The 57671-nt window shown below is 70.9% G+C and carries 48 protein-coding genes and 2 pseudogenes (2 of these 50 cut by a window edge); 37 read left to right on the plus strand and 13 right to left on the minus strand.

Features of this window, described 5'->3' with window-relative positions:
• Window positions 1–1286, minus strand: partial view of an aminomethyl transferase family protein gene (locus WDJ58_RS16440; RefSeq protein WP_338914371.1) — the 5' portion only. The gene continues 103 nt to the left of window position 1, outside the view; only the first 1286 of its 1389 coding nucleotides appear in the window; it begins with the start codon at window positions 1284–1286; its stop codon lies beyond the left edge, outside the window.
• Window positions 1287–1652: 366 nt separating this feature from the next.
• On the opposite strand from WDJ58_RS16440, the gene folD reads away from it, so the two are divergent.
• The 3 genes from folD to WDJ58_RS16455 all read left to right on the plus strand — a co-directional run bounded on the left by folD (window position 1653) and on the right by WDJ58_RS16455 (window position 6144).
• Window positions 1653–2546: a bifunctional methylenetetrahydrofolate dehydrogenase/methenyltetrahydrofolate cyclohydrolase FolD gene (folD, locus tag WDJ58_RS16445; RefSeq protein WP_338914372.1), complete on the plus strand. Its 894-nt coding sequence runs from the start codon at window positions 1653–1655 to the stop codon at window positions 2544–2546.
• A gap of 219 nt (window positions 2547–2765) precedes the next feature.
• Window positions 2766–4019: a threonine ammonia-lyase gene (gene ilvA / locus WDJ58_RS16450; protein WP_338914373.1), complete on the plus strand. Its 1254-nt coding sequence runs from the start codon at window positions 2766–2768 to the stop codon at window positions 4017–4019.
• Window positions 4020–4383: 364 nt separating this feature from the next.
• The gene (locus WDJ58_RS16455; protein WP_338914374.1) at window positions 4384–6144 is read left to right on the plus strand and encodes a BCCT family transporter; all 1761 of its coding nucleotides are present in this window, start codon (window positions 4384–4386) and stop codon (window positions 6142–6144) included.
• A gap of 362 nt (window positions 6145–6506) precedes the next feature.
• On the opposite strand, the gene WDJ58_RS16460 is transcribed toward WDJ58_RS16455, so the two are convergent.
• A complete protein-coding gene (locus WDJ58_RS16460) occupies window positions 6507–6731 on the minus strand; it encodes a hypothetical protein (RefSeq protein WP_338914375.1) in 225 nt (74 codons plus the stop codon).
• Between the two features lie 149 nt (window positions 6732–6880).
• The gene (locus tag WDJ58_RS16465; RefSeq protein ID WP_338914376.1) at window positions 6881–7453 is read right to left on the minus strand and encodes a hypothetical protein; all 573 of its coding nucleotides are present in this window, start codon (window positions 7451–7453) and stop codon (window positions 6881–6883) included.
• A gap of 156 nt (window positions 7454–7609) precedes the next feature.
• On the opposite strand from WDJ58_RS16465, the gene WDJ58_RS16470 reads away from it, so the two are divergent.
• Together WDJ58_RS16470 and WDJ58_RS16475 are read left to right on the plus strand one after the other, a co-directional pair.
• The gene (locus WDJ58_RS16470; RefSeq protein WP_338914377.1) at window positions 7610–8047 is read left to right on the plus strand and encodes a hypothetical protein; all 438 of its coding nucleotides are present in this window, start codon (window positions 7610–7612) and stop codon (window positions 8045–8047) included.
• A 37-nt stretch (window positions 8048–8084) separates the two neighbouring features.
• Entirely contained in the window at window positions 8085–8246 is a 162-nt protein-coding gene (locus tag WDJ58_RS16475) for a hypothetical protein (RefSeq protein ID WP_338914378.1), read from the plus strand.
• A 9-nt stretch (window positions 8247–8255) separates the two neighbouring features.
• On the opposite strand, the gene WDJ58_RS16480 is transcribed toward WDJ58_RS16475, so the two are convergent.
• Together WDJ58_RS16480 and WDJ58_RS16485 are read right to left on the minus strand one after the other, a co-directional pair.
• Complete coding sequence (locus tag WDJ58_RS16480) at window positions 8256–8696, minus strand: universal stress protein (protein ID WP_338914379.1); 441 nt, start codon at window positions 8694–8696, stop codon at window positions 8256–8258.
• A gap of 282 nt (window positions 8697–8978) precedes the next feature.
• Window positions 8979–10211, minus strand: a complete 1233-nt coding sequence (locus WDJ58_RS16485; RefSeq protein ID WP_338914380.1) for an NAD-binding protein — start codon at window positions 10209–10211, stop codon at window positions 8979–8981.
• A 106-nt stretch (window positions 10212–10317) separates the two neighbouring features.
• On the opposite strand from WDJ58_RS16485, the gene WDJ58_RS16490 reads away from it, so the two are divergent.
• A complete protein-coding gene (locus tag WDJ58_RS16490; RefSeq protein ID WP_338914381.1) occupies window positions 10318–12183 on the plus strand; it encodes a BCCT family transporter in 1866 nt (621 codons plus the stop codon).
• Between the two features lie 117 nt (window positions 12184–12300).
• Window positions 12301–12687, plus strand: a complete 387-nt coding sequence (locus tag WDJ58_RS16495; protein WP_338914382.1) for a Rid family detoxifying hydrolase — start codon at window positions 12301–12303, stop codon at window positions 12685–12687.
• 115 nt (window positions 12688–12802) lie between these two features.
• Here WDJ58_RS16495 and fdhF read toward each other — a convergent pair whose 3' ends face one another.
• The gene (gene fdhF / locus WDJ58_RS16500; protein WP_338914383.1) at window positions 12803–14980 is read right to left on the minus strand and encodes a formate dehydrogenase subunit alpha; all 2178 of its coding nucleotides are present in this window, start codon (window positions 14978–14980) and stop codon (window positions 12803–12805) included.
• Between the two features lie 224 nt (window positions 14981–15204).
• Here fdhF and WDJ58_RS16505 point away from each other — a divergent pair, with 224 nt between their 5' ends.
• Entirely contained in the window at window positions 15205–15786 is a 582-nt protein-coding gene (locus tag WDJ58_RS16505) for a hypothetical protein (protein WP_338914384.1), read from the plus strand.
• Window positions 15787–15835: 49 nt separating this feature from the next.
• Here the strand turns inward: WDJ58_RS16505 and WDJ58_RS16510 are convergent, their stop codons facing one another.
• Window positions 15836–17539, minus strand: a complete 1704-nt coding sequence (locus WDJ58_RS16510; RefSeq protein ID WP_338914385.1) for a formate--tetrahydrofolate ligase — start codon at window positions 17537–17539, stop codon at window positions 15836–15838.
• A gap of 257 nt (window positions 17540–17796) precedes the next feature.
• Here WDJ58_RS16510 and folP point away from each other — a divergent pair, with 257 nt between their 5' ends.
• From folP to WDJ58_RS16530, 4 genes are all read left to right on the plus strand, one after another.
• Window positions 17797–20304: a dihydropteroate synthase gene (folP, locus tag WDJ58_RS16515; protein ID WP_338914386.1), complete on the plus strand. Its 2508-nt coding sequence runs from the start codon at window positions 17797–17799 to the stop codon at window positions 20302–20304.
• A 413-nt stretch (window positions 20305–20717) separates the two neighbouring features.
• Window positions 20718–23336, plus strand: a complete 2619-nt coding sequence (locus WDJ58_RS16520) for a GcvT family protein (protein ID WP_338914387.1) — start codon at window positions 20718–20720, stop codon at window positions 23334–23336.
• A gap of 119 nt (window positions 23337–23455) precedes the next feature.
• A complete protein-coding gene (locus WDJ58_RS16525; RefSeq protein ID WP_338914388.1) occupies window positions 23456–24226 on the plus strand; it encodes an electron transfer flavoprotein subunit beta/FixA family protein in 771 nt (256 codons plus the stop codon).
• Between the two features lie 2 nt (window positions 24227–24228).
• Window positions 24229–25197 (plus strand): electron transfer flavoprotein subunit alpha/FixB family protein, encoded by a 969-nt coding sequence (locus WDJ58_RS16530; protein WP_338914389.1) that lies wholly within the window; start codon window positions 24229–24231, stop codon window positions 25195–25197.
• 60 nt (window positions 25198–25257) lie between these two features.
• Here WDJ58_RS16530 and WDJ58_RS16535 read toward each other — a convergent pair whose 3' ends face one another.
• Window positions 25258–25431, minus strand: coding sequence for a hypothetical protein (locus WDJ58_RS16535; RefSeq protein WP_338914390.1), 174 nt, complete (start codon window positions 25429–25431; stop codon window positions 25258–25260).
• Window positions 25432–25676: 245 nt separating this feature from the next.
• On the opposite strand from WDJ58_RS16535, the pseudogene WDJ58_RS16540 reads away from it, so the two are divergent.
• The 20 genes and pseudogenes from WDJ58_RS16540 to WDJ58_RS16635 all read left to right on the plus strand — a co-directional run bounded on the left by WDJ58_RS16540 (window position 25677) and on the right by WDJ58_RS16635 (window position 48364).
• Window positions 25677–26376: pseudogene (locus WDJ58_RS16540) on the plus strand (DUF4255 domain-containing protein).
• A 234-nt stretch (window positions 26377–26610) separates the two neighbouring features.
• Window positions 26611–26931, plus strand: a complete 321-nt coding sequence (locus WDJ58_RS16545) for a hypothetical protein (protein ID WP_338914391.1) — start codon at window positions 26611–26613, stop codon at window positions 26929–26931.
• A 28-nt stretch (window positions 26932–26959) separates the two neighbouring features.
• Complete coding sequence (locus WDJ58_RS16550) at window positions 26960–28168, plus strand: phage tail sheath family protein (protein WP_338914392.1); 1209 nt, start codon at window positions 26960–26962, stop codon at window positions 28166–28168.
• Window positions 28169–28196: 28 nt separating this feature from the next.
• Window positions 28197–28634: a phage tail protein gene (locus WDJ58_RS16555; RefSeq protein ID WP_338914393.1), complete on the plus strand. Its 438-nt coding sequence runs from the start codon at window positions 28197–28199 to the stop codon at window positions 28632–28634.
• Window positions 28631–29155 (plus strand): hypothetical protein, encoded by a 525-nt coding sequence (locus WDJ58_RS16560; protein WP_338914394.1) that lies wholly within the window; start codon window positions 28631–28633, stop codon window positions 29153–29155. Before WDJ58_RS16555 ends, WDJ58_RS16560 begins: the two co-directional genes overlap by 4 nt.
• Before the next feature lie 5 nt (window positions 29156–29160).
• Window positions 29161–29310, plus strand: a pseudogene (locus tag WDJ58_RS16565) (DUF6760 family protein); the annotation flags it as partial.
• Window positions 29311–29342: 32 nt separating this feature from the next.
• Window positions 29343–29792, plus strand: coding sequence for a phage tail protein (locus WDJ58_RS16570; RefSeq protein WP_338914396.1), 450 nt, complete (start codon window positions 29343–29345; stop codon window positions 29790–29792).
• Window positions 29789–32011 (plus strand): AAA family ATPase, encoded by a 2223-nt coding sequence (locus tag WDJ58_RS16575; RefSeq protein WP_338914397.1) that lies wholly within the window; start codon window positions 29789–29791, stop codon window positions 32009–32011. Before WDJ58_RS16570 ends, WDJ58_RS16575 begins: the two co-directional genes overlap by 4 nt.
• A 2-nt stretch (window positions 32012–32013) precedes the next feature.
• Complete coding sequence (locus WDJ58_RS16580; RefSeq protein ID WP_338914398.1) at window positions 32014–33159, plus strand: DUF4157 domain-containing protein; 1146 nt, start codon at window positions 32014–32016, stop codon at window positions 33157–33159.
• A gap of 158 nt (window positions 33160–33317) precedes the next feature.
• A complete protein-coding gene (locus WDJ58_RS16585) occupies window positions 33318–34550 on the plus strand; it encodes a hypothetical protein (protein WP_338914399.1) in 1233 nt (410 codons plus the stop codon).
• The gene (locus tag WDJ58_RS16590) at window positions 34550–35218 is read left to right on the plus strand and encodes a LysM peptidoglycan-binding domain-containing protein (protein WP_338914400.1); all 669 of its coding nucleotides are present in this window, start codon (window positions 34550–34552) and stop codon (window positions 35216–35218) included. Before WDJ58_RS16585 ends, WDJ58_RS16590 begins: the two co-directional genes overlap by 1 nt.
• Entirely contained in the window at window positions 35215–36240 is a 1026-nt protein-coding gene (locus WDJ58_RS16595) for a phage late control D family protein (RefSeq protein ID WP_338914401.1), read from the plus strand. The genes WDJ58_RS16590 and WDJ58_RS16595 overlap by 4 nt, the downstream gene beginning before the upstream one ends.
• A 53-nt stretch (window positions 36241–36293) precedes the next feature.
• Window positions 36294–36890, plus strand: a complete 597-nt coding sequence (locus WDJ58_RS16600; protein ID WP_380661632.1) for a phage baseplate assembly protein V — start codon at window positions 36294–36296, stop codon at window positions 36888–36890.
• Between the two features lie 4 nt (window positions 36891–36894).
• Window positions 36895–37197 (plus strand): PAAR domain-containing protein, encoded by a 303-nt coding sequence (locus WDJ58_RS16605; RefSeq protein WP_338914403.1) that lies wholly within the window; start codon window positions 36895–36897, stop codon window positions 37195–37197.
• The gene (locus WDJ58_RS16610) at window positions 37194–37595 is read left to right on the plus strand and encodes a GPW/gp25 family protein (protein WP_338914404.1); all 402 of its coding nucleotides are present in this window, start codon (window positions 37194–37196) and stop codon (window positions 37593–37595) included. Before WDJ58_RS16605 ends, WDJ58_RS16610 begins: the two co-directional genes overlap by 4 nt.
• Window positions 37592–41167: a putative baseplate assembly protein gene (locus WDJ58_RS16615; protein WP_338914406.1), complete on the plus strand. Its 3576-nt coding sequence runs from the start codon at window positions 37592–37594 to the stop codon at window positions 41165–41167. Before WDJ58_RS16610 ends, WDJ58_RS16615 begins: the two co-directional genes overlap by 4 nt.
• The gene (locus WDJ58_RS16620; RefSeq protein ID WP_338914407.1) at window positions 41164–43311 is read left to right on the plus strand and encodes a putative baseplate assembly protein; all 2148 of its coding nucleotides are present in this window, start codon (window positions 41164–41166) and stop codon (window positions 43309–43311) included. The genes WDJ58_RS16615 and WDJ58_RS16620 overlap by 4 nt, the downstream gene beginning before the upstream one ends.
• Window positions 43308–45566 (plus strand): phage tail protein, encoded by a 2259-nt coding sequence (locus WDJ58_RS16625; protein WP_338914408.1) that lies wholly within the window; start codon window positions 43308–43310, stop codon window positions 45564–45566. Before WDJ58_RS16620 ends, WDJ58_RS16625 begins: the two co-directional genes overlap by 4 nt.
• A 46-nt stretch (window positions 45567–45612) precedes the next feature.
• The gene (locus WDJ58_RS16630) at window positions 45613–47361 is read left to right on the plus strand and encodes a hypothetical protein (protein WP_338914409.1); all 1749 of its coding nucleotides are present in this window, start codon (window positions 45613–45615) and stop codon (window positions 47359–47361) included.
• 25 nt (window positions 47362–47386) lie between these two features.
• Window positions 47387–48364: an endonuclease/exonuclease/phosphatase family protein gene (locus WDJ58_RS16635; protein WP_338914410.1), complete on the plus strand. Its 978-nt coding sequence runs from the start codon at window positions 47387–47389 to the stop codon at window positions 48362–48364.
• A gap of 170 nt (window positions 48365–48534) precedes the next feature.
• On the opposite strand, the gene WDJ58_RS16640 is transcribed toward WDJ58_RS16635, so the two are convergent.
• A complete protein-coding gene (locus WDJ58_RS16640) occupies window positions 48535–49320 on the minus strand; it encodes an enoyl-CoA hydratase/isomerase family protein (RefSeq protein ID WP_338914411.1) in 786 nt (261 codons plus the stop codon).
• 127 nt (window positions 49321–49447) lie between these two features.
• Complete coding sequence (locus WDJ58_RS16645; RefSeq protein ID WP_338914412.1) at window positions 49448–50089, minus strand: RraA family protein; 642 nt, start codon at window positions 50087–50089, stop codon at window positions 49448–49450.
• A gap of 259 nt (window positions 50090–50348) precedes the next feature.
• Here WDJ58_RS16645 and WDJ58_RS16650 point away from each other — a divergent pair, with 259 nt between their 5' ends.
• On the plus strand, window positions 50349–50609 hold the full coding sequence (locus WDJ58_RS16650; RefSeq protein ID WP_338914413.1) for a DUF7322 domain-containing protein: 261 nt from the start codon (window positions 50349–50351) through the stop codon (window positions 50607–50609).
• A gap of 243 nt (window positions 50610–50852) precedes the next feature.
• Here the strand turns inward: WDJ58_RS16650 and WDJ58_RS16655 are convergent, their stop codons facing one another.
• Window positions 50853–52478, minus strand: coding sequence for a thiamine pyrophosphate-binding protein (locus tag WDJ58_RS16655; protein WP_338914414.1), 1626 nt, complete (start codon window positions 52476–52478; stop codon window positions 50853–50855).
• Between the two features lie 218 nt (window positions 52479–52696).
• On the opposite strand from WDJ58_RS16655, the gene WDJ58_RS16660 reads away from it, so the two are divergent.
• On the plus strand, window positions 52697–53647 hold the full coding sequence (locus WDJ58_RS16660; protein ID WP_338914415.1) for a D-2-hydroxyacid dehydrogenase: 951 nt from the start codon (window positions 52697–52699) through the stop codon (window positions 53645–53647).
• A gap of 53 nt (window positions 53648–53700) precedes the next feature.
• Here the strand turns inward: WDJ58_RS16660 and WDJ58_RS16665 are convergent, their stop codons facing one another.
• Window positions 53701–54657, minus strand: coding sequence for a malate dehydrogenase (locus WDJ58_RS16665; protein ID WP_338914416.1), 957 nt, complete (start codon window positions 54655–54657; stop codon window positions 53701–53703).
• 166 nt (window positions 54658–54823) lie between these two features.
• Here WDJ58_RS16665 and WDJ58_RS16670 point away from each other — a divergent pair, with 166 nt between their 5' ends.
• On the plus strand, window positions 54824–56050 hold the full coding sequence (locus WDJ58_RS16670; RefSeq protein WP_338914417.1) for a CaiB/BaiF CoA transferase family protein: 1227 nt from the start codon (window positions 54824–54826) through the stop codon (window positions 56048–56050).
• 71 nt (window positions 56051–56121) lie between these two features.
• On the opposite strand, the gene WDJ58_RS16675 is transcribed toward WDJ58_RS16670, so the two are convergent.
• Window positions 56122–56376, minus strand: a complete 255-nt coding sequence (locus tag WDJ58_RS16675) for a DUF5789 family protein (RefSeq protein WP_338914418.1) — start codon at window positions 56374–56376, stop codon at window positions 56122–56124.
• 184 nt (window positions 56377–56560) lie between these two features.
• On the opposite strand from WDJ58_RS16675, the gene WDJ58_RS16680 reads away from it, so the two are divergent.
• Together WDJ58_RS16680 and WDJ58_RS16685 are read left to right on the plus strand one after the other, a co-directional pair.
• A complete protein-coding gene (locus WDJ58_RS16680) occupies window positions 56561–57271 on the plus strand; it encodes a hypothetical protein (protein ID WP_338914419.1) in 711 nt (236 codons plus the stop codon).
• Window positions 57272–57296: 25 nt separating this feature from the next.
• Window positions 57297–57671: the 5' portion of an acyl-CoA thioesterase gene (locus tag WDJ58_RS16685; RefSeq protein ID WP_338914420.1), read on the plus strand. 6 nt of this gene lie beyond the right edge of the window; the window shows 375 of its 381 coding nt (coding positions 1–375); it begins with the start codon at window positions 57297–57299; its stop codon lies off the right edge, out of view.

Raw genomic sequence — 57671 nt, forward strand, 5'->3', positions numbered from 1 at the left:
TCGCCCGGCTCCTCGGCGTACTCGTCGGGGAGGTGGACCTGGAACTCGACGCCGAGGTCCTCCTCGTAGATCTCGTCGTCGAGCGTCGCGTCCGTCTCCGTCTGGAGCTTCTCGGCGGGGACGAACCCCATCCCGATGTTCGTCTCGAGCTCCGGGTTCCACCACGGGGAGGTCATGTAGCCACACTCCTCGCCCGTGTCGGGGTCGGAGATGATCCAGAAGTCCGGCGCGTAGTCCCGGATGGGTTCGCCGGCCATCTTCAGCCCCACGAGCTTGAGGTTGAACGGGTACTCGCCGTCCTCGATGAGCGCCTTCTGGCGTTCGAGCTCCTCCTTGCCGATGTAGTCGCCCTCCTTGTCGTCGGGCACCTGGTAGCCGAGGTTGACCTGGAACGGCGAGGTCTCGTGGTCCATGTCCTGGCCCCAGGACATGATGCCCGCGGCGATGCGGCGGTGGTGGCCGGGGGCGATCTGCATCCCGCCGTGGTCGACGACGCTCTCGTGAACCGGGTCCCAGACGCGCTCGCCGTACTTCGAGGCCTCCTTCACGTACACCTCGAAGCCCGCCTCGCCGGAGAAGCCGGTCTGACTCACGAGCACGTCGACGCCGTCGATCTCGGCGTCCATCAGGCCGTAGTAGGGGATGTCCGTGACCTCCTCGCCGACGACGTCGACCATGACGTCCTCGGCGAGCGGGCCCTGGATCTGCATCGGGGCGACGTCGATCTCGTCGATCTCCACGTCGAAGTCCATGCCGACGTTGACCCCCTGGATCCACTGCATCAGCGTCGAATCCGAGATGGAGAACCAGAACTCGTCCTCGGCGATCCGCAGGAGGACCGGGTCGTTGAGGATGCCGCCGTCCTCGTTACAGAGGATGACGTACTTGCCCTTCATCGGCTCGATGGCCGTCGCGTCCCGGGTGATGACGTAGTCGGTGAGCGCCTCGGCGTCGGGGCCCTTCACGCGGATCTGGCGCTCGACGGCGACGTCCCAGATGGTGACGGCCTCGGTGAGCGCCTCGTACTCCTTCATCGCGCCGCCGTCCTCGGGCTCGACGAGCCCGCGAGGGTGGTAGAGCCGGTTGTAGACCGTCGCGCGCCAGGCACCGTTCTCGTTGAACGACTTGTGGAAGAACGGCGACTTGCGAACGCGGGTCGAGACCAGCATCTCGATCCCCGGATCGCCCGACTGGCGGAGGTTCCGCGGCAAGGTGCGGTCGGACTGGTCCACGCTCGGGTGGTTCGGGTGTTCGGCTTCCTGGGAGAGCGACTCGTTGTCTGACATCGCTTCTCCGGGTCGCGCCGGTCGTACATAAAATGCGGGCGTAGGACCCGAACAACGGGAGCGTAATCCACCGTATTTGGCCCTCACGGACCGAGTATCGGCCGTCATGATCGCTGGGCGTTTCACGGCACCGGATCGGACAACATCTGACAGCCGTGGTACGTGTTGTGGAATCCACCGGGAACCGACGGGCCGACTGACGGGGCGTGGACCCGGCGGTTTGATAACGCTCGGTCCGATTGTCGACCCGAGGCCCGGCGGACGCGCCGCCGGCGTGGGCGCGTCGCGACCGGGCGAGGAGACCACCATGGACCACAAGGACCCGGATGCTACGGCGGAGGCGGACCCGACGGGAGGCCGGTACCCGTGACGAACGTCCTCGACGGCAACGCGGTCGGCGACCGTATCCGCGAGGAGCTACGCGGCTGTATCGACACGCTCGACGGCGAGGGGGTGACCCCGGGACTGGCGACGGTCCTGATGAGCGAGGACCCCGCGAGCGAGACGTACGTCTCGATGAAACAGCGGGCCTGTGAGGACCTCGGGATCGAGAGCATCCACCGCGAGATAGACCCCGACGCGCCCGCCGAGGAGCTGTTCGAGACGGTCGAGTCGCTCAACGACGACCCCGAGGTCCACGGCATCCTCGTCCAGATGCCCGTCCCGGACCACGTCGACAAGCGGACGGTGCTCCGGAGCATCGATCCGGAGAAGGACGTCGACGGGTTCCACCCCGAGAACGTCGGGCGGCTAGTGGCGGGCGACGCCCGCTTCAAGCCCTGTACGCCACACGGCATCCAGAAGCTACTGGAGGCCGCCGACGTCGACACGGAGGGGAAGGAAGCGGTCGTCGTCGGGCGGTCGGACATCGTGGGCAAGCCGATGGCGAACCTCCTCATCCAGAAGGCCCCCGGGGGGAACGCGACGACCACCGTCTGTCACTCCCGTACCGACGACCTCGGCGCGAAGACCCGTGAGGCGGACATCGTCGTCGCGGCCGCGGGCTACCCCGAACTCGTCGACGGGTCGATGATCGCGGAGGGAGCCACCGTCATCGACGTGGGCGTCAACCGCGTCGACGCGGACAACGAGAAGGGGTACGAACTCGTCGGCGACGTCGAGTTCGAGAGCGCGAAGGAGAGAGCGGAGGTCATCACCCCGGTCCCCGGCGGCGTCGGCCCGATGACCATCACGATGCTCCTGTACAACACCGTGAAGGCGGCGGGCATCCAGGCGGACGTCCCGGTCGACCTCCCGTAGGGCGTCACCGGGACCTATCCGTCATCACGCGTTTCGTGTTCGGGCGACGCCCCGGGAGCGAGTCGATCGCCGACCCCGGGCCGGAGAGCCCGTACCGGGCCCTCTCGCCGGATCGACCCGCCAATTTCGGTCCGTCCGTGAGACTTAACCGGTAGTCGGGGCCAGGGGGGAGCGTCACGGGTCCCGCCGGCGCGCGCCGCTGACCCGGGAGACGGTACCATGAGTCAGGACACCTCCCACTCCGTCGAGTTCGCCGACATCGAGGCCGCAATGGAGCGCCTCGACGACCCCACCGTGGTCAAGCGCACGCCCGTCGAGCGGAGCACGTCGCTCGAATCGATGACCGGTGCCGAGGAGGTCCACCTGAAGCTCGAACAGCTCCAGTGGACGGGCTCGTTCAAGACCCGCGGGGCGTACAACAGGATACGGACGTGTCTCGAAGCGGAGGAGGGGACCGTCGAGCGGGTCGTCGCGGCCAGCGCCGGCAACCACGCCCAGGGGGTCGCGCTCGCGGCGACGAAACTGGGTGTCGACTCGACCATCGTCATGCCGAAGAACGCCCCGCAGACGAAGGTCGACGCCACGCGGGGCTACGGCGCGACGGTCGAACTCGTCGGCAAGGACTTCCAGGAGGCGATGCGCTACGCGAAGGGGGAGGTCTCGGATCCGGGCGTCGAGTTCGTCCACGCGTACGACGACCCGGCGATCGTGGCGGGTCAGGGGACCCTCGGCGTCGAGATGGCGGAGGACGTCCCCTCGCTCGACACGGTGGTCGTTCCGATCGGCGGCGGCGGGCTCATCTCGGGTATCGCCACCGCGTTCGCCGAACTGGGTCCCGAAACGCGGATCGTCGGCGTGCAGGCCGCGGGAGCTGCGACGGTCCCCGAGAGCCTCGCGAAGGGGATCCCCGTCACGCTGGAGGAGGTCGACACCATCGCCGACGGCATCGCCACCGGAGGTATCTCGGAGCTCACGCTCTCGATCATCGAGGAACACGTCGACGAGGTCGTCACGGTCACGAACAGCGAGATCGCCGACGCGGTCCTCGTGCTGATGGAGCGGGCGAAACAGGTCGTCGAGGGGGCGGGCGCGGCCTCGGTCGCGGCGATACGGAGCGACGCGCTCGACGTCTCGGGCGAGCGGGTGATGCCGCTGCTCTGCGGGGGGAACCTCGACATGACGATGCTCAGGGCGGTCCTGATCCACGCGCTGACCCGCCGCAGTCAGCTCCTCCGGCTTCGCGTCCGCATCGACGATCGGCCGGGGAAGATGACCGAGATCTCGGGAGTGATCGCCGACCACGGGGCGAACATCCAGAACGTCCGCCACGACCGGGCCCTGGAGGACCTCGACGTCGGCGAGGCGTACCTCGTCTTCCAGGTCGAGACGACCGGCGCGGGCCACGCCGCGAACATCGTCGACTCCATCGCCGAGCACGGCTACGAGGTCGAGGTCGTCAACCGGGCCCCGTAGGGATCATCGTAGCCGGTCGGGGGCCTCGATCCCCCACCGGGGCTGTCGGTAACGACGACGGCCCCGAGATCCGGCCGGCAGCGGATTCCCGGGCGATCCGACGTCGGGCCCGGTCCCCCGCGTGTTCATAAAGGACACCGCATCCACACACCAACATTTATTAAGGATCATTCGTAGCAATCCGTGAGGTACTATGGCATGACAGGTGACGGCGGTAGCGTACTCCACGGCGTCGACCGGCGTGGCGGGGGCGGCGCGACAGCGATGAGAGATCGAGGATCCGTCTGACGATCATTCGAGGACACACGAACTACAATGAGCGTAGCACACGACGACACGGCCGAGTTCGACGCGGAGGGAGCGTATGGCTGACGGGGAAGAGACCACCGGCGAGATGTCCGAGGGGCTCCAGGTAGAGCTGTTCCACCCGGAGTCCGATCGGGAGCCGGGCGACACGAACTGGCAGGGGTTCGGGTTCGACGTCCACCCGATCGTCTTCCCGGTCGCGCTGGCCATCATCGCGCTGTTCATCGCGGTGACGATCGGACTGGGCGATCAGGCGTCGGCGGCGTACACCTTCCTCTTCAACTTCATCGGGGAGAACTTCGGCTGGTTCTACCTGCTCGCGGTCAACATCTTCATCGTGACGCTGCTGTACTTCGCGTTCGGCAAGTACGGCAACATCAGGATCGGCGGCGTCGAGGCCGACAAGGAGTTCAGCGACTTCTCTTGGATGGCGATGCTGTTCAGCGCCGGCATGGGGATCGGCCTGATGTTCTTCAGCGTCTCGGAGCCGCTGTACTACTTCCAGAACGTCCCCAGCTTCTTCGGAGCGGAGGCAGGGACGGGCGCGGCGGCCTCGGCGGCGATGGCCCAGACGTTCTTCCACTGGGGGTTCCACCCGTGGGCGATCTACGGACTCGTCGGGCTCGGGCTGGCGTTCTTCTCGTTCAACCGAGGACTGCCGCTGACGTTCCGGTCGATCTTCTGGCCGCTGCTGGGCGAACGGATCTACGGCTGGCCCGGCCACATCATCGACCTGGTGACGGTGTTCGCGACGCTGTTCGGCCTGGCCACCTCGCTCGGTCTCGGCGTCGCACAGGTCAACACCGGCCTCTCGTACGTCGGGGGGGACCTCCTGGGGCTGGTCAGCGTCCCGGACACCACGCTGGTACAGATACTGCTCATCGGCGGTATCACGGCCATCGCGACCCTGTCGGTCGCGGCCGGCCTGGACGGCGGAGTCAAGCGTCTCAGCACGGTCAACCTCTACCTGATGTTCGCGCTGCTCGGGTTCCTGCTGATCGTCGGGCCGACGGTCTACGTGCTCGGCGCGTGGGTCGAGGGCCTGGGCACGTACTTCGGGAACATCCTGTCGCTGGGCTTTTTCACCGGCACGCTGGGGCCCGCGGAGAACGGGACGGTGACCGGCTGGACCGTCTTCTACTGGGGCTGGTGGATCGCGTGGTCGCCGTTCGTCGGGATGTTCATCGCGCGCATCTCGAAGGGACGGACGGTCCGCGAGTTCGTCCTCGGGGTGCTGTTCCTCCCGTCGCTGTTCTCGACGCTCTGGCTGTCCGTCTTCGGCGGGAGCGCGCTGCACAACTCCATCGTCGGCAACGGCGCGGCGCTGGCCACCTACAACGAGGTCGGGCAGACCGTCGCGATGTTCGCCATGCTCGAACAGTTCCCGCTCGGCGCGCTGAGCGGCATCCTCGCCACGCTGCTGGTCATCACGTTCTTCGTCACGTCGTCGGACTCGGGGTCACTGGTCATCGATCACCTGACCTCGGGCGGCAAGCACGACGTGCCGAAGGCCCAGCGCGTCTTCTGGGCGGTCACCGAGGGCATCGTCGCGGCCATCCTGCTGTGGGGCGGCGGCCTCGGCGCGCTCCAGACCGCCGCCATCACGACCGGGTTGCCGTTCGCGGTGATCCTGTGTCTGATGTGCTACACGGTGTATCTCGGCCTCGACAACGAGTACGAGATCCTCGAGAGCGAGGAGTTCGCCGAGCGCATCCAGGACCTGACCGAAGCGGGTGACACGCAGGTGACTACCTCCGGCAGGGAGACGGTGACGTCGATCAGACGCGGCGAGGGCGAGGACGCGCCCGGCGGCGACTGACCCCCGCCAAACCGTCTACCCACCATCGCACACCACCCCGATCCTCTTTTCGGCGGACGACGAGCCCGGAGTCACATCGGACGGCGTGCTCGTGGACGGGGCGTATCGACCGCGTCGCGGCCTCCATTCCGGCACCAGCGCAGTCCCACGTTCTGGCGGGATAGCGTCCCATACGGACGATCGCCGGACGACACGGGACCCGATCGGGCGCTGGATTCATCCGGAATCTCGCCGGTGATGGTCGTCGCACCCTCGGGAGCCGTTACTCGGATGCTGTTACCGAGAGGCCGTACCGGGGCCCGGTCGACTTCCGTGTCGGGCCACGAGCGCGTGCCGTCACGGCGGGGCCAGCACCGCGTCGATCAGTAGTAGTCCCACTCGTCGTCGGCGTCGCCGCGGTGTACGTCGTCCTCGGCCCCCGCATCCTCGTCGGGCCACCGTATCCCGTCCCCCCGGAGGCTCTTGTAGGCGAACGCTCCGAGGGCGACCAGCATGAGCACCAGGACGAGCGTCCCCGCGAGGACGGCGACCTGTGCGACGGATTCGGTCAGCCCACCCCCGATGGTCTGGAGCGGCAGGTGTGCCATACTGCCACAACGTGTGGCGACGAGAAGAGCCTTGCCCGGGACGGTGGGCCTCGAGGAGGAGGAGGAGGAGGAGGAGGAGGAGGACGCTGTAGTCCCTCAGCGACGATCGTCGACGGGTGGTGGAATAGCCCGTCGACCGCGACAGTCCATCAGACGTCCGCCTCGGTCTCGACCGTCCGTTCGCCGTGGACCCACCGTCGCGTCGTGTTCCCGAGCCCGACGGCGGCGACGGCGATCCAGACGACCGCGGCGGGGAGGGGCGGGAGCACCAGCCACGGGAGCGCGCTGAGGACCGCGCCGACGACCGCGCCGGGCCAGGGCCGTCGACTCCCCTCGATCCCGGTGAGCCAGGTGCCGACGACGGTGTAGCCGAGCCCGGCCAGCGTCAGCGTGGCCCCACCGAGGAGAACCGTCACGATCGGTAGTACGACTCCGCCGAGCCCGACCCGCACGGCCTGTGAGACGACGTATCCCCCGACGAACGCGACGAGACCGAACGCTATCACCCCGTAGACGAACCCGATCGGCGACCCGTCGACGGTGCGGTCGACCGCCCGTTCGACGGTCGCGCCGCGGCGGGCGAGCAGCACCGCGCCGAACAGCGACACCAGCAGGAAGGATACCGCCGCCCGGATCGGGCCCGGAACGCCGAGGAGCACGGACGGGTCGGCGGTGCCGGCTGCGAGGAGCGCCGGGCCGGCCGCGACGCCGGGAACGACCATGCCCGTCCGTCGGTCGAGGGACGGGAATAGCTGTCGACCGGCGGGGTCCCTCGGGGAGGGCTCCGGACCGTGCGCGGCGTCACGGTCGGCCCGGGAGCGTGCGTGAGGTTTCCATGCAGGGCACTTATGCTACAGCTACCCGTAGGGGAGGGTGTCGTGAGAGCCCCGCTGAATGCGCTGTTCAGGGCGGTGAAGCGGGCTGGCGGTCGGGTCGCCGCTCCACTACGGCGGAACGGCGGCCCGAACAAGTTCGACCTGTCGTCGGTCGATACGGCCACGACCACCTACGAGGGCGACGAGGGGTGGGCGAAGCGGCCGCCCGCGACGCTCGAGTGTCCGCAGTGCGGGGGCGAGATCCTCCAGCACAGCGCGGGGGACACCATCGACTGTCCGCACTGCGTCGCGGAGTTCGGGTACGAGGAGTTCACCGAACTGGAACTGCTGTATCTCAGCTGTCCGGTGTGCAGGAGTCGGATGCTCCACGGCCAGCGACACCCCGAACGGTTCGACATCCCGGAGTGGGCGACCTGTGACTCGTGTCGGTATCACTGGGAGTTCAAGCACTCCTACGCGAGGGACCGGCGACGAGGGTGACGGGGAACTAAGCGTTCCGGGTCCACAGGTGGGACCGATGGTCGCGCTCGTACCGACGGCACTCGCGGTCGTGGCGGTCGCGCTGATACTGGTCGCGCTGGCCGCGATGACGATAGGTGACCTCCAGGTCGCCGGGCTGAGCTTCCTGAGCGCCAGCCTGGTCATCTACCTCCGCGAGACGCGGTTCGCCGGGGAGTAGCCGAACGCCCTACTCGTTCATGTCCATCCGCGTCGTGACGACGGGGATCGTCGAGGTCCGGACGACCTTCTCGGCGGTGCTACCGAGCAGCGCCCGGAACGTCCCCCTGTAGGCGCTCCCGATGACGATGGCGTCCATCCCCTCGCTCTCGGCGTAGTCGACGATCTCCTCGGCGGGCTCTCCCGTCTTGATGACGGGTTCGCACTCGACGCCCTCCTCGGCCGCCATCCCGCAGAGTTCGCCCGTGACCTCCTCGCCGTACTCGCGGTACTCCGCGCGCATCGACTCCTCGTCGTCCCGGATCGACATCGCCCGTGGGACGCCCGGGAGGTCGATGACGTACATCGCGTGGACGGTCGCCCCCAGCGACGCCGCGAGCCCGATCCCGTGTTCCGCTCCCTTCCGTGCCTCCCTGCTCCCGTCGTAGGGGAGCAGAATGTCGTCGTACATCTCTCGCCACCTAGTGAAGGGCTCTCACATCGGATTGAAATAGGTTTGGGAGCCGAGAGGTCCCCGCCGGCCGGGGCGGGCTGTCGACCGTGCGTCCGGGCTGTCGTGGGAGGTGAAAATCGCCGCCCGTGACCGTCACCGCTTCGAACGGCCGGGCGACCGCGCCGGCTTCACACCGGGGCGTTCGCCATCGGTCGGGTCGTCGGGGCCGGGTTCGTTCGTACACAAAATGACAGATAGAATCTATCTCGTGGATCCCGCGTCCCACGCCGGCAGGAGAACCTACGAGGAGGTCGGGTCCCCGTCCTCGTCGGCGAGGAGCGGGTCGGGGTCGCCGAGGACGGACCGTCCGAGGAGCCGACCGCCGATGACCGCCGGGCTGATGACCCGGTCCGCGCCGACGTCCTCCAGTTTGTCGGCGTGTCGCTGGTCGGTCGCCGCGGCGACCAGCCGGACGTCGGGGGCGATCTGTCGGACCGCGAGGACCGCCAGTACGTCGCGGGCGTCGTCGTCGGTGGCGACGACCACCCCGCCCGCCGCGCCGACGTTCGCGTCGAGCAGCGACTCCCGGTCGGTCGGATCGGCCGTCAGGACGTTCACGTCGCGGTCCCCGAGCGCCGCGGCGGTCTCGGCGTCCGGCGTGATCACCACCACATCGGTCGTCGGGCCGAGTTCGTTCAGGAGCGGTTCGGTGAGGTCGCCGTGCCCCAGGACCACGACGTGGTCCTCGAGGAGCGAGAGCTGTGATGCGTTCATGTCTCCGAATGCGGACGTTATCCGGTCCTCTATGGCGGGGACGAGCAGCGAGCCGAAGGCCGCCCCGAAGGCAGCCGTCCCGATGATGAGCACCGAGAGGGTGAACAGCTTCGAGAGCTGGGTGGTCGGCGTCGCGTCGCCGTACCCCACCGTGGTCCCGGTGACGACGATGTAGTAGAAGGCGTCAGTCCAGGTCTCGATGCCGGTGTACTGCTCGCGGAGGACGTACGCGCCGACGGTGCCGTAGACCTGGACCGCCAGGAGCGAGACGATGGCCGCGGTCTGGAAGGGACCGAGGTCGAGCGGCCGGTCGAACTGCTCGCGGTTCCGGACCACCAGCGGGAGCGTCAGGACCGACAGCACGAACAGCAGGGCGTCGGTCGCCTCGGCGGTCACCAGCGGCAGCGCCGCGACGACCGGGAGCAGCGCGACCGTCGCGTACCAGGCGAGTCTGAGCCGCCGCCCGAGCCCCGCGGCGGCGACCGCGAGCAGGAACGCCACGAGCACGCCGACGATCGGAACCGCGCTCAGGACCCCGGGGCGGACGAACTGCGCGAGCGGGCCCGTACCCTCGACGGGCCCCTGGCTGAGGTGCGACAGCCCGGTGACGAACGCGAGGACGGCGACCCCCCCGGCCAGCAGCACGGCGGTCCTGGCTCCCGAGAACGCCCGCCAGTAGACGAGCGGAACCCTGTCGTCGTGGTCGAACAGCTCCCTGAGGGCGGCGTCCGTGGACGGCTCGGGGGCGTCGCTCGTCACGTCGTGGGGATAGGTCACGGGACACATAAACTGTCGCCGTGGACCGCTCCGTCGGGAGCCACAGCGCGACGACAGGACTATCCGTCGGCCCGTGGTGTGGTGTGTCATGTCGCACGAGACGGGGGGCGCGGAGGCGTCCCTCCGGCGAGTGCTCGTCCCGGTGTGCGCGCTCTCGGGGGCGCTGGTCGTCTCGGGTTTTTTCTTCCCGTGGCTCGTCGGCTCGGTCGTGAGCGGCGGGGGGTGGCTCGCCGTCTCGCTGCTGTTCTTCGGGTCCGGTCTGGCCTACCTCGCGCTGTTGCCGGTCGAGGACGCCTCCGAGGGGACGGCCCCGGACGCTGGCGCGCCCTACCTCCTCCGCATCCGCCACCTCTCGCTCGGGGCGAGCGTCCGGACGTTCGCCCGCCGACAGGACCCGGTCGCGTTCGGCGTGCCCGTCGCGGTGTTCGCGCTCTTCTTCGCCGCGCAGCTCCTCCTCCCGACGCGGACGACGGCCGCGGTGATCGCCGCGAAGGACACCGTTCTCGGGGCGTTCGGCCCGCTATTCGTAGGGGCGATCTCCCTCTCCGTGCTCTACGCCCTGTTCCTGCTCGTCGGACCCTGGGGCGAGGTGCGTCTCGGCGGCCCGGACGCGGAACCGAACTACACCTACCCCACCTACTTCGCGATGGTGTTCACCGCCGGGATCGCCGCCGGCATCGTCTTCTGGGGGCCCGCCGAGGCGCTCTTTCACTACCGGTCGCCGCCGCCGTACCTCGGCGCCGCCCCCGAATCGGGTGCCGCGGTGGTCGGCGCGCTCACCTACGCGCTGTTCCACTGGGGGTTCTCCGCCTGGAGCGCCTACCTCGTCATCGGACTCCCCATCGCCTACTTCACCTACCAGCGGGGTGCTCCCCTGCGGGTGTCGACGCTGCTCGCGCCGTTCCTCGGCGTCGACGGCCTCGACGGCTACGCCGGCCGGTTCGTCGACGTGCTCGCCGTCTTCGCCACCATCGGCGGGGTCGCCACCTCCGTCGCGTTCGTCGGCCGGCAGTTCCTCGCCGGCATCGGCTTCCAGTGGGACGTCTCGACGGGTGGGCTCGCGCCGATCCTGTTCGTCGCAGGCCTGACGGTCATCTACGGCGTCTCGGCGGAGAGCGGCGTCGAACGCGGAATCAGACGTATCGCCGGCGTCAACCTCGCGCTGTTCGTCCTGTTCGGACTCCTGCTCGTGGGGGTGGGTCCGCGGTCGTTCGTCGTGGAGCAGGGGACCGCCGCGCTCGGACGCTACGCCGTCGAGTTCGTCCCGATGAGCCTGTTCCTGGGTGGGGAGTGGGTCGCCGAGTGGACGGTCTGGAACTGGGCGTGGTGGTTCTCCTGGGCCCCGTTCGCCGGGCTGTTCCTCGCGGCGCTCTCGCGCGGGCGGCGGGTCCGGACGGTCGTCCTCACGGGTGTCGTCGCCACCTCGCTCGCGACGATGGCCTGGTTCCTCCTGCTCGGCGGGACGTCGCTCCACGTCCAGCACACCGACGCGGTGGACGTCCTCGCCGCGATCGACGCGGCCGGTGGGTCCGAAGCCGTCGCCGGCTTCCCGGTCCTGGCCGCGCTCCCCCTCGGTCGGCTGCTCGTCTTCCTCTTTCTCGCGCTCATCCTCGTCTTCATCGTCTCCTCGGCCGACACGTCGACGCTGGTGGTCGCCATCCTGGCGACCCGGCGCGAGTCCGCGCCGAGCACGGGGAGCATCGTCTTCTGGGCCGTCGTCCAGGGGGCCGTCGCGGTCTCGGTGCTGGTCGTCGGCGGTGGCGAGGCGCTCCAGGCCGCCGCCGTCCTGACCGGCGGTCCCTTCGCGGTCGTATCGCTGATCGCGCTCGTGGGCCTGACCGACACCTTCCGGCGGCACGAAGGGGGGCGTCCCTGGCTCCCGGCCCGTCTCCGGGGGCTGACCGGCGAGGGACCGAAAGGGCCGAGCGACGTCCTCCGGGAGGAGGACGACTGATCGCGTCCCATGTTCCGCCGCCACGAGAGATAAGCTAGCTGTCAGGAATAGGTCCGTCGCAGGAGGGGGCCGACGAGCGGTGCGTATTAGGCCCGGGGCGTCCGTGGCGCGAACGGGATGAAGCGACTCGTCGACACGGACGACGCGCCGGCGGCCGTCGGGGCGTACAGCCAGGCGACCACGAACGGGGACCTGCTGTTCACGGCGGGCCAGCTCCCGCTGACGACCGACGGGGAGCTGCTCGACGGCGAACCGGTCTCGGCCCAGACCGAGCAGTGTCTGGAGAACGTCGAGGCCATCCTCGCGGCGGAGGGTTTCGGCCTCGGCGACGTCCTCAAGACCACGATCTACCTCGACGACATCGAGGACTTCGAGGAGATGAACGAGACCTACGCGGGCTACTTCGAGTCGGAGCCGCCGGCCCGCAGCGCCGTCGAGGTCGGGAACGTCCCGAAGGGCGCGGCGGTCGAGATCGAGGTCGTCGCGGACGCTACCCCGGACTGACCACGAGCTCGATCCTGCGAGCCCGTTCCCCGGCATCACCAGTCGCCAGCCACGAGTCTCGGAGTGGCGGCGAGAGAACGGGAGAGGGGGAGAGCGGGAGTCGAGTTCCCGGCGGTCAGTCGTCGGCGGGCGCGTCCCGGTCCGACGGTTCGATTCCGACCTCGATCTCGGCGGCGGCGGCCTTGTACTCGGGGATCTTCGCCCGCTCGTCGAGCACGTCGTTGGTGAGGCGGTTGGCGGAGGCGGCCGCGAAGTGCGGCGTCGTCCAGATCGACCCCTCCTTGATGTCCTCGGTGACGTGAGCCTCGACGGTTATCTCCCCGCGGCGCGAGCGGAGGGTGACTTCCTCGCCGTCCTCGATGCCGTAGCGCTCGGCGTCGTTCGGATGGACGTCGACGAAGTTCTCGGGGTGCTGGCGGTTCAGCGTCGGCGACCGGCGACTCATCGTCCCCGTGTTGTAGTGTTCCTCCAGTCGTGCGGTCGTGAGGATCAGGGGGTACTCCTCGTCGGGGGTCTCCTTCGGCGGCTGGTGGACGACGCCCTCGATGTGCCCGAGACCGCTCTCGGTGTCGAAGGAGTCCTCGTAGAGGTACTGATCACCCTCGTCGCCGGGCTCGTAGCAGGGCCACTGGATGCCCTCCTCGCCGAGCGCCTCGTAGGTCATCCCGTGGTAGCTCGGGCAGACCTGCCGGAGCTCCTCGAACACCGCCTCGACGTCCTCGAATCGGAACCCGCCGCCGGGCTCCGCCCGGCTCTCCGAGGAATCCGGTTCCTCGCTCTCCTCGAACAGCCGGCTGCCGACCTCCATCAGGATGTCGAGGTCGTGCTTCGTGTTCTCGTGGACCTTCCGTACCCCGCGCATCAGCTGGACCCGGCGGTCGGTGTTGGTGACCGTGCCGCCGCGCTCGGCCCACGTCGTCGCCGGCAGGATCACGTCGGCGTACTCGGCCGTCTCGGTCATGAAGATGTCCTGGACGACCATGAACTCGAGGTCCCCCATGCGCTCGGCCACGCTGTTGCCGTCCGGTTCGCTCATCACCGGGTTCTCGCCCATGACGTAGAGGCCGTGGACGGAGTCCCCGATGGCGTGGGAGATCTCGACGTTCGTCAGCCCCGGTTCGGGCGGGACCTCGAACCCCCAGACCTCCTCGACGCTCTTCCTCGCCTCGTCGTCGTCGACGAGCTGATAGCCCGGGAGGACGTTCGGCATCGCGCCGACGTCACAGGTCCCCTGGACGTTGTTCTGGCCGCGGAGCGGGTTGACGCCCGTTCCGGGTTTGCCGAGGTTGCCGGTGATCAGCGCGAGGTTGATCTCGTTCTGGACGTTGTCGACCCCGCAGGTGTGCTGGCTCATCCCCATCCCGGTGAAGATGGCGGAGTTGTTCGCCATCGCGTACTTCTCCGCGGCGAGTTCGATGTCCTCGAGAGGGACGCCACACTGCTCGGCGGCCTCCTCCTTGTCGAAGTCCTCCAGGGTCTCCGTCAGGTGTTCGAACCCCTCGGTGCGCTCCTCGATGAACGCCTCGTCGATGTAGCCCGCCTCGGGGTTCTCCTCGTGTCGCTCCAGGATGGTCTTGATGACCACGTTCAGGAGCGGGATGTCCGTCCCCGGTTCGAGCTGGAGGTGCATGTGGCGGTCGGTCTCGTCGATCTTGAACGACCGCGTCGTCTTGTTCTTGTGCGGGTCGACCTGGATGACGGTCGCCCCTTCTAACACTGCTTGCCGGAAGTACTGGCTGTTGGCGATGGGGTGCTGTTCGCCGGGGTTGGCCCCCTGGATCCAGAAGACGTCGGCCGCCTCCTCGAGGTCGGCCATGCTGTTGGTCATCGCGCCGGCTCCCAGGCTGGTACGCAGCGCCCACACGGTCGAGGCGTGGCACATCCGCGTGCAGTTGTCGACGTTGTTGGTGCCGTACCGACGGGCGAGCTTCTGGAGGAGGTAGTTCTCCTCGTTCATCGTCTTCGAGGAGCCGAAGAAGCCCATCGCGTCGGGGCCGTGCTCCTCGCGGATGCGCGAGAGCTCGTCGACGATCCGGGAGTAGGCCTCCTCCCAGGTCGCCTCGCGGAACTCGCCCTCCTCCTTTATCAGTGGTTCCGTCAGTCGGTCCTCGTGGTCGACGACCTCCGTCGCCGCGCCGCCCTTGATGCAGATCCGTCCCTCGTTGACGGGCGCGTCGCCCCACGGCATGAACCGCATGTCGCCGGGCTCCTCGCCGGGCTTTACCTGGATGCCACAGCCGACGCCACAGTACGGACAGATGGTCTTGACCGGTTCCTGATCTTCACTCGACATAGGGTGGGTGCTCCATGGGGGGTGTTCGGGGGTGTTCGCTCGGAAAGCCTTCGTGAGAACTGGCCCCTCCACGCGCATCAATCTTGCCCAGAGGCATCCGCCCACCGCCACGATCGACCCGGAGACACCGGTTCGAGCGCGGTAGAACACGTCCAGCCATTCTATTGATACGAACACGTCTCGGGGAAAGCCTCTCGCCGGGGAGGGTCGTACTGCCGGGGACGATGGAACTCACCGCCTCGCTCGTCGCGGAGAAGGCCCGCGAGTACCGGGAGACGGGGATGCTATCCGACACCGAGCACGAGCACGTCGAGATCCTCCCCGGGATGTTCGCCGACGAGGAGTACGGCTGGCGGGACGCCGAGTGGGTCGTCCAGTGGTACTTCCGCCGGTACCTGGGCGACTACCCGAATGCCGACCGGCGGGCGGCGGAGGCGGCCTACGGCGAGAACGGCTTCGACGACGTGCTCGACACCCTCTCGTCCGTGACGGAGGCCAACGACGACGGCGAACGGGTCCGACTGCTGACCGCCCTGGAAGGCGTCGACGTCCGCATCGCCTCGGCGTTCCTCCAGTTCATGTTTCCGGAGGAGTACGTCGTGGTCGGCGACCGCGAGTGGGCCGTCCTCCGCGCGGCCGACGAACTCGAGGACCCGTACCCGGACCCGCCGGACGTCGAGGAGTACCTGACGTACCTCGAGACGTCTCGCGCGGTGGCCGACCGATGTGGCTGTGGCCTCTGGACGCTCTACACGGCGCTCTGGCGACTCTGGAACGACCTCGAAACGGGCGACAGCGACGGGTAAGCGGGGCGGGAAACGCGAACGGCGGCAGGATCGGTTTCGGAGCCGAGGTTCAGAACAGCCCGGAGACGTTCCCGTCGGCGTCGACGTCCATACCCGCGGCGGCGGGGTCGGCCGAGAGGCCGGGGAGCGTGAGGACGTCGCCGGTCAGGGCGACGACGAAGCCCGCGCCCGCCGACGGGTAGACCTCCCGGACGGTGAGCGTCCAGTCATCGGGGACGCCCTTGCGGCTCGGGTCGTCGCTGAGCGAGTGGAAGGTCTTCGACATGCAGACCGGCGTATCCGCCATCCCGAGCTCCTCGAGCTCCTCGATGTCGTCCTCGGCGCCGCCGGTGTACTCGACGCCGTCCGCGCCGTAGATCTCCGTGGCGATCGTCTCGATCTTCTCCGTGATCGGCTGGTCGACCTCGTACAGGGGCGCGAACGAGGAGTCGGACTCGGCGGCATCGACGAGCTTCTCCGCGAGGTCGAGCCCGCCCTCGCCGCCGTCGCTGAAGACGTTCGACTCGGCGGCCCGGACTCCCAGTTCCTCCTCACAGTGGGAGAGAACCGCGTCGACCTCCGCGTCCGTGTCGTCGGGGAACCGATTGAGCGCGACGACGACCGGGACGCCGAACTTCTCGAGGTTGCGGACGTGTCGGTCGAGGTTCGCCAGCCCCCGTTCGACCGCGTGGACGTCCTCGGCTTCGAGCGCGTCCATGTCCGCCGGCCACATCTCCTGGCCGTGGTACTTGAGCGCGCGGACGGAGGAGACGAGCGTCACGGCGTCGGGACTCATATCGCCGAACCGGCAGACGATGTTCATGAACTTCTCGGCCCCGAGGTCCGAGCCGAACCCGGCCTCGGTGACGAGGTACTCCGAGAGGTGCGCGGCGACGTCGTCGGCGACGAGCGAGTTCGTCCCGTGGGCGATGTTCGCGAACGGCCCCCCGTGGACGAACGCGGGCGTGCCCTCGATGGTCTGGACGACGTTGGGCGCGAGCGCGTCCTTCAGCAGCATGGTGGCCGCGCCGGCCGCCTCGATGTCCTCGACGGTCACCGGATCGCCGTCCCCGTCGTAGGCGACGACGATGCGCGCGATCCGCTCGCGGAGGTCCTCGATACCGTCCGCGAGGCAGAGCACGGCCATCATCTCCGAGGCCGCAGTGAGGAGGAAGCCGTCCTCGCGGGGGATCCCTCCCGTTTTCCCGCCGAGACCGACGACGGTCTCGCGGAGCGCCCGGTCGTTCATGTCGATCGAGCGCTTCCAGCGAACCTCGTTGACGTCGATGTCGGGCTCCTTGTCCTGGTAGACGTGGTTGTCGAGCATCGCCGAGATGAGGTTGTGCGCGGCGGTCAGCGCGTGGATATCGCCCGTGAAGTGGAGGTTGATGTCCTCCATGGGGAGCACCTGGGAGTAGCCCCCGCCCGCCGCGCCGCCCTTGATGCCGAAGACCGGCCCGAGCGAGGGCTCGCGGATGGCGACGAGGGCGTCCTTGCCGAGCTGGTTGAACGCCTGGCCGAGCCCGACGGTGGTGACGGTCTTGCCCTCACCCATCGGCGTCGGCGTCATCCCGGTCACGAGGACGAGTCTGTTGTCGGCCTCGCCCTCGGTGAGCCGCTCGACGGCGTCGAGTTTCACCTTCGCCTTGTAATCGCCGTACAGTTCGAGGTCGTCGCCCTCGAGGCCGAACGGCTCGACCACGTCCCGGATGTGGCGTTTCTCTACGGACTGTGCGATCTCGTAGTCGCTGGGTATCGGCTCCTCGGAGGACATCCTGTCGGGGAGGTCCCCTGGCACGGTCATGAATGTTGGCGAACCTATTGGTGTACGGATACGACGTGGTTCGTCCTCGGCGGGCGGACCGCCGTCGGGGAGGCGAACGGCGCGACCGCAGCAGGGCGGCCGTGACCGACGGACACGTCCTCCCGGTACCTCGACACGACGAGGTTCGGCCGCGACTCCCGGGGCCGCCGAGGGCCGTTCGGCGGGCGACGGGGGTTTTAACCACGGCCGAACGGACGGGCCGGAGTATGGAGTACCACGAGGCGGTGGACACCCTGGAGCGGCTCCGGCGGCTCCGACCGAAGCTCGGGACCGAGACGACCGCCTCGCTGCTCGCGCACCTCGGGGACCCACACGAGGGGCTTCCGGCGGTACAGGTCGCCGGATCGAACGGGAAGGGGAGCACGGCCCGGATGCTGGCACGGATCCTCCGGGAGGCGGGTCTCGACGTCGGTCTCTACACCTCCCCCGACCTGAACGACCTCCGCGAGCGGATCCGCGTGGACGGACGGAGGATACCGAAGCGGGAGGTCGTCCGGTTCGTCGAGGCGACCCGGCCGTACGTGGTCGAGCGCGAGGTGGAGGGGGATGCCCCCACGTTCTTCGAGGCGTTCACCGTGCTCGCACTCTGGCATTTCGGACGCAGTGACGTCGACGTCGCGGTGCTCGAAGTGGGGATCGGTGGTCGGTACGACGCGACGAGCGTCGTCGACCCGATCGCCAGCGCCGTGACGAGCGTCAGCCTCGAACACACTGACCTCCTGGGCGAGACGGTCGAGGAGATCGCCGACGACAAGGCACACGTCGCACCCGCGGACGCACCGCTGGTGACCGGCGCGACGGGGTCGGCGCTGGAGACGGTTCGGGAACGGACGGACGTGCTGACGGTCGGCGGCGGGAACGGGGAGACGGACCCGGACGGGAGCCGGGGAGAGCCGCCGGACGTGGTCGCGACCGAGGGGGAGATGGTCTCGTTCGCCGAGTCCGCCCTCTCGCTCTCGGGTCGCGACTGGCGGGTCGAGACGCGGACGCCGCTCCTGGGGGCCCACCAGGCGGTCAACGCCGGTATCGCCGCGGCGCTCGCCCGGCAGGTCGGGGCGGCGACCGGCACGCCGGTGACGGAGGCGGCCATCGCCGCGGGCGTCCGGAACGTCCACTGGCCGGGCCGGTTCGAGGTGATGGACGAGGAGCCGCTGACGATCCTCGACGGGGCGCACAACCCCGACGCGTGCGCGAAGCTCGCGGCGCTCGTCGGACGGTTCGACTACGAGAACCTCCACCTCGTGTTCGGCGCGATGCGGGACAAGGACCACGCCGGGATGACCCGGTCGTTGCCGCCCGTCGACCGGGTCTACCTCGCCGAGCCGGCGGTCGACCGCGCGCAGGGGACGGAGCCGCTGGCGGCCGCCTTCGATCGCGAGACGGGGAGCGAGGTCGATCGCTGTGGCTCCGTCCTGGACGCCCTGGAGGCGGCGATCGGGGACGCCGGGACGTCCGACTGCGTCCTCGTGGCGGGATCGCTCTACACGGTCGGGGAGGCCCGCGACCGCTGGACGCGAACCCCGAGGGCGGTCCGTGCGGACACGCCTACCCGCGCTCACTCGGCGATGGAGCGGGCCGACGTTCCCGCCGAGGTTCGCGAGGAACGGGCCGGCCGGATGGTCGGACGGACGATCCGGCTCCACGCCCGCCGGAACCAGGCGGCGGCCCTGAAGGACGCGATGCTCTCTGTCGGCGGGACCGCCGCAGTGTCCGGGATCACGACCGCCGACGAACACGTCGAGGTGGTCCTGGGAGGGAGCCTCGAGGCGTTCGGCCGGGTCGCGAGTCGCCTGCACGAACGCGGCGGCGCGGACGCACACCTCGGCACGGGAATAGAGCGAGCGGTCGGGTTCGAGGATCCGAACCTGGGCGTGGGATACCCCTGGACGGACGGGACGGCGGTGATGGGCGTCCTCGACGTCACGCCGGACTCACCTCACGACGAGGGACACGACCCACACGACGAGGGACACGACCCACACGACGAGGCCGTCGCGCGAGCCCGCGAGATGGTCGCGGCGGGTGCGGACGTCGTCGACGTCGGCGGGGGGCCGACCCGGACGGACGCGGAGCTTTCGGTCGCGGAGGAGCGCGAACGCGTCGTGCCGGTGATCGAGCGGCTGGCGGGGGTAGACGCGACGATCTCGGTCGACACGCGCGAGCCGGCGGTCGCCGAGGCGGCGCTCGACGCCGGGGCCGAGGTGCTGAACGACGGCACCGGCCTCGGCGACGCGAGGATGCGCCGTCTGGTCGCGGAGCGGGCGGTCCCCGTCGTTCTCGCCCACTCGTCCGACACGCGGGTCGATACCGATACCGGGGCAGGGTACGACGACGCCGTCGACGAGGTGCTCGAGGAACTCACCGAACGGCTGTTGCTCGCGGAGCGAGCGGGGATCGACCGCTCGCGGGTGATCGTCGACCCGGGACTCGGGCTCGGAGAGGGGCCCTCCGGGAGCGTCGAACCCCTGGATCGACTCCCCGAGTTCCACGCGCTGGGGACGCCCGTCCTGGTCGACCACTCGAGCGGGTCGAATGTCGAGGGCGTCGCGAGCGAGGGGGAGGACCGGCTCGCGACCACGGTCGCGACGACGGCGCTGGCGGCGGAACGCGGCGCGGACATCGTCCGGGTGCGCGACGTCGGGGGGAACGTCGCTGCCGTCAGCGCCGCCGAACGGGCCGTGGGTCGAACGCGGCCGCTCGGACGCGACGAGTGAGCCCGGCGGTGACACCGGGCGACGGACGGGAGGCCGAGCGGGGCGGACCGACTCGGTGACGTCCGAGAACACAGAGTGATGGATATATGAAATTATGTGCGAGCGGCGTCAGTCGTCCACGCCCCGGGCGGATCGGCGGGCCGTCCGTTCGAGGGCGTCGGCTCCGATCCAGGGGCTCACACCGTCGGAAACGCGCGACGTGGCTTCCGACGCCGGTGCCCTCCGTTCGCCGTCGGGTGCGTCCGTCTCGCACGTCTCATAACCGATCTATCAGTTATGGAGCGTTTTAATACCGAGCGAGCGCCACCCATCGAGACGAGTATGAGAACGACAGTTACGACGTCAGGTGCCGCGTTCCGGGGAACGGGCCCGCGCTCGCTCGGACGGGAGGCCGCTCGAACGGGTGGTCGCCGATGAGTTCAAGGGAGTTCCCCGAGCGGGCGGGAACGGTCATCGTCGGTGCCGGTATCGTCGGCAACAGCCTCGCGTACCACCTCGCCCGGATGGGCCGGGACGACATCGTGCTGATGGACAAGGGGCCGCTCCCCGACCCGGGCGGATCGACGGGCCACGCCTCGAACTTCCTTATGCCCGTCGATCACTCCAAGGAGATGACCCACCTCACCCAGCGGTCCATCGAGCAGTACCGCGAGATGGACACGTTCAACGAGAGCGGGGGGATCGAGGTCGCCCGGACGGAAGAGCGGATGGCCGAGAACCGCCGCCGGATGCAGTCGGCCAAGGCGTGGGGGGAACCCGCCGAACTCCTCACCCCCGAGGAGGTCGAGGAACTCGTCCCCTACATCGAATCCGACGTCATCGAGGGCGCGTTCTACACGCCGGGTGCGGGGGTATGTGACCCGCTTCGCGCCGGCGAGATCATGCGCGAGCGAGCCGACGCCATCGCCTCGGGCGAGGTCCCGCCCGACGAGTACGACACCGAGGCCGTCTCGGACGGCGGCGTCCAGCAGGCCCAGGAGTCGTCGGGAGAGGGCCAGGGCCTCCACGTCTTCCCGAACACGGAGGTGCTCGACATGCACGTCGAGGACGGCGCGATCCAGGCTGTCGAGACCGACCGCGGAACCGTCCACTCCGACGAGGTGGTCATCGCGGCGGGGCTGTGGAGCCCCAAGATCGCGCGGATGGCCGGCGTCGAGATACCGCTCTCGCCGGCCGTCCACCAGCTCGTGAGTGTGGGACCGATCTCCTTCTTCGAGGAGTTCGAGGGGGAGATCAGCCACCCCGTGGTTCGGGACATGGACACCCAGATGTACGAGCGGCCGAGCGGCAACGACATGGAGGTCGGCTCCTACCAGCATCGGCCGATCCTCTGGGACGTCGACGAGATCCTCTCGATCGACGAGGCCCCGCTCTCGCCGACACAGCCCCCGCTCACCGAGGACGCCTTCGAGCAGTCGATGATGGACGCCCTCGAACTGATGCCGGAGGTTCTCGACGACCCCGAGGCGGGCGTCCGCTACGAGATCGACGGCCTGCTCTCCCAGACCCCCGACGGCGCGCCGCTCCTGGGACCGCTCCAGGACGTCGAGGGGCTCTGGTCGGCCGCGGCCATCTGGATCAAGGAGGCCCCCGCCATCGGCGAGATGGTCGCCCAGTGGATGACCGAGGGCTGGTCCGAGGTCGACCTGCACTCCTCGGACGTCAACCGGTTCTACCACTACGGGAACTCGACGAAGTTCGTCAAGAACCGGGCCCACGAGGGCTACAAGAAGACGTACGGTATCGTCCATCCGGCCGAGCAGTGGCAGTCCTCCCGGCCCCTCAGAACGAGCCCGTTCTACAACCGTCAGGAGGACCTCGACGCGAACTTCTTCGAGGCCGCCGGCTGGGAACGCCCACAGTGGTACGAGTCCAACGAGGACCTCCTGGAGACCTACAGCGAGGAGATCGAGGACCTGCGGCGACCCGCGGAGTGGGACTCTCGGTGGTGGTCGCCGATCATCCTCGGCGAACACCTGCACATGCGCGACAACGTCGCGATGGTCGGGGACATGGGCTTCGCCATCTTCGACTTCCGCGGCGGGGATGTCGTCGATTACCTGGAGGGGATGGTCGTCGGCCGGGTCGACGTCGACGTCGGCAAGACGGTCTACACACCCGTACTCGCGGAGAACGGCGGGTTCGTCTCCGACCTCACCATCGTCCGTCTCGGCCCGGAACACTACCGGGTCATCACGGGCGGGGCCGCGGGCGGCTCCGATCGGGCGTGGTTCGACGACCACATCCCCGAGGACGCCGACGTGAAGCTGATCGATCAGTCCGAGTCGCTCTGTACCCTCGGCCTGTGGGGCCCCGACGCCCGGAACGTCCTCGAGGAGGTCGTCGAGGAGGACGTCTCCCACGAGGGGTTCGCGCCGTACACGGCCAAGGAGATAACGGTGGGTGACGTCGACGCCCACGCGCTGCGACTCTCGTACGTCGGCGAACTCGGCTGGGAGATCTACACGACGATGGCCAAGGGCCAGCGCCTCTGGGACACGCTCGCCGAGGCCGGCGAGGAGTACGATATTCGTCCAGTTGGCATGGGCGTCTACGGCACGACCGGCCGGATGGAGAAGGGCTACCGGCTGTTCGGCCACGAGCTCGAATCCGAGTACAACCCGGCGGAGGCCGGGCTGACCTTCCACGGCGTGAAGGACGCCGACTTCGTCGGGAAGGAGGCCTACGAGCAGGCCATCGAGGAGGAGAACAGCGCGACGCTGTGTACGCTGTCCGTGGACGACCACGCGCCCGAGGGCGGCGAGCGCCGGTTCATGCTCGGCAACGAGCCGGTACTCGATGGGGACGGCGAGGTCATCGTCGACGAGGAGGGCCGACGCTCGTACGTCACGAGCGCGGGGACCGGCCCGAGCCTCGGCAAGCACCTCCTGATGGCGTATCTCCCACCGGAGCACGCCGAGGAGGGCGAACAGTTACTGGTCGAGTACATGGGCCAGCAGTACCCCGTGACCGTCGACCGGGTCGGGTCGAAGCCGCTGTTCGACCCCGACAACGAGCGGATCCGGAGCTAGCGGCACCGCCCGGCCGCATTCGGCCACTCGCGGTCCCGACCCGGTCCGCCCGCCCCACGACCGACCGAGCGCGCCACCGAACGACGCGGAACCGAGAACCATACAACGAGAACGACACCATGGACGTACTGGCCTGTTTGAAGCGCGTCCCCGAGACGGGCGCGAAGATCGTACTGACCGACGACGAGATGGGTATCGACACCACGAACCTGGGGTTCACGATGAGCCCCCACGAGGAGTGTGCGGTCGAGGAGGCCGTCCAGCAGGTCGAGGCACACGGCGGCTCGGCGACGGCCGTGACCCTCGGCCCGGAGGAGGCGACCGAGCAGCTCCGGACGGCCCTGGCGATGAAGTGCGACGAGGCGACCCTCCTGGAAACCGACGGCGAGGAGTGGGGGCCACGGGGGACCGCGAGTGCCATCGCCGCCGCCATCGAGGAGCGGGGCGGCGCGGAGGCGTTCGACCTGCTGCTGTTCGGTAACGAGTCGGCCGACCAGGCGAACTACCAGGTCGGCGTCCGCGTCGCCAGGGAGCTCGGAGTCCCCTGCGTGACGGGGATCAAGGACCTCGACGTCGAGGGAGAGACGGCGACGGCGAAGCGCGAGGTCTCGGGCGGCGAGGAGGTGTACGAACTCGACCTCCCGGCGGTGGTCACCGTCAAGGAGGGGATCAACGAGCCGCGCTACGCCTCGATGCGCGCGAAGATGCAGGCGCGACGCCAGGAGGTCGAGCACGTCGCACCCGAGCGCGAGGACCACCGGGGGACGTTCGAGAAGGTGCGCCTGGAGGCTCCCGAGGGCGACGAGGGTGACGCCGAGGTGCTCGGGGAGGGTCCGGACGCCGTCCCGGCCGTCGTGGAGATGCTGAGGGAGGACGTGGAGGTGCTATAGTCGTGAGCACGGTACTCGCGTTCGTCGAACACGAACACGGCGAGCCGACGGAGACGTCGCTCGAGGCGATCACGCTCGCTCGTCGGGTGGCGACGGGGACGGATTCGGTGCTCGGGGCCGTGGCGTTCGGGGCCGAGGGAGCCGGCGTCGCCGAGCACCTCGGCGCACACGGCGTCGAGGTGGTCCACCACGTCGAGGGATCTGACGACTACGCACCCCAGGCCTGGGGCGAGGGCCTCTCGGAGCTCGTCTCGGACCTCGACGCCGAGGCCGTCGTCGCGCCGGGGTCGGATCGGGGCCACGAGGTGCTGACCCACGCCGCCGCGGGTCAGGACCTGCCGATGGCCGCGAACTGCACCGAGGTCGAGGTCGGCGAGACCTACGAGCTGACCCGGCAGCGCTGGGGCGGCAGCCTCGTCGAGCACGCCCGTCTGGAGGCCCCGACGAAGCTCCTGACGGCTGCCGAACACGAGCTCCCGATCGAGGAGGCCGACGACGCGACCGATCCCGCGGTGGAGACGTTCGAGCCGGACCTCGAGGACGGGCACCGCCGCGTGAGCCTCGACCGCTTGGAGGAGTCAGACGTCGAGGGCGTCCCGCTGGGCGAGGCGCGGGTCGTCGTGGGCGGCGGTCGCGGCGTCGGCGGCCCCGACGGGTACGACCAGCTGGAGGAGCTGGCCGACCTGCTCGGCGGGGCGGTCGGCGCGTCGCGGGCCGCCGTCAACGAGGGGTGGCGACCCCACGACGACCAGGTCGGGCTCACGGGGACGAAGATCAGCCCGGACCTCTACATCGCCTGCGGTATCAGCGGTGCCGTCCAGCACATGGTCGGCTGCAAGGGGGCCGACCGGATCCTCGCGATCAACACCGATCCCGAGGCGGCCATCATGCAGAAGGCCGAGTACGCCGTCGTGGGCGACCTCCACGAGGTCGTCCCGGAACTGAACGAGGCCATCCGCGGCGAGCGGTAGCTCGAAGGCACGTCACTCCCACCGAGAACCGCGTTCGGCCTTTCTGGGTCGGCGAGTGGCTCAGTCCCGTCGACGGACGACGCGGAGCCCACCGCGCCGGCGGAACAGCCGCGTGAGGAACCGCTCGACGGGACCCGGCGTGGTCGAGAGGGAGGGCATGCCGGGCAGGTAGTTCACGGGGTGTGTCGGTTCGTCGGTGTCCGCCCGGTCGGGGGCGGGTCGTGAGTCGCTCATGTGTCTCGAACTCGGAATCGGCGGGGTTTAAGAATTGAGAAATCCGTTTCGTGAAACCCGAACGGATCATAACGCCCCGTGAGGCGCGCTGTCGCGGTTCGCTTCGAGTAGCGCGGGGCGTCTCCGAGCAGTCCACCTCGAACGAACAAACGCTTTTGTCGTTGCGAGTGGACAGGTGTTGCGGAGATACCGATGTTCCCGCTCATACCGGTCGCACTCGCCCCACCGCGGATCGGGGGGGAGTGATGGCTGACCACCGCGCCATCGCCGACGCCGGCCAGTCGCTCGTCGAACGCCTGCGGGCCCACGTCACACTCGGGGAGGGTGCGGACGCCATCGTCCTCGGCTCCCCCGCGTCGGTCACTGCCGGTGCCGGTTCCGGGGGTGGCGGCGGCGGTGCGACGGCCCCGCGCCTCTCGGTCTACCTCTACCGGGTGGAGCCGAGCGGGGAGCTACGGAACAGTCCCCGGCGAGTAGCGGAGGTCGCGGAGGACGAGGATCGGACGACCGTGACGCCGGCACCGCTCGCGCTCGACCTCCACTACCTCCTGACGGCGTACCCCTCGGGGAGTTCGGGCGGCGGAGCCGGCGGCGGGACCACCGGTGACACCTGGGACCAGCACCGCGTCCTCGGGTGGGCCGTGGGGACGCTCTCGGACCATCCGGTCCTGCGGGACGACGACCTCGTCGGGTCGCTCGCGGGAGACCCCCCCGATCCACGTGACCCCCGAGATCACGCGGTTCGACGAGGTGATCGACGTCTGGTCGACGTTCCCCGACCGGCCCTTCCAGCCCTCGGTCGGGTACGTGCTCTCGCCGGTGTTCGTCGACTCCACGCTCGAATCCGAGGGCCGCCGGGTCACCGAACGGGAGTTCGAGACGGTCCGCATCGAGCCGGGCGAGCGGCCCGAGACGACGGAGGCGGGCGAGCCCGAGGGCGGCTGAGACCCGCCGGAGGCCGGACCCGGCGGTCCACCGGTCCCGACGTGGAGTCGACCGACCGCCTTCCCCCGAGCCCCCTCGCGGAACCGGTAGACGGCCCGCCCTTCGGCCTCGGCCGGAACCCGCCGGTATTCGTTCCGCAACCAGTATTGTAACATAATTACTATATATAGATGAAATTATATATGATGGTGTCACTACTCCGAGTCATGCACCGAGAGGCGTGCGGAGGTCCGGATGCCTGAGTACCGCTCCCCGGGCGTCTACGTCGAGGAGGTCTCCTCCGGCGCGATGCCGATCGAGGGCGTCGGCACCAGCACTGGGGGGTTCCTGGGCCAGACCGAGCGCGGGCCGACCGGTCCCGAGCGACTCGAAAGCTTCGCCGACTTCACCCGCCGCTACGGCGGATACGCCCACTACCGGGCGGACGGTCCCCTGGCGGGCACGTACCTGGCGTACGCCGTCGACGGGTTCTTCCGGAACGGGGGGGAACGTCTGCTACGTCGGGCGCATCACGGCCGAGGATACCACCGCGACGGCGACGCTCACCCGGGGTGAGGGCGAGAACGGCGAGGACGTGATCGAGGTGAGCGCCGTCGGTTCCGGGGAGTGGGGCGGGCGCGTCGCCCTGGAGGTGACCGACGCTCCCGGGGACGACGACACCTTCGGGCTGTTCGTGCGCTACTGGTCCGACCCCGACGAGGCGGCGACAGCCGAGACGAACTGGGGGTCGGAGGACCCGGTCCCCGACCCCGACGTCGAGGAGGTCTACACCGAACTCTCGCCGACGGAGACCAGCCCGGTCTACTACGTGAACCGCCTCGGGGACGGGTCGATGCTGGTGACCGTCGAGCGGCTCGCGGCCGGCGGGGTCGACCCGACGGACTCGCTCGTCTGGCTCGACGGTACCTTCCCCGACAGCCCGCCCGCGGTGGCGGCGTCGGACTACGACGGCGACGACACGCCGGGGTCGCGGACGGGACTGGCGGCGTTCGCCGAGATCGACGACATCAACATGGTCTGTGTCCCCGACGGAGCCCGGACGGACGGTGACTACGGCGACCTCGACGGGATGATCGAGGGGCACTGTTCGACGCTCGGCGACCGGTTCGCCGTCCTCGGCGCGCGCCGGGATTTCGACATCGACGACCACGACCTCCCCGTGAGTTCGTCGTTCGCCGCGCTCTACCACCCGTGGCTCGAGGTCCGCAACCCGGTCACGGGGCTCGCGACGCCCGTCCCGGCCGCCGGCCACGTCGCGGGGATCTACGCCCGCTCGGACGCCGAGCGCGGCGTCCACAAGGCCCCCGCGAACGAGGTCGTGCGGGGGATCGTCGGCCTCTCGCGGACGGTGAGCAAGGCCGATCAGGACGGGCTCAACCCTCACGGCGTGAACTGCATCCGGACGTTCCCCGGCCGGGGGACCCGCGTCTGGGGTGCGCGCACGCTCGCCGCGGACCCGCAGTGGAAGTACGTCAACGTCCGCCGGCTGTTCCTCTACCTCGAGGAGTCGATGGACGAGGGTACCCAGTGGGCGGTCTTCGAGAACAACGACGAGCGGCTCTGGGCGCGCGTCCGCCAGTCGCTGTCGAACTTCCTCACGACCGCCTGGCGCGACGGCGCGCTGATGGGTACGACCCCCGAGGAGGCGTTCTACGTCACCTGCGACCGCACGACGATGACCCAGGACGACATCGACAACGGGCGGCTCATCGCCGAGGTCGGCGTCGCGCCCGTCAAGCCCGCGGAGTTCGTCATCATCCGGATCACCCAGTCGACCGGCACCGCCGCCTGAACCAGCCACCCGACACCGCACACCACTCATGCCAGACAGATACGGCCCGTTTCGAAACCACCGGTTCCTGCTCGAGATCGACGGCATCGCCGAGGCCGCCTTCAGCGAGGCGAGCATCCCCGAGGCCTCGACGAGCGTCGTCGAGTACCGCGAGGGGAACGAGGCCCCGACCAGCAGGAAGCTCAAGGGGCTGAACAGCTACGGGAACATCACGCTCAGGAAGGGCATCACCGAGTCGACCGAGCTCTACGACTGGTGGACGCTCGTCGAACAGGGCAAGCTCGAGGAGGCCCGCCGGAGCGCCGCCATCGTCGTCCTCGACGAGGAGGGCCAGCCCGGGCCGCGCTACGAGTTCCGCGACGCCTGGGTCCGCCAGTACGACGCTCCCGACCTCGACGCGAGCGGCGACGGGGTCGCCATCGAGTCGCTCGAACTCGTCCACGAGGGCATGGAGCGGGCCGCATGAGCGACGCCGACGCCGCTCCCGAGGGGGCGGGGCTGCTCCAGACGGAGTTCGAGTTCACGCTCCCCCAGGGCTACGTCGACGAGGCGGGCGACCGCCACCGCGAGGGGACGATGCGGCTCGCCACCGCCGCCGACGAGATCAAGCCGCTCCGGGACCCCCGCGTGAAGGCCAACCCCTCGTATCTGAGCGTCGTCCTGCTCTCGCGGGTCGTCACCTCGCTGGGCGGGGTCGGGGAGGTCACGCCGCACACCATCGAGAACCTCTACGTGGCCGACCTCGCGTACCTGCAGTCGCTCTACGAGCGGATCAACTCCCGCGGGGCCGACGCCGTCGACGCGATCTGCCCGGAGTGCGGCGAGTCCTTCGAGATCCACCTCGGGAACGATCCGGCGGACGAGGTCCCCGTCGCAGGCTCCGCCGAGGCCGAGGAGACTCCCGAGCCGCTCGGGACCGACGGCGGCACCTCGATCGAAGGGACCGACCCGGGAAACCCGGAGCGCCGGGACCGGCCGGAGGGCTGAGGGGGATGTCCGGCTACCCGCTCGACCGGCTCTACGAGGAGGTGGCGTTCGTCGCCTACCACTTCGGCTGGGCCCACGACGACGTGCTCTCGATGCCACACTGGGAGCGGCGGCGCTGGTGTGAGGCGATCAGCGACATCAACGACCGGCTCGACGCGGAGGCCGAGGCCCGGGCGGAGCGTCCCTGATGGCCGCCGCCGATCGGACCGATCCCTACGTCGGCTGTCGGTTCACCGTCGAGCTCGACGGCCTGCTCGTCGCCGGGTTCGCGTCCGTCCGCGGCCTCGGGGTCCGGATGGAGCCCGAGACCTACCACGAGGGCGGGGTCAACGACCACCCCCACTACCTCCCGGCGCGCCGGGACTCGCCGCCGCTCGTCCTCGAACGCGGCGTCTCGGACTCGGAGGCGTTCCTCTCCTGGGTGGACTCGACCGCCCCGGGGACCGTCGAGCGCCGTGACGGCCGGGTGATCGTCCTCGACGGGACCGGAGCGGAGGTCCGGGGCTACCAGTTCCGGCGGGCATACCCCGTCGGCTGGACGGGCCCGGAGCTGTCCGCGAGCCGGGGAGCCGTCGCCATCGAGTCGCTCGAACTCGTCCACGAGGGGCTGTCCGCGATGGAGGTCGAGTCGCCGTGAGCGCCGCCCGACTCGGAGGGGAGGGGACGTTCGACTCCGATGCGGCCCACGTCGAGGCGGAACTGGCCCGGCTCGACGTCCTGCTGGCGGCCCACCTCGACCGCCGATGGGCCGAGGCGTCGGCGGGGGACGAACGATCGCTCGCCGGGCTCTACGTCTCCGGCGAGGAGGTCGCCAGACACCTCGCCGGACCCGTGGTCGGCTCCCCGACCGGGACGGACGGGACGACCCGGCCGATCACGAACGGGGCCGACGCGACCGACGACCGGTCGGCCGCCGTCGAGCGGGTGACCCGGGGGCTGCGTTCGCGGACGGCGCGGACGCTAGCAACGGGCCGTGGCCTCCGGCTCGCGGAGCTGGCCGACCGGCTCGACCTCCGTCGAGGGGACCTCGACGCGCTCGTCCTCGCGCTCGCACCCGCGATCGACCGGAAGTACGGCCGTGTCTACGGCTACCTCAACGACGACCCCGTGCGGACACGACCGACGATCGGGCTCGCGGCCGACCTCGCGGACGGTGATCCGTCCACCCGCCTCGCGCCCTTCGCGCCGGGGTCGCCGCTCGTCGAACGGGGCCTCCTCCGGGTCGGTGGCGACCCCGACACCCCGCTCGCGGAGCGACCGCTCTCCGCCCCCGACCGGCTCGTCGATCACCTCCTCGGCGGGGACGACCTCCCATCCGGGAGCGAGGGCTGGCTGTTCGTCGACCGGCCGACGACCGCAATCGAGGACCTCCCGGTCCCGGGGACGGTGTCGTCGTCGGTCGAACGACTGATCGAGCGCGTCCGCCGGGCCGATCGCACCGGCCGAGTCAGACAGCCGCTCGCGGTCCTCGATGGGCCGTACGGGACCGCTCGCGGGGACGCCGTGGCGGCGATCGCCGCGGCCACCGACCGGCCCCTGCTAGTGGTCGATTGCTCGCGGGGACTCCCCGACGAACGGCTCCGGACGGTTCGGCTGGAGGGCCTCCTCCGCGGGGCGGTCGTCCACCCCCGGGAACTCGACGACGCCATCGACGCCGATGGGGTCTCGGGCTCGTCCGACGGTGAGGACGATCGGCTCCGTGAACTCCTCTCGGCGCTCGACGGGTTGCCGGGACCGGTCCTCGTCTCCGTGAACGAGCCGTTGCCGGCGAGGGCGCTCGCAGCCGTGACGGACCACGCGGCGGTGTCGATCTCGTTCCCGCGGCCCGCCTTCGAGGGCCGCCGGGCCTACTGGTCGGGCCTCGATCTTCCCCCCGATACCGACCCGTCGGCGCTCGCCTCGACGTTCCGACTGCCGCCGGGTGCCATCGACGACGCGATGGCGACCGCACGCCGACTCGCGCGATCGGCGGGCGAGCCGCTGTCGGCCGAACACGTCTACGCCGGTGCCCGCGCACAGACCGGGGACGCGCTCGGCCGGCTCGCGGAGCGCATCGAACCCCAGTACGAGTGGGACGACATCGTGCTCCCCGGGGACGCGATGGCCCACCTCCGGGAGGCCGCCGCCCACCTCCGACACGGCGGGACGGTCTACGACGACTGGGGGTTCGCCGAGCGGTTCGCCGCGGGGACCGGCCCGACGGCGCTGTTCGCCGGCCCCTCGGGTACCGGGAAGACGATGGCCGCGGAGGTGATCGCGAACGACGCCGGGCTCGAACTCTACCGCGTCGACCTCTCGACGGTCGTCGACAAGTACGTCGGCGAGACCGAGAAGAACCTCGGCCGGGTGTTCGACGCCGCGGCCGACGCCGACGCCGTCCTGCTGTTCGACGAGGCCGACGCGCTGTTCGGCTCGCGCTCGGCCGTCTCGGACGCCCACGACCGCTACGCGAACGTCGAGGTGAACTACCTCCTCCAGCGGATCGAGGCCCACGACGGCCCCGTGGTGCTGACGACGAACCTGAAGGGGAACGTCGACGAGGCGTTCCTCCGGCGGATCACCGTCGGCATCGACTTCCCGCGACCGGACCGCGAGGCCCGCGCCGCCATCTGGCGGCTGATCTTCCCCGCGGAGACGCCTGTCGTCGATCTCGACATCGACTACCTCGCCGGCTTCGAACTCACCGGCGGGAACGTCGAGAACGTCGCCCGCGCGGCGGCGTTCCTCGCCGCGGACGACCCCGACGCGGACGGCGTGGAGATGGAGCACGTCGTCCGGGCCGTCCGGCGCGAACTCCAGAAGAACGGCCGACTGACCACCCCCGACGACTTCGGGGCGTACGCCGAGTTCCTGTAGCCATGTCCAGTACATCTACCAGACAGCGACCTGATCGATCCCGAACGAGCGACCGCCGGAGCGAGAATCGTTCCCGCACCCCCTCCGCCGACCGGACCCATCGGCCGGACGGTCCGGCCGACCGACTGAGGGGCCGGGTCGGCAACCGGGGACTCGAACGTGCGCTCGCGGACCGCGACCGGGGCGACCTGGGAAGCGACGACCGGGCGATCGAACGAGTCGCCGACCTGCTCGCTACCGAAGCCGGACGGCCGCTCCCGCCGACGACGCGCCGGGAGATGGCGACACGTTTCGGTCACGACTTCGGTGGTGTTCGGATACACGACGGACCGGCCGCCGCACGGAGCGCCCGTGACGTCGACGCCGTCGCCTACACCGTCGGGTCGGACGTCGTATTCGGGGAGGGGTTCGACCCCGACCGGATCGACGACCGGCTCCTGCTGGCCCACGAACTCGCGCACGTCGTCCAGCGGACTGGGGCGGCGTCCGTAGAGTTCGGCCCCCTGGTGAGCACGCCGGGTGAGATGGCCGAGCGTGAGGCCGACCTCGCGACGATCCAGTTCCTGTTCGGTGGGGACGTCCAAGTGAACGCGGCATCGGTGGCGACCGTCGCACGCGCGGACGATCCGTTCTGGGAGAGCGGGATGTTCAAGGGGCTCATGACCGCAGGCGGGATGATACCGGGCGTCGGCGGTGCGCTCAAGGTCATGGGCCACCCCTTCGGCGTCGCCCGGGGGATGAGTGCCGCGAGCGAGGGTCGAGGTATCGACGCGGCTCGGGAGTTCGGTGGGGCGGCCACCGGAGTCGCGAGCGGACTCGCGGCTCTCGGTGGGTTCTCGATGCTCGGGTCGGGGGGCCTGGGCGGGGCCATCAGCGCTATCTCGAGCGGTGGACTCGGGACGCTCGGTACGGTCGGCGGACTGGGTGCCTCTGCCGGGGCGACGATGCCGGCTTCAGCGGCCCTCACGGGCGGTGGGCTGTCGGGAGCGGCCGCCCTCGGCCCAGCGGCCGCCGTCGCCGGTGCCGGACTCGGTGGGTACGCGCTCGGAAGCCTCATCGCCGAGAACACGGGCGTCGACGAGTCCATCGGGGACTGGATGTTCGAGACGATGGGGCCCGCACCCGACTGGATGCTGGACATGTTCTGATGACGGCAGAGGACTCTACGCCGCAGGAGAGGCACGACGGATTCGGTGCGTCGCCGTCGAGGCGTGAGTCAGCGACCGCTCAAGAACCGGAGATGTTCGGTGTGCTCGATCGGCGAGCCGGTCTACTGGGTTCCGATTGGGCGGGTGGACACGACGGCGTGACGGTCAGGACCGGCCTCCTCCGACCGTTCACCGGCGTCCTCGGCCCCTGGCAGCCCTCGACGGAGGGACCACTACCCCGACTATCGTTCCTCGCACTCCCGTGGCTCGTCCGGGAGGTCCACACCACCGAGCGCGAGCGGGTCGTCCGCGAGGAGCGAACGACCGAACGGACACTATCGACGGAGGCCACGCCGGAGACGACGACCGTTCACCGGCTCCTCCGGACCGACGAGGGGGAGAGCCACGAGGCGACGGCCACGCCGCGGAACGAGCACGACGACGCGGCGGCCACACGAACCGGCGAGGTCCCCACGGAGGTCACACGAACAACTGAAACGCTACGAGATGTCCTCCGGTGGCGTCCAGTCCTGATCGACCGCCCGGCCCCGTGGAGCCGAGTCGAGGATCGGTCGGACGGAATCGGTACTACCCTGGGGACGGAGCCCCCGACCACTCGGCGAGCCTTCCGCGCGATCCCCGAGGCGCGGGCGAACGCCCGCGGAGCGGACGGAGCCGGTGCGAGCGAGCGGGCTGGTGTCGAGGAACGCACGGGGCGGAGGATCCGAACGGTCGACCGGTCCCGAATCGGTGTCGCGGTGCGTACGCCCGCCGGGAGTCGAGGGTCGACGACCCGGACGTCGGGAATCGGCGCGCCGGCTGACCGCCGGCCATCGACCGGAACCCGCCGGCCAGCGCTCCTCGCCGGGAGAGCGTCGATGACGCTCCGACACCCGTGGAACCCACACCGGAACGGGATCGACGGCCCGGCGGAAGGCCGCGGTCGGGTCGCGGGAGTGGACCACCGGGCCGAATCGCCCACGACGGCGACGGACGCGGTTCCGAACCCCCCAGTCGAAACGGACGCCGACTCCGGGCCGACACCCGACGACGAGGTGGTGAGCCCCGTACGGCTCGCGTATCGCCGCGCGGACGGCGGAGGCACCGTCACCACCAGCGGCGCTCCGAGCCCGGCGGCGGGGACTGCACTCCGGGAGCCCGTGGCCGGCGACCCGACGGCACCGTCCCCGGTGGACACCCGATCTCTCGGCGCGTCGACGACCGAGGAGCCGAGTGACGCCGGCGGGTCCCCGCTCGTCGGACGGGACGGCCCGCCCGAGAATCCGACGTCTCCGTTCGCGTCGTTCCCGAGCACCGAGGCGGCGGTCGAGCACGTCCACCGCGAGATCGAGCGACGGCTGCGCATCGAGCGCGAGCGGAGGGGGCTCTGATGGCCGCGAGCGAGCGGGCGACCGTCCCCGAGAAGGCGCTCGTGGAGGTGCTCGACGCGGCCGGCGAGCCGCGGGACCCCCCCGAACGGCTGGCCGTCTCGTTCTACCCGACGGAGTACCGCGTCGAGAGCCGAACCCGGTACGACTCCGCCCCCCGGCCGGGGCGGACGGACCCGACGACGCAGTTCGTCGGCGGCGACCCCGACACGCTCGGGATGGAGCTGGTCTTCGACACCTACGAGGCCGGCGGCGACGTCCGGCGGGAGTACCTCGACCGGTTCGACCGGCTCCTGCGCAACGACGAGGAGGGGGGCGCACCGCCGCTCTGTCGGGTGACGTGGGGGAGCCTCGACTTCACGGGCGTGCTCGTCTCCACGAACAGGCGGTTCACGCTGTTCGCCCGCGACGGAACGCCGCTCCGGGCGCGCGTCGAGGTCCAGTTCACGCGGGTCTCCCCCCGGGAGGTCGAGCCGGTCGAGGCGTCGGCCCCGACCGAGCAGCGGCGGGTACGGATCGTCGATCGCGGGGACACGCTCTGGGCGATCGCCGGCGAGGAGTACGGCACCCCGACCGAGTGGCGGACCATCGCCGACGAGAACGGGATCGACGACCCGCGAACGCTCCAGGTCGGCACCGAGCTCGTCATCCCGCCCCGGGGTGAGGGATGAGCGTCGTGTCCACCGGGGGTGTGCTCACGCCCCGGTTCACGGTCGTCCTCGGAGAGGAGACGCTCGTCGAGAGCGCCGGGCGGGTCCGCTCGCTCTCGGTCGAGGCGTCGCTCGACGGTGCCTCGCGGTTCACTGTGACGCTCGGCGGCGAGTTCGACCCCGCCACCGGCGAGTTCCTCGGGCTCGACGCCTCGTGGTACGAACTCGGCGCGGACGCGACGGTCGACCTCGGGTTCGACGAGCATCAGGAGGGGGTGTTCGTCGGCCGGATCACGGGGGTTCGCGGATCGTTCCCGGCCGACGCCGCGCCGACCCTCGAGGTGAGCGGCTACGGGCCGCTCTACGGGATGACGCGCGACTCGGAGTCCGAGTCGTGGACCGAGACGACCGACAGCGAGGTGGCCGCGGACGTCGCCACCGACTACGACTTCGACGCGACCGTCGTCGAGGAGACGGGCGTCACCCGCCGGCGTGTCGTCCAGAACGGGCAGAACGACTACCGGTTCCTCCAGGGGCTCGCCGCCCGGAACGGCTTCGAGTGCTTCGGACACCTCGGGACGTTCTACTTCCGCGTCCCTCGCGAGGACGCCGATCCGGTGCTCTCGCTGGGCTACGGCGACCGGCTCCGGTCGTTCACGGTCGAGCGGAGCGACGCCGACGACGTCGCCGAGGTGGAGGTCCGCCACTGGGACCCGAAGGCGAAGCGGGAGATCGTCGGCACGGCCGAGCGCGAGACCGAGGGCGAGGCCCGCCGGGTGATCCGCCGACCGGTCGACTCCCCCGAGGAGGCCGAGCGCATCGCCGAGGCCGAACTCGACCGGCTCGCTCGCGGGACGCTCAGGGCGAACGGTGAGACGGTCGGCCTGCCCGAGCTCGTCCCGGGCGAGCCAGTCTCGGTGACGGGCGTCGACGAGTTCGGCGGCGAGGGCGGGCCGACCTACTACGTCCGGTCGGTGACCCACCGGGTCGACGCCCAGTCCGGCTACCGGACGACGTTCGAGGCGACGGGGGTGACGCCGTGAGCTTCGGGTTCGGGGACGGCGCGACCGACGCGGCCGACGCGAACGCCGGGGGGATGCGCGGTGTCGCCGTCGGCGTCGTCACCGACAACGAGGACCCCGACGGGATGGGTCGGGTCCGCCTGGAGTTCCCGTGGCGCGACGCCGAGGACGCGAGCGCCTGGGCGCGCGTCGCGTCGCCGATGGCCGGCCCCGAGATGGGTGCGTACTTCCTCCCCGAGGTCGGCGACGAGGTGCTCGTCGCCTTCGAGGACGGCGACGTCCACCACCCCTACGTCCTCGGTTCGCTCTGGAACGGCGAGGACCGCCCGCCGGTCGAGAACGACGGCGACAACGACGTCCGGACGATCCGGTCCCGGAGCGGTCACGAGGTCACGCTCGACGACGACGACCGCGAGGGGGGCGTCACGATCCGGAGCGCCGCCGGCCAGGAGATACGCCTCGACGACTCCAGCGGGGCCGAGACGGTCACGATCACCGACAGCGCCGGCCAGGCGGTTCTCACCGCCGAGGGTACGGGAACGGTCACCCTCGCCGCCGGCGCGACGCTGAAACTGGAGGCACCGATGCTGGAACTCGCCGCAGACGGCAATCTCACCGTCGAGGCCGGCGGCGTACTCACCCTCAAGGGATCGATCGTGAGGATAAACTGACATCATGCCACCCGCCGCGCGAACCACCGACCCGACCGCCCACGGAACGCCGCTGACCGGCCCGGGGAGCCCCACCGTGTTCATCGGGGGACTCCCCGCGTGGCGTGCGGTCGGGGACTTCCACACCTGCCCGCTGGCCGTCCCCGCTACCCCGCCGGTCCCCCACGTCGGGGGGATCGTCCAGCCGGGGAGCACCAGCGTCCTGATCGAGGGACTGCCCGCCGCCCGGATGGGCGATACGATCGTCGAGGCGACGATACCGAACACCGTCGTCGGGGGGTGCCCGACCGTCCTGATCGGGCCATGACCGGGGAACGCGGGTTCCTCGGGACGGGCGTGGGCTTCCCGGTCGCCCCGGACGAGGACGGCCACCTCCGGACCGCCACCGGCACCGAGGACGTGGAACAGGCCATCCGGATCCTGCTCGGGACGTCGAAGGGCGAGCGGGTGATGCGCCCCGACTTCGGCTGTGGCATCCACGACTACGCCTTCGCCGTCGTCGACGCGACCACGCTGACCCGCGTGGAGACGAGCGTCCGCGAGGCGATCGCGCGGTGGGAGCCCCGCGTGGTCGTCGAGGACGTGACGGCCTCGACGGCCGATCTCGACGAGGGGGGGCTGCTCATCGAGATCCGGTACCGGGTCCGGGCGACGAACGCGCCGGGGAACCTCGTCTACCCGTTCTACGTGGGTGAGTCGCCGTGAGCGCCGACCCGCCGACCGTCGACGGGCGATCCACCGAGGCGCTGACGGCACTGGTCGGCGACCTCGCCGCGGCCTACACCGGGGAGGCGTGGGTGCCGGGCGGTGGGGACGCCGGCGACGCGCTCGTGGCGCTGTTCGGCGAACTCGCGGGTGGACTCGCCGAGCGGCTTGACCGCCTCCCCGAGAAGCACCGGGTCGCGTTCTACGACCGGCTCGGGTTCGACCGCCTGCCGCCGACGGCCGCCCGACTCCCGCTCCTGGTGGCCGTCGCCGACGGGGTCGACACCGTGACCGTCCCCGAGGGGACGGCCGCGGTCGCCGCCGGCACCGACGGGAGCGAGCGGACGTTCGAGACGGTCGAGGGGAGCGCCTTCGAGGCGACCTCCGCCGTCCTCGACCGCGTGTACGCCGTCGACCCCGCGACCGACCGGGTGGTCGACCACCGCGCGGTGGTCGACGGCGGCGCGACCGCCGCGCCGTTCGAGGGGCCGAACGAGCAGCGCCACACGCTCTACCTCGGCGACGACGAGCTGCTCGCGGTCGTCCCCGGAGGGGCGATCCGGATCGCGGTGACGGGACCGACGCCGGGGCACGTCCTCGAATCGGCGCTCCGCTGGGAGTACCACGGCGAGGAGGCCGGCGAGGTGGACTGGCACCCGCTCGAACTCCTCCCCGCGGAGGTCGACCCCATCTCGCCGCCCGGCGGGACGGCGACGCTCACGTTCGAGGTGCCCGGCGAGCCGAAGCCGACAGCGGTCGGGGGCCACGAGACCCTGTGGGTCCGGGCCCGCGTGCCCGAGGGGCTCGGCCCGATGGGGCTGTTCGACGTCTCCTTTTCGGGGGCCGAGGTCGGCCCGGGAGCGACGGAGGAGGGACGGCCGCCGGACCTGCTGCTCGCCAACGACGTCCCGCTCGCGGGCGTCGACGACGGGGACGAGGCGGTCGACGCCCTCCCGGTGAAGCCGTTCGGCGAGCGGCCCCAGCGTCTCGACGCGTTCTACGTCGCCGACGGGGAGGCGTTCACGAAACCCGGTGCGTCGGTCGAACTCTACTTCGAGCGACCCGACGGGACGCGAGCGGACCCACACTCGTCCCCGCGGCTCTCCTGGGAGTACTGGGACGGCGACCGGTGGTCCCGCCTCGACGTCGAGGACGGGACGGACGTACTCACCGACGACGGGGCGGTCGCGTTCGACGTGCCCCACGACCTCGCGGAGACGTCCGTCGCAGGCGAGACCGCCTCCTGGATCCGCGCTCGCCTCGTCGACGGATCGTACGTCGCCATCGAACACACGCTCACGGGTGAGACACCTCCTGACGTCGAGGCGACGTCGAGCGGTGATCCGCCGGAGTACGCCGCCGTTCTGGTCCGGTACGCGGACGATCCCCCCAGCGGAGTGCCCACCTACCGACTGACGGAGAACGCCCTGACCGTCGCCGACGTCGGCGCGCGGCTCGACCGCGGCGAGACCGTTCGGCCGTTCCTCGCCCCGCCGGACGCGACGGGGGCGCTCTACTTCGGGTTCGACCGGGCGCTCTCGGACGGGCCGATCACGCTGTTCTTCGACGCGGCGGACCGGACGGTCCCCGACGACTTCCACCCGGGGGTCCGCTGGGAGTACAGCGACGATCCCGGCGGGGCGGTGTGGCACCGCCTGGAGGCCGAGGACGGCACGAGTGGCCTGCTCCGGACGGGGATCGTCTCGCTGGTCTTCGGGACGCCGACGGTCGCCCACGAACGGTTCGGCGTCGAGCGCCACTGGATCCGGGCCCGCGTGAGCGGCGACCAGTTCGTCCCCGGGGGAACGGGCGCGACCGACCCGGCAGCGCTCCCGGTCCACATCACCGGGATCGACGCCCCGAACGAGCGGGTCGAACTGCGGAACCTCGGCGACCGGACAGTAGATCTGACGGGCTACCGCGTCGACTTCGAGCACGGCCAGCCGGCCGAGCAGACCCGGACGCTCCCCCCGGAGACCCGACTCGGGCCGGGCGAGCGGCTGATCGTCGAGACGGGAGCCGAGTCGCCCGCCGAACCGCCCGCAGACGTCCGGTTCACCTACCTGGCACCCGTGCTCAACGACGTCGATCCCGACACGGTGGCGGTGCTGACCCCGGGCGGGGAACTCGTCACGAAACGCCGGGACCGCACACCGCTCGATCAAGGGACCCCCGGGAACTACCCCTACCCTCCTCCGTTCGCACCCGAACCCTCGTCCGGTACCGACACCCCGCCGGGCGACGGAAGTGGGGTCGGGATCGGTACCGGGACGGGCAGTGAGGCGGGATCGGAGGACGGGGGATCGACGGCTCCGGATCCGTGCGACCCGACGCTCCCCACGGAACCGCCCTCGGGGGATCCGACGAGAGCGCCGACGACGCTCCGCGGGGTCTATCGGAACGCCGCGTGGGCGGCCGATCTCGCCCGCGTGACCGACGAGCGCGTCGGGTCGAGCACCGGCGTGGCCGACCAGTCGTTCGACCTGCGATCGACGCCGGTGCTCGACGCGACGGTGACCGTCGACGAGCACGGGACGCTCTCGGAGGCGGCGCGCGAGGCGCTCCTCGACGAGCGGCCCGGCGAGGTGACCGTCGAGCGGGGTCCCGACGGGACGATCCGGGCGGTGCGGGTCGAGTGGACCCGCGTTCCCGACCTCCTCACGTCGGGGCCGGAGGACCGACACTACGTCCTCGACGGCGTGACGGGCGAACTCCGGTTCGGCGACGGCGTCCGGGGGCGCATCCCGCCGCGGTCGCGGGACGGCGTCCGCGCGAGCTACACGACCGGCGGCGGCGAGGCGGGGAACGTCCCGGCGGGGTCCGTCGAGGGGCTGAAGAGTTCGCTCGCGTTCGTCGACGAGGTGTCGAACCCGGTGGCCGCCGACGGCGGCAGCGAGGCCGAGTCGACGGCGGCCGTCCTCGACCGGGCACCGCGAGAGCTCCGCGACCGGGGCCGTGCGGTGACGGCCGCCGACGTCGAGCGGGTGGCGAGCGGCGCGTCCCGTCGCCTCGCGCGCGTCCGCTGTTTGCCCGGGATGGACGCGGGTGGGGAGTCCCGACCCGGATGGGTGACGCTCGTCCTCGTCCCCGAGGTGGCGGAGGCGAAGCCGCTCCCGTCGGCCACGCTCCGCGGGGCGGTCGGCGACGCCGTCCGCGCGGCGCTCCCGGCGACCGTCGTCGCGACCGACCGGCTGGTCGTCAGGGGGCCGAGCTACGTCACCGTCGCCGTCGAGGCGCGGGTCGCCGGCGACGGGAGCCGGACGGTCTCCGAACTGGAGACGGCGGTGGTCGACGCGCTCTCGGCGTTCCTCCACCCGCTCACCGGTGGGTTCGCCGGGGACGGCTGGGCGTTCGGCGATCTGCCGGCCCCGGGTGATCTGTTCGCCCGGCTCGAAGACGTCGAGGGAGTCGACCACGTCGCCGCCCTCGCGGTCAGGTACGAGGGTGTCGACGCCGCGGTGACCGTCCGCGAGGGCGAGGCCCCGCCGCGGGTCGCCGAGGACGTGCTCGTTACCGGGGGGACACACGCCGTCGACGCGACCGCGACGGCCCCGATGGGGGGTGTTCGATGAGCCTCGAGATCCCCGAACTCGACGACCGGACGTTCGCCGACCTGGTCGCGGCGGCCGTCGAGCGGATCCCGATCCACACCGACGAGTGGACGGATCACAACCCTCACGACCCCGGGATCACGGTGCTCGAACTCCTCGCGTGGGTCGCGGAGGCCTACGGCTACCGGCTCGACCGGATCACCGACGGGCACGTCCGGAAGTACCTCGCGCTGGTCGGCGTCACGCCACGGGAACCGGCCCCCGCGACCGTCCGGGTCCGACTCGCCGAACCGGGGGGTGCCGCCGGCCGTCAGCTTCCCGCCGGGACGCGGCTCCTCGCGACGTCGGGAACGACCGAGCGGACGTTCACCACCACGCGGGCGGGACGGCTCACGGCGGCCACGGTCGTCCGCGTCGTCGTCGAGCACGCCCGCGGGCGGACGGACCACACGACGGCGGACGCGACCGACGGCCTCCACTACCCGGCGTTCGGCGAGCGCGCCGCCGCAGGGAGCGCCCTCTACGTCGGGTTCGACGCAGACCCGTTCGCCGGTCCCCGCGAGGGCGACGAGCGGGTACCCCTGGAACTCTACCTCGACTACCACGACGCCGACCTCCCGACGCCGGCGACCCACGGCGAGGAGCCGGCGGGGTTCGAGCCCTCGGTCGCGCTCACCTGGGAGTACTGCACCGACCACGAGGACTGGTGGGACGACGCGAACTGGCGGGAGATCGACGTGCTCGCCGACGGGACCCGGTCGCTCTACGAGGCCGGGACGGTGACCCTGGGCCCGCCGGGGGACGACTGGGACCTCGTGGGGGCCGCGACGGAGCCGGTGCTCGACGGACCGCCGGGACCGGTCTGGCTCCGGTGTCGGCTCGCGACGCCGGGCTACGAGGTGGCCCCGCGGCTCGACGGCGTTCGGACGAACGTCGTCGACGCCGCCCACCGGGAGCCCCGAGGACCGACGGTGCTCGTGCCGGCCGGCCGAGGAGCCGAGACCCCGCTCGCCGTCGCCGGCAACGACGGCGGATCCGTGGCCTCCCCGGCCGGCGTCGGCGGGGAGCCGACCGCGACGGCCAGGCCGGGCCAGGTCTTCGCGTTCGGTGACGCACCGGTGCTCGACCCCGTGGTGGTCGTCGAGACGCCGGACGGGACGCGGACGACCTGGACGGAGGTGCGGGACTTCGACGCCTCCGGACCCGACGACGGACACTACGTCCGGGACGCGACGGCGGGGACGGTCGCGTTCGGCGACGGCCGACGCGGGGCGGTCCCGCCGGCCGGGGCGACCGTCGTCGCAGAGCGGTACGCGGTTGGCGGCAGCGCGGCCGGGAACGTCGCGCCGGGCGCGCGCTGGCGGATCGACGAGGTACCCCCGGTGGACGAGGGGAGCCACGGAGATGGCGGCGACGAGCCCCTCCCGGATCCGGTCCGTGACGCCCTCGCGGGGACCGAGGTCGTTCCGCTCGCGCCGCCCGCGGGCGGCGCTGACGCCGAGACGACGGCGGCGGCGCTCCGACGCGCCCGCGAGGACCGCCGACGTCCCTACCGGTGTGTCACGCTCGGGGACTACGCGACGGTCGCGGCCGACACGCCGGGGCTCCGCGTGGGACGGACGACCGCGTGGGTCGAGGCCGGAGCGGCGGACCCGCCCGACCCGACGGTCCACGTCGTGGTCGTCCCCTACGCGGGCAGGACCGTCCGACCGGTCCCGAGCGAAGGGTTCCTCGCGGCGGTCCGGGAGCACGTCGAGCGACACCGACTCGTCACCGATCGGGTGCGCGTCGACCCGCCGACCTACGTCCCCGTCCGGATCGACACGGAGGTCCGTATCGTATCGGGGTACGCGGCGCTCGACGTCGAGCGAGCCGCGGCGGAGGCGATCGATCGGTTCCTCGACCCACTGCGGGGGTTCGACGGGGACGGCTGGCCGTTCGGCCGACCGCTCTACCTCTCGGAGCTGTACGACGCGCTGGCCGACGTGCCGGGCGTCGAACGGGTCCTCGACGTCACCGCGCGGGTCGATCCGACTGCTGGCGGGGCGACGTCGATCCCGACCGACGACGCCGAGGGGTCGATCGCGATCCCGACCGAGGCGCTGTTCGACCCCGGGGGACACCGCGTGACCGTCCGGACCGACGGGAGGGGGCGGTCGCCGTGACGACCCCGTTCGTCGGGACGGCCTCGGGTGATGGCTGGCGATCGTGGGACCGCGTCAACGTCGAGGTCGACGCGACCGGCGCGGCCCGCCTGACGAGGGACCCGACGCCGACGTACGTCGACAGCGAGCCCGTCGGGACGCTCCCGTCACCCGTCGAGGCGGTCGACGTCGGCGTGACGCCTCTCGGGGAACTCTACGCGCTCGGTCGCGACCGCGAGACACGCCGTCCGGGACTCTACCGGTACGTCCCCGACGACGGGACCCTCTGGCGGGTGCCCTGTTTCGACGATCCCGGGGCGGACGAGACCCCCGAGACCGTCCTCACCGACCCCAGGGCGCTCTGTGTCACCGCCGACACGCTCTACGTCACCGACGGGTCGGGGAGCCTCCACGCCGTCTCGGTCCACGCCTACCAGCACCGGTGGGTCGCGGTCGGCGCGGCGGCCGACCCGGTCGCCCTCGCCACCGACGGCGAGCGGACGTTCCTCCTCGACCGCGGCGACGGGACCGACGGATCGGTCGGCCGGGTCCTGCCGGACGGCTCCACCGGGGTCGTCCGCGGGGGGCTCGTCGGCGCGCTCGACCTCTCGGTCGCGCCGGACGGCGCGCTCGTGGTGCTGCTCGTCACGGAGGGGTCGGCGACCGTCGAACGGTTCGCGCCGGACGGATCGGACGTGATGTCGCTAGGAGGGGTCCCACTGCCGGCGGCGACGTCTCTCGTCGCGGGGGCTGACGGGGCAGTGCTCGTCGGCGGGACCGACGCGGCCGGCGGCCGGACGCTCGCCCGCTACCGCCCCGACGCCGGGCGGTTCGAGACCGTCCCGGGAACCGACGCCGGGTGGGTAGCGCTCGGACGAGTCACACCGGACGGGGAGGGGTCCGCGGATCGCTACGGCGTCACGACCGACGGTGGCGAACTTCGGCGTCTCGAAGCGGCCCGACTCACCCGCCCACACCCGGCGTCGGGTACCCACGAGGGGTGGCTCGAACGCCGGTTCGACACCGGCGAGCCGGGGACCGAGTGGTACAGACTGGCACTCGAAGGCGTCCTCTCCGGCCCCGCGACGGCGGTCGGGGTTCGGTACCACGCGAGCGACGTCGACCGCGACCCCGAGCCGCTGGAGTCGATCGAGGGGATCGGCCCGACCCGCGCCGACCGACTGCGTGCGGCGGGCGTCTCGACGCCGACCGACCTCGCGGGGCTCTCCCCGTCCGCGGTCGCCGCCGTCGTCGGTCCCGGCGGTGGGGTGAGTTCGACGGAGGCCGCGGCGTGGATCGACGCGGCCGCGGCGCTCGCCCCGGCGTGGATCGACCTCGAACCCGCGGGGACGGCCGACGCGCTCGTCGAGGGGGCGGCAGGCCGCTACCTCCACGTCCGGGTCGGCCTCGTCGGCGATCCCTCGGCATCGCCGGCGCTACGGGCGTTCCGTGCGTACTTCGACCGCGACTCCTACCTCGAGTACCTCCCAGCGGTCTACCGCGAGGACGAGCGCGGCGCGGCGTTCCTCGGGCGGTTCCTGGCCGCCTTCGAGACGGCCTTCGAGGGGGTCGAGACGACGCTCGACGCGAGCGGCCGCTACTTCGACCCCGTCGGCGCGCCCGACGACGGACTCTCGTGGCTCGCCGGGTGGGTCGGCGTCGAGGCCGAGGTCGCGTGGCCGGTCGCCGTGACCCGCGAACTGATCGAGCGGGCCGACGAGCTCCACCGTCGGCGCGGGACCCCGGACGGGCTGCTCGGGCTCGTGGACACCTACGTCCGGCACGCCGCGGGCTCCCGGTCCGCGTGGTCGGCCGTGAACGCCGACCCCGCCGGGGACGGCGCGCCGGACGGGGGAGACGACGGAGGTGACGGCGATGACGGGGCGACCCCCGAGCACCACCTCTCGCTGCTCGAACACCCGGACCTGGACGTGATCGGGGAGCCGGACGCGCGCGAGCCGTTCGAGCGGCTGCTCGGCGGCCCGGGCCGGTTCCTCGTCCTCCTCCACGCGGCGCTCGACGGCGAGGACGAGCGGGCCGTCGACCGGCTGGTCGACGGCTCGACCCCGGCGCACACGAACGGCGAGGTCGTCCACCTGCGCGACCGGTTCCGGCTGGACGAGCACACCTACCTCGGCATCAACGCGGTGCTGACGGACCCGGAGTTCCGGGTCGAACGATCCGCCCTCGGGGTCGACACGACACTCGAGGAGCGCGAACCGGCGGCGCAGGCGGCGCTCCGCGCCCGACTGGACGAGGGGAGCCGCCTCGCCTGACTACGACACGATACACGATGACCCACCAACGACGGAGTGAACCGAGATGAGCCACGACACGACGGACGCGGAGACGGGCGTCCCGGTGCAGTTCGAGCGGAACCGCTACTTCCACGGGAAGCTGATGACCGCCCGCGACATGACGGCCGACCAGGACTACGTCCGCCGCCGTCTCGCGGCCGTCTCGCGGGGCGTCCTCGGCGCGGGCGTCGTGGCCGGCCTCGACGTGACCGGTGCCGAGGACGACGACGGCGACCTCCGCGTGACCGTCACGCCGGGGGTCGCGCTCGACTCGGCCGGCCGGACCGTCGTCGTCCCCGAGGGGACCGGCCAGGTGACCGTCCGTCGGCCCGGCGTCGACGACCCGTTCCCGATCGGCGAGGTGACGGCCGAGGGCGTCGCACTGACGCTCCGGTACGACCACTGCTCGACCGAGCGCGTCCCCGCCCCGGGCAACGAACACGCCGGGGGAGACGGGAGCGAGTACGGCCGTGTCGTCGAGACGTTCGTCGTCGAGGCCGGATCCGCCGAGGGCGGGGTGGAACCGCCCAAACCCGTCACCGAGGTGTCCCTCCCCGGGCCCGAGGAAACCCCGGACGAGGCGGGCCGCCGGATGGCGGCCGAGGCGTTCACCTCCTCGACCGCACCGACGCCGCTCGTCCTCGCGACGGTCAGGCGGGACGAGAGCGACGCGCTGGTGATCGGCGAGGTGCCGCGCCCGCTGGTCTACCCGAACGACCTCGTCTACGCCGCCGCCGTCACGCACGCCACCGACCGGGAGAACCCGCACGGCGTCGCGGTGGGACAGGTCGAGGGAGCCGTCGCCTCCGTCGGCGGGGCCACACCCGACGAGGAGGGAGCCGTCGCTGTCCGCTCCGACAGCGGGGCGGTCACGGTCGACTCCGACGGTAACGCGCTCGTGTTCGACAGCGACGCGCTCCGATCGCTGGGCGTCGAGGGGGGCAACGACGTGAGTGGCGGTGCCGAGGGACGGATCCGGTTCTACTCCCCCGATAGCTCCGTCGCGCTGTCGACCGACGCGGGCCGGATCGGGTTCCGGGCCGACGCGCTCCGCTCGGTCGCCGTCGAGGACGACGAGACGGTCGTCACCGGGGGCGAGGACCGCCAGGTGACGCTCCACTCCCCGGACGATTCCGTGACGATCACGACGAACGGGACGGGCGACCGGATCGGCTTCGCCGCCGCCGTCGAGGGCGGGGAGGTCGATCTGGAGGGCGTGCTCCGGGAGCTACAGGGGCTCGCCGACCACGGCGGTGCCATCGAGTTCGTCTCCTCGAACGACTCGGTCGCCGTCGAGCGGGTCGAGGACCGCGAGGACGCGCTCGACGTCCGGGTGACGGAGGGGTTCGTCGAGCGGCTCCGCGAACGGCTCGTCGAGGATCTGAGCGGCGACGATGACGGCGACGGACGGGTGATCCCGATCGACGAGATACGCGATGCGATCCGTGAGGACATCGAGGTCGACCTGCGCGAGTCGATCCGCACGGACGTCGAGGAGTCGTTCCGCGACCGGCTCGAGGAGGTGGGCCGGACCAACGAGACGCTCCTGACCCAGCTCAACAGGCTGGGCGAGCGGGCCGAGCCCGTGGACCAGCCGGTGACGGTCCTCGAAGGCCTCACGCTCTCGAACGCGAACGACCTCCGGGAGCGGGGTATCGTCTCGGTGGGCGACCTCGCCGAGGCGAGCGACGAGGACCTCCTGGCCGTATCCGGCGTCGGCGAGGCGACCCTGACGGAGTGGCGGACCAGGATCGACGAGCGGCTGGGACAGTGAGCCCCGTTCGAGAGGGAAGCTGAACGTGCCACACGTCACCGACACGCCCCCCGAGGCGGTCCGCGAGGACCTCCAGCTGCTGGACGGGGCGCTCGACGAGGGCCTGCCGCCCCGCGTCCTCGACCGGAGCCTGCTGATCGGCACCTGGAACCTCCGGCACTTCGGCGGGCTCACGGAGAAGTGGGCGTCCGAACCCGGCGACAGCCCGAAGCGGGACCTCCAGTCGATACTGACGATCGCCGAGGTGATCCGCCGGTTCGACGTCGTCGCCCTCCAGGAGGTCCGCGGCGACCTGAAGGCGCTCCGGCACACGCTGAAGGCCCTCGGTCCGGACTGGGGGCTGGTGCTCTCGGACGTAACCCGAGGGGGACCCGGCAACGACGAGCGGCTGGGGTTCCTCTTCGACCGCCGGACCGTCCGGATGTCGGGACTCGCCGGCGAGATCGTCCTCCCCGTCGAGGAGCTCGAGGGCGTCTCGGAGGGCGCTCTCGGGCGGCAGTTCGCCCGAACGCCGTACGCCGTCGCGTTCCGGTGTGGCGGCGAGACGTTCATCCTCGTCACGCTGCACGTGCTCTGGGGGGCGTCGGCCGAGGAGCGGACGCCCGAGCTCCGCGCCGTCGCCGAGTGGCTCGACGGGTGGGCCCGCGACGTGAACGCCTGGGACCACAACCTGATCGCGCTCGGCGACTTCAACATCGACCGGGCGGGCGACGAGCGCTACCGGGCGCTCACCTCGACCGGTCTGGAGGTCCCCGACGACCTCCACGCCGTCCCGCGGACGCTGTGGAGCGACCCGGACGAGCCCCACCTGGAGAAGTTCTACGACCAGATCGCCTGGTTCACCGCCGACGGCGACCGGCCGGCGCTATCGCTGGACTACCGTGAGGGGGGGTTCTTCGACTTCGAGGGCGTGGCCCTCCCCCGGCGGAGCCTGGACCGGAGGTCGCTCTCCTGGCGGATCTCGGATCACTACCCGCTCTGGGCGGCGTTCGACCTCGGATGACCGATCGGCCGGCCTGTCTCGTTCGCTCGATGGACCGATCCCGGAGCCGTACCGCCGCAAGGCCGCCGCTGAGCGGGCCGTCGAGGTCCGCGGCTCGGATATGTAGGTGACCGGCCCTCGGGGGCGTCCGATGCGAGGGGACGGACGACCCGTCGGCCTGACCCCGTGAGTCACCGTCCGTGGAACGTCGGGGCCTCGCCGTCTTCGAGGAAGGCGCGGACGGCGGCCTCGTGGTCGTCGGAGCGTCTGAGTCGACGGTCCAGCCGGCGCTCGTAGAGCCGGGCACCGTCCGCGGTCTCGTGGAACGCCGCGAGATCGAGCGTGGCGCGGACGGCCAGCGGCGGCTGTGCGGCCACCGTCTCGACGAACGACTCGACCCGGTCGTCGAGTTCGTCGGCCGGACAGCGCCCGACGAGGAGGCCGTCCTCGTCGGCCCGCTCGGCGTCGAACCGTTCGCCGGTGACCGCGAGTTCCCTCGCCCGCGTCGACCCGATCGCGGCGGCGAGTTTCCCGATACCGCCGCCGCTGGCGAGGATGCCGAGGCCGACCTCGGGGAGGCCGAACTCGCTGCGGTCGCTCGCGAACCGGAAGTCACAGTCCAGCGCGAGGACCAGGCCGCCGCCGAGGCAGTAGCCGTCGATCTTCGCCACGACCGGCCCCGCGAAGTTGCTGGCGGCCTCGTAGACGTCGGTGGGGACGGTCCGGCCCTCGGCGAACTCGGTCACGTCCGCGCCCGCCGAGAAGGCCCGGCCCTCGCCGCCGAGGACGACCGCCCGGACGGCGACGCCGTCGGCCTCGTCGTCGAGTTCCGCGAAGGCCTCGAACGCCTCGACGATCTCCGCACAGAGCGGCGTCGAGAGGGCGTTCAGCGCGTCCGGCCGGGCGAGGCGCACGCGGCCGACGCCGCTCTCCTCGTCGAACTCCCAGTCGATGTACTCGAACTCGCGGGTGGGCATGGCGGCCCGACGGCAGGGGCTGGTATAACCGTTCGGCACCGCCCGGGCGCTCCATCGCTCGCCGCCGAACGGATCGGCGACCCGACACCCGCACGGACGGGAGCACCCCAGGCCTCTCGCGGACGGCTCAGAACTGCTCGTGATCCTCGCGGATCGAGGCGAGGTCCTCGCCGGCGGCGACCCGCTCGGAGAGGTCGGACTCGGCGTCGAGCAGATCGGCCGCGCCCTCGGCGATCCGTTCCTCGTGCTCGGCGGGGACGACCACGACGCCGGTCGCGTCGGCGACCACGACGTCGCCGGGCGCGACGCGGACGCCGTCGACGGTGATCGGTTCGTCGGTCGACGCGACGCGGACCCGACGCTGGCCGGATCGAGGAGTAGGCTGGCGGCCGAACACCGGGAACGATCCCTCGCGTATCTCGGGGACGTCCCGGAACCCGCCGTCGATCACGACACCCTCGACGCCGGCGTTCGCCGCGAGGTCCGACGCCTGGCCGCCCCAGCAGGAGATGTGGGGGCTCACACCCCGGATCACGACCAGTTCGCCGGCTCCGAACGCATCGAGCATCGCGTGGGGGAAGTTCGTCGTCCCCTCGCCCCGCGCTCGCTCGAACCGGATGGGGCGGGCGCGACCGACCGACCGGTGGCCGGGTGCGGCCGGCGGAACACCGGTGACGACGCCGTCGAGGCCGTGTTCGTCCATCGCGTCCGAGACGATGCTGGTGTCACACGCCGGATCGGCGAACGTCGAGAGGGGATCCGAGTCCATGGGGACTGGTCCGTCGGGTGGTACGTAACGCTTCAGGTCGGACGGGCACGATCACGTTCACGGTGGTCAGTACGAGAACCCACAGCCCCCGACCACCGACCACACGGTGACCGTCGGGGTGGTTCTGCCGCGCACCCACGTCTATCTATTACGCTCGGGCTCCAGGGAGCCGGCAGTAACTATTCGCGTGACGTTCTCGGGGGAGGGCCGTACGGATAAACGAGACAGGCTTGTATCCCCCGACCGTACCGTACTGGTGGTGTTCGATCCGCTGTCCCTGCTGGACGAGGAGTTCGACCGATCGGGGGAGTTCCAGGCGTCCGTCGAGGAGCTACCGAGGGAGGTCTTCTGGGCGTTTCTGGGCGCGGTCCTGCTCGCACAGGTCGGACTGTTCGCCGCCAGCCTCGGGCTGATGCTCGTCGGGTTCCGGGGACAACTGGCGGTCGGTGGGGCGCTCTTCGTCGGCGGGATCCTCGCGCTCGGCGGTACGGTCGTCGTCTACCGCCGTGTTCGAAGGTAACCGAGAGTCGTGAGACCGGCGAACGCGTTCCGAGAACCCGGTCCGTCGGAGACGCGGCTCGTTCGGCCCCTCTCGCGGACCGGTCCCGTACGTTACCCAAGCCCGAGTCCGGCGACGGGAGGCGAGCGGTCCGTCGTCTCCGATCCGCCTCTCCCCTCTGTCGTATCACTCCCGTCCCGCACGCGAATTCCGAGCGGTCAGCGACCCACGTACGGGGACGCGCCGGATGCTGTCGAGCCCTGTTCAGTAGGGGGGGAACCCCGGACGAGCGACCTCGGGTACGGTCCGGGCGTCGACCACCAGGGGCACCTCCGATCCCTCCGCGAGGTGACGCTCGACTGGTTCGAGGTCGTCGAGCGAGCGGACGGTGACGCCGCGCGCGCCGAGCCCCTCGGCGACCGTCGCGAAGTCGGGGCTCTCGTAGGACGCTCCAGTCTCCCGGCCGTACTCCAGGTTCTGGCGGTGCCGGATGATGCCGTAGCTCGCGTCGTTGTAGATTACCACAACTATCCCGAGATCGTACCGAACCGCCGTTTCGAGGTCGCCGAGCACCTGCATCAGGCTGCCGTCGCCGGCGTAGCAGACGACCGGCCGGTCCGGATCGGCGACCTTCGCCCCGAGCGCCGCCGGGAGCGCGTAGCCCATCGACCCGAAGTTGCCGTTCACGAGCATCCGACCCGCGGTCCCGACCTCGTGGAACACCGCGGGGAACCCGGTGTTGTTCCCCGAGTCGACCGTCACGACCGTCTCGAGTGGCGCGAACTCGGAGACTGCGGCCGTGAGCGCACGGGGATCGACGGCGTCGGGTGTGGTCTCGAACTCCAGATCTGCGGGATCGTCGGCCTCCTCGATACGTCCGCGGATCCGCTCCGTCCGCGTCTCGTCTACGGAGACGCGCTCGGCAAGCGCCGTGACCGTCTCCCGGGCGTCGCCGAGCACCCCCACGTCGATAGCGCGGTGTCGGCCGAGCGCCTCGCGGTCGACGTCGATCTGTACCACCGTGGCGTCGTCGTAGAGCGCACCGTACCGGGTGGTCTTGCCCGAGAGCTGCGCCCCGACCGCGAGGAGACAGTCGGTCCCGGGGACGAGCTCGGCGCTCGCTGGCGTCATGAACGTTCCCGAGATGCCCGTACACAGGGGGTGGTCGGGGAGGAGTCCCTTCGCGTAGAAGGTGGTAGCGACGGGCGCACCGAGTCGCTCTGCGAGCACTGCGATGGCCCCGCCAGCACCCGAGGCGGCCGCCCCGCCCCCGGCGAGTATCAGCGGGCACTCGGCGGCGTCGAGCGCGTCGGCCGCCTCCTCGATCCGGCGAGGGTCGGGACGGACGCGGTCGCTCGCGTGCGGTTTGGGCTCGTAGGATTCCTCGGGTGCCACACCCTCCTGAACCTCGGCGGGGACCTCGACGACGACCGGGCCCGACCGCTCGCGTGCCTTCGCGAACGCCCGGCGGATCGTCCCGGGGAGCGTCGCCGTCGTCTCGGCGCGGACGCCGTACACCGAGACGGGGTCGGTCATCCCGAGGTGGTCGAGGTACTGGAGCGAGGTCTCCCGGCCCGCGACGGAGGTGTCCCCCACGACGACGACGAGCGGGACGCCGTCGCGGTCGGCGCTCGCCAGGCCGGTGACGCCGTTGGTCAGGCCCGGGCCGTGGGTGAGCGTACAGACCCCCACCTCGCCGGTGGTCCGGGCGTACCCGTCGGCCATCGTCACCGCGACCTGCTCGTGGCGGGCGTAGCGGTAGTCGAGACCGGACTCGTTCAGCCGGTCGACCAGGTGGGCGTTGCCCTCGCCGACGAGGCCGAACAGCGTCGAGCACCCCTCGGCCTCGATGGCCGAGAGGAGGTAGTCGCTGCCCGTCGAGTCGGTCACCGCTTCCACCCCCCGGTCGGTCGCGACATCGAGCGAGCGACTCCGCCGCGCCGTCCCGTCGTGCGGCTGGCTGCCATACCCCGGCGACGGTCACGCCGGCGATTAAACCTTCGGCGGGGGCGGGGCCCACGGAACCGGGGGCGGCCGTCGGCACTCGGTGTGCCCGAGGAGGCCATCGCAACGACCGATTTACGTCGACCCCCTCTCTCCCCGAGCGTATGCCGACACTCGTCATCGATCACGACCTGCCGCTCGCCGACGCCATCGAGGGCCGGTACGACGACCTCGAAATCGTCACCGCGGACGGCGGCGAGGCGACGGTCGCCGCGCTCGCCGACGCGGAGATGCTCGTCTGTAACCCGACCCGCTGGGACGACCGGTTCCTGGAGAGTCTCTCGTCGGGGGACTGGGTGCAGGCGACGAGCGCAGGGTACGCCGCGTTCCCGGTCGAGGAGTTCCGCGAGCGGGGGATCGGGTTCTCGAACGCGACCGGCGTCCACGACCCGGTCGTGGCCGAACACGCCTTCGCGCACGCGTTCGCGTTCAGCCGGCTGGTCCCCACGTTCGCCTCGAAGCAGGCCGAGCGGACCTGGGGCCCCCGGGACGAGGTCACCGGGGACCTGACCGACTGGACGGGGGACACCCTCACCGTCTACGGCCTCGGGAGCATCGGCGAGACCATCGCCGAACGGGGGGCCGGCTTCGGGATGGACGTCTACGGCGTCAAGCGCGATTCCGACGATTACGATGGGTCGCTCCCCACCGAGCGGGTGCTCGCCACGGATGAGTTCCACGACGTCCTCCCCGGGACCGACCTCCTGGTGGCCATCGTCCCCCTGAACGAGGGGACCCGGGGATCGATCGACGCCGAGGTGTTCCGGGCGCTCCCCGACTCGGCGGTCCTGATCAACGTCTCGCGGGGGCCGGTCGTCGACGAGACGGCGCTCGTCGAGGCGCTCCGCGAGGGCGAGATCGCCGGTGCCGGGCTCGACGTCTTCGAGACCGAGCCGCTCCCGGAGGACTCGCCGCTCTGGGACCGCGAGGACGTGCTCGTGACGCCCCACGTCGGCGGCCGGTCCGACACCTTCCCCGCGAGATTCGCCGACCTGTTCGCCGAGAACTACGAGCGCTGGCGGACGGGCGAGCCCCTCCGGAACGAGATCGCCTGAGACGCGGACTCTCCCCTCGACGACCGTGACCGACGCGATGGGTGGAGTCCGGGTCAGGTCTTCTCGCGGACCGACTCGGCGGCCGCCGCCAGCCCCTCGCGTTCCGCCTCGGGGAGCCCCCACTCGAGTATCTCGCCGACGCCCTCACCGGTGAGCGTCACGGGGACCGAGAGCGAGACGCCTTCGATGCCGTACTCGCCGGCGAGCGGCGTCGAGAGGCAGATGGGCTCGTCGGTCCCACCCTCCAGGATGGAGTCGACGACCAGCGCCGCCCCTCGGCCGGAGACCCACCGCGAGGAGTGCTCGGCCCCTCGCTGGGCGATGATCTCGTAGGGGACGGACTTGGTGTAGTCGAGGAGTTCCGCCCGCCGATCCGCCGGGAGATCGAGCGGTTCGCCCTCGACGGTCGCCCGCGAGAACGCCGGCACCATCGCCTCGCCGTGTTCGCCGAGTATCGGACAGTCCACGTCGGCCGGATCCGCGCCGACTTCCCGTGCGATGGCGTCGGCCATCCGGGCGGTCTCCGAGAGCGAGTACCCGACAAATCGCTCGCGGGGCCAGCCCGACTCGGCGTGGAGGCGCGCGAGGAACCGGTCGATCGGGTTCGTCACCGCGACCACGGGGACCGGGTCGGCGTCGGCCAGCCAGGCCGCCACGTCGTCGGCCACGTCACGGTTCACCGGCCAGAAGCGGTCCCGCCCGCCCCGGCCCGTGCTCCCCGAGGGCCGCCGGACGCTCGCCGTCACGAGTACACAATCCGCGTCGTCGATCGCGTCCGGTCCCGGATCGACGGCGGTCACGTCCCCCGTCGTGTCGGTCGCTCCCGTGGTACCGAGCGCGTGGCTCGCGTGACACCGGGCGTGTCTCACGTCGGTCGCGTGGCCGGCCGCCGCCTCGCGTTCGGGATCACAGAACCGGATCTCCGTCCCCGGGTTCGATACCGCGAGCGTGTAGGCCGCCGTCGAGCCGATGGTTCCCGCCCCGCCGACGACCGTCACCGTCCCTGTCATGGACCGGGAGTGACCGACGGAACGGCAATAGGCTGTCGACTTCGTGCGAACCCCTCCCGGGGGTCCGACCACTGTCGGTCGATTACCCCGGATACTAAGCCGGTCGTCGCGGAACGGGGACCATGACTGACGACGACGGACGGCCGACCCTGCGGAGGGGAGAGCGATGACCGGAGAGGCACGGGAGCCGAGTGGCGAGCACGGCCCGCTCGACGGTATCTCCGTCCTCGACGCCTCGCGCGTGCTCGCGGGGCCGTTCTGTGCGATGCAACTCGGCGACCTCGGCGCGGATGTCGTAAAGGTCGAGCGTCCGGACGGCGGCGACCAGACCCGCGGGTGGGCCCCGCCGACGTACGGCGACTCCGACGTCGGGTCGTACTACTCCTCGGCAAACCGGAACAAGCGGTCGGTGACGCTGAACCTCGCGACCGACGAGGGGAGGGAGCTGTTCCGCGACCTCGCCGAGCGCGCGGACGTCCTCCTGCACAACTTCCGCGTCGGGACGATGGAGCGCTGGGGGCTCGACTATCCCACCCTCAGCGAGTCCAACCCCGGGCTCGTCTACTGCGCCATCAGCGGCTACGGCGAGTGGGGACCCGACCGCGACCGACCCGCCTACGATCTCGTCCTCCAGGCCGAGGGCGGGATGATGAGCATCACCGGCGAACCCGACGGCAAGCCGGTTCGGGTGGGGGTCGCCATCACGGATCTCGTGACCGGCCTCTACTCCGCGCAGTCGATCGTCTCGGCGCTGCTAGCGCGCGAACTCGGCGACGGCGAGGGACAGAAGATCGACATGAGCCTGCTGGACTCGGCGACCGCGCTCAACAGCTACGCCGCCACCGAGTACTTCGCGACGGGCGATCCCCCCACCAGACTCGGCGGGAAGATCGGCAACATCGTCCCCTACCAGGTGTTCGAGACGGCCGACGACTACGCGGCCGTCGCCGTCCCCTCCGAGCACATCTGGCCGAGGTTCTGCGCGGCGCTCGACCGCGAGGACCTCGCGGACGACGAGCGGTTCGCGACGAACGCCGACCGGGTTCGGAACCGCGAAACCCTCGAACCGATGCTGGAGGCCGAGGTCGAGGCGTACGCCACCGACGAGCTCGTCTCGCTGATGCACGAACACGACGTGCCCGCGACGGCGATCAACGACATGTCCGACGTCTACGACCTCCCGCAGGTCGAGGCGCGGGGGATGCGTGCCTCCGTCGAACATCCGAGCGCGGGCAGCATCGAGATGCCGGGCGTGCCGATGCACTTCTCGCGGACACCTGCCGAGGTCCGCGAGCACCCGCCCGAACTCGGCGAGCACACCGAGGAGGTCCTCTCGGAGCTGGGATACGACGACGAGCGGATCGCACGACTCCGGGAGGAGGACGTGGTCTGAGACCGCCGCTCGAAGTGTCGGAATTCTATCGAGGACGGACCGCACTCCCTCGGGGTCGGGGACGGACGAGGTCAGCCCTCGCCTTCCGACTGTCCGGGTTCGCCGACCGCCTCCACCGGGAGGTTGCTGTAGATCTCCGCCTCGATGTCGTCGACCCCCTCGAAGGCGTCGGCGTTCGACCGCGAGACGACGGCCTCCAGCGACTCCTCGCCGTCGGCGTAGACCAGCGTGACGTCGGAGAGTTCCTCACACGCGTCCTCGTTGGAGATGGGGTATTGAAGCGGCTCGATCACCGACGATAGCTCGTTCAGTCGTACCTCTCGCATGGTACGTGGATAGGTGACGAGAGGATATAGCCCTGTATGCGGGGATGCTCGGTCGGACGCTCTCGGCCGGTCCGGCGAGAACGCCGAACGGCGCGGTCGAGCGGACCACACCGAGCACGGATAGAAGGAGTCGGGACTCGAATCACACGAAGGGTTGTTACGCCCCCTGCTCTGGCCACGTGCAGTGAACCTGCTACCGTGGCTGCTCGACTGGCCGCCGCGCCCCGCCGCTGTCGTCGCCTTCCTCCTCGTGACGGCGTTCAGCGTCGGCACGCTGATCGTGCTCGGCGGAGCCGTCGCTCCGCCCTCCGGCGAGAACGTGACCGTGGAGTCGGTCGACCTCACCGTCCGGCTGAACGACGCCGACGGCTTCCCCAACGTGGGGAACGGGACCGTCGTGACGTGTCTCGGGGCCGGGACGCCGAGAGACAGCGTCAGTGTCATCGGCGACGTCACCGTCGAGGTCCCGCCGGGAGGACCACCCGGACACCGCGGTGAGCGGCTACTCGTCGACGTGACCCTCGACGACACCGGGGAGCGAACCGCACGATCCATCGAGGAGACTGGACGGGTGACGACGAGCGTCTTCTGGATACTCGAAGACGACGAGACCCTCTCGGTGGGCGAGCCGACGAGGCTCCGGATCCGCGTCCGGGCCGAAGGCGAGACGATCGCCGAGACCAGTCGGACGGTCACCGTAGAGAACGGGACGCGGACGTACGACTGCGACCGTGACCTGCGCTTCCGTCCCGGTGACACGGCGAGCGATCTTCCCTCGCGTACGGTCCTCGGTTCCGTGCGGTGGAGTGGGGCCTCCTCACGGACTACGACGGACGCTCCGTCCATCGGACGGCACGGATCCGCCCGGACGTTCCTCCAGCACCCGCAGGGCTAAAGTCCCGGTCGGCGCACCCGATCGCATGGAGACCTACTCGGCCGACCTCGAAGTACGGTTCCGAGACCTCGACCCGATGCAGCACGTCAACAACTCCGTCTACTCCACGTTCCTCGAGCAGACCCGGGCTCGCTTCAGCGAGGAGGTCCTCGGGATGCCGCTCGCGGACCTCGACACCGTACTCCGGTACGTGGAGATATCCTTCGAGCGACCCATCGAGGGGGTCGGGACGGTCACCGTCGAACTCACCGTCGACGACCTCGGCCGGTCGAGCATCCCCATGAGTTACGAGCTGTTCTCGGAGGGCGAGCGGGTGGCGACCGCCGAGACGGTGCTCGTCTACTTCGACCGCGAAACCGGCGAGTCGAAGCGGATACCCGACGACATCCGGGAGCGGCTC

Source organism: Salinirubellus litoreus (assembly GCF_037335815.1).
Taxonomy (GTDB): domain Archaea; phylum Halobacteriota; class Halobacteria; order Halobacteriales; family Haloarculaceae; genus Salinirubellus; species Salinirubellus litoreus.

Bases quoted from the DNA above. Each gene is read 5' to 3' on its own strand.
- ilvA (WP_338914373.1), top strand. From the start codon at position 2,766: ATGAGTCAGGACACCTCCCACTCCGTCGAGTTCGCCGACATCGAGGCC.
- WDJ58_RS16455 (WP_338914374.1), top strand. From the start codon at position 4,384: ATGGCTGACGGGGAAGAGACCACCGGCGAGATGTCCGAGGGGCTCCAG.
- WDJ58_RS16460 (WP_338914375.1), bottom strand. From the start codon at position 6,731: ATGGCACACCTGCCGCTCCAGACCATCGGGGGTGGGCTGACCGAATCC.
- WDJ58_RS16465 (WP_338914376.1), bottom strand. From the start codon at position 7,453: ATGGTCGTTCCCGGCGTCGCGGCCGGCCCGGCGCTCCTCGCAGCCGGC.
- WDJ58_RS16475 (WP_338914378.1), top strand. From the start codon at position 8,085: ATGGTCGCGCTCGTACCGACGGCACTCGCGGTCGTGGCGGTCGCGCTG.
- WDJ58_RS16480 (WP_338914379.1), bottom strand. From the start codon at position 8,696: ATGTACGACGACATTCTGCTCCCCTACGACGGGAGCAGGGAGGCACGG.
- WDJ58_RS16490 (WP_338914381.1), top strand. From the start codon at position 10,318: ATGTCGCACGAGACGGGGGGCGCGGAGGCGTCCCTCCGGCGAGTGCTC.
- WDJ58_RS16495 (WP_338914382.1), top strand. From the start codon at position 12,301: ATGAAGCGACTCGTCGACACGGACGACGCGCCGGCGGCCGTCGGGGCG.
- fdhF (WP_338914383.1), bottom strand. From the start codon at position 14,980: ATGTCGAGTGAAGATCAGGAACCGGTCAAGACCATCTGTCCGTACTGT.
- WDJ58_RS16505 (WP_338914384.1), top strand. From the start codon at position 15,205: ATGGAACTCACCGCCTCGCTCGTCGCGGAGAAGGCCCGCGAGTACCGG.
- WDJ58_RS16510 (WP_338914385.1), bottom strand. From the start codon at position 17,539: ATGTCCTCCGAGGAGCCGATACCCAGCGACTACGAGATCGCACAGTCC.
- folP (WP_338914386.1), top strand. From the start codon at position 17,797: ATGGAGTACCACGAGGCGGTGGACACCCTGGAGCGGCTCCGGCGGCTC.
- WDJ58_RS16520 (WP_338914387.1), top strand. From the start codon at position 20,718: ATGAGTTCAAGGGAGTTCCCCGAGCGGGCGGGAACGGTCATCGTCGGT.
- WDJ58_RS16525 (WP_338914388.1), top strand. From the start codon at position 23,456: ATGGACGTACTGGCCTGTTTGAAGCGCGTCCCCGAGACGGGCGCGAAG.
- WDJ58_RS16535 (WP_338914390.1), bottom strand. From the start codon at position 25,431: ATGAGCGACTCACGACCCGCCCCCGACCGGGCGGACACCGACGAACCG.
- WDJ58_RS16545 (WP_338914391.1), top strand. From the start codon at position 26,611: ATGCCTGAGTACCGCTCCCCGGGCGTCTACGTCGAGGAGGTCTCCTCC.
- WDJ58_RS16555 (WP_338914393.1), top strand. From the start codon at position 28,197: ATGCCAGACAGATACGGCCCGTTTCGAAACCACCGGTTCCTGCTCGAG.
- WDJ58_RS16560 (WP_338914394.1), top strand. From the start codon at position 28,631: ATGAGCGACGCCGACGCCGCTCCCGAGGGGGCGGGGCTGCTCCAGACG.
- WDJ58_RS16570 (WP_338914396.1), top strand. From the start codon at position 29,343: ATGGCCGCCGCCGATCGGACCGATCCCTACGTCGGCTGTCGGTTCACC.
- WDJ58_RS16580 (WP_338914398.1), top strand. From the start codon at position 32,014: ATGTCCAGTACATCTACCAGACAGCGACCTGATCGATCCCGAACGAGC.
- WDJ58_RS16590 (WP_338914400.1), top strand. From the start codon at position 34,550: ATGGCCGCGAGCGAGCGGGCGACCGTCCCCGAGAAGGCGCTCGTGGAG.
- WDJ58_RS16595 (WP_338914401.1), top strand. From the start codon at position 35,215: ATGAGCGTCGTGTCCACCGGGGGTGTGCTCACGCCCCGGTTCACGGTC.
- WDJ58_RS16600 (WP_380661632.1), top strand. From the start codon at position 36,294: ATGCGCGGTGTCGCCGTCGGCGTCGTCACCGACAACGAGGACCCCGAC.
- WDJ58_RS16605 (WP_338914403.1), top strand. From the start codon at position 36,895: ATGCCACCCGCCGCGCGAACCACCGACCCGACCGCCCACGGAACGCCG.
- WDJ58_RS16610 (WP_338914404.1), top strand. From the start codon at position 37,194: ATGACCGGGGAACGCGGGTTCCTCGGGACGGGCGTGGGCTTCCCGGTC.
- WDJ58_RS16620 (WP_338914407.1), top strand. From the start codon at position 41,164: ATGAGCCTCGAGATCCCCGAACTCGACGACCGGACGTTCGCCGACCTG.
- WDJ58_RS16630 (WP_338914409.1), top strand. From the start codon at position 45,613: ATGAGCCACGACACGACGGACGCGGAGACGGGCGTCCCGGTGCAGTTC.
- WDJ58_RS16640 (WP_338914411.1), bottom strand. From the start codon at position 49,320: ATGCCCACCCGCGAGTTCGAGTACATCGACTGGGAGTTCGACGAGGAG.
- WDJ58_RS16645 (WP_338914412.1), bottom strand. From the start codon at position 50,089: ATGGACTCGGATCCCCTCTCGACGTTCGCCGATCCGGCGTGTGACACC.
- WDJ58_RS16660 (WP_338914415.1), top strand. From the start codon at position 52,697: ATGCCGACACTCGTCATCGATCACGACCTGCCGCTCGCCGACGCCATC.
- WDJ58_RS16665 (WP_338914416.1), bottom strand. From the start codon at position 54,657: ATGACAGGGACGGTGACGGTCGTCGGCGGGGCGGGAACCATCGGCTCG.
- WDJ58_RS16670 (WP_338914417.1), top strand. From the start codon at position 54,824: ATGACCGGAGAGGCACGGGAGCCGAGTGGCGAGCACGGCCCGCTCGAC.
- WDJ58_RS16675 (WP_338914418.1), bottom strand. From the start codon at position 56,376: ATGCGAGAGGTACGACTGAACGAGCTATCGTCGGTGATCGAGCCGCTT.